At 61.2% G+C, this 54663-nt stretch carries 60 protein-coding genes and 2 tRNA genes (2 of these 62 running past the window's edge); 34 read left to right on the top strand and 28 right to left on the bottom strand.

The window, feature by feature from the left end; translation table 11 throughout:
* From NKF26_RS06540 to NKF26_RS06510, 7 genes are all read left to right on the top strand, one after another.
* Nucleotides 1-1647, top strand: partial view of a hypothetical protein gene (locus NKF26_RS06540; protein WP_253234107.1) — the 3' portion only. It extends 183 nt beyond the left edge of the window; 1647 of the gene's 1830 nt are visible here — the last part of the coding sequence; the start codon falls outside the window, past its left edge; the stop codon is at nucleotides 1645-1647.
* On the top strand, nucleotides 1647-2387 hold the full coding sequence (locus NKF26_RS06535; RefSeq protein WP_253226036.1) for a metallophosphoesterase: 741 nt from the start codon (nucleotides 1647-1649) through the stop codon (nucleotides 2385-2387). The genes NKF26_RS06540 and NKF26_RS06535 overlap by 1 nt, the downstream gene beginning before the upstream one ends.
* Before the next feature lie 42 nt (nucleotides 2388-2429).
* A complete protein-coding gene (locus tag NKF26_RS06530) occupies nucleotides 2430-3134 on the top strand; it encodes an SDR family oxidoreductase (protein ID WP_253234106.1) in 705 nt (234 codons plus the stop codon).
* A gap of 214 nt (nucleotides 3135-3348) precedes the next feature.
* A complete protein-coding gene (locus tag NKF26_RS06525; RefSeq protein WP_253226034.1) occupies nucleotides 3349-4656 on the top strand; it encodes a sodium-dependent transporter in 1308 nt (435 codons plus the stop codon).
* A 207-nt stretch (nucleotides 4657-4863) separates the two neighbouring features.
* On the top strand, nucleotides 4864-6192 hold the full coding sequence (locus NKF26_RS06520; RefSeq protein ID WP_253226033.1) for a sodium-dependent transporter: 1329 nt from the start codon (nucleotides 4864-4866) through the stop codon (nucleotides 6190-6192).
* A 92-nt stretch (nucleotides 6193-6284) separates the two neighbouring features.
* A complete protein-coding gene (locus NKF26_RS06515) occupies nucleotides 6285-7829 on the top strand; it encodes an acyl-CoA carboxylase subunit beta (RefSeq protein ID WP_369682119.1) in 1545 nt (514 codons plus the stop codon).
* Nucleotides 7810-8079 (top strand): acc operon protein, encoded by a 270-nt coding sequence (locus NKF26_RS06510; RefSeq protein WP_253226031.1) that lies wholly within the window; start codon nucleotides 7810-7812, stop codon nucleotides 8077-8079. The genes NKF26_RS06515 and NKF26_RS06510 overlap by 20 nt, the downstream gene beginning before the upstream one ends.
* Before the next feature lie 698 nt (nucleotides 8080-8777).
* Here NKF26_RS06510 and NKF26_RS06505 read toward each other — a convergent pair.
* Both NKF26_RS06505 and NKF26_RS06500 read right to left on the bottom strand, forming a co-directional pair.
* Nucleotides 8778-8984 (bottom strand): hypothetical protein, encoded by a 207-nt coding sequence (locus tag NKF26_RS06505; RefSeq protein ID WP_253234105.1) that lies wholly within the window; start codon nucleotides 8982-8984, stop codon nucleotides 8778-8780.
* A 449-nt stretch (nucleotides 8985-9433) separates the two neighbouring features.
* Nucleotides 9434-10306: a bifunctional 2-polyprenyl-6-hydroxyphenol methylase/3-demethylubiquinol 3-O-methyltransferase UbiG gene (locus NKF26_RS06500; RefSeq protein ID WP_253226030.1), complete on the bottom strand. Its 873-nt coding sequence runs from the start codon at nucleotides 10304-10306 to the stop codon at nucleotides 9434-9436.
* Between the two features lie 389 nt (nucleotides 10307-10695).
* Here NKF26_RS06500 and NKF26_RS06495 point away from each other — a divergent pair, with 389 nt between their 5' ends.
* The 3 genes from NKF26_RS06495 to NKF26_RS06485 all read left to right on the top strand — a co-directional run bounded on the left by NKF26_RS06495 (nucleotide 10696) and on the right by NKF26_RS06485 (nucleotide 13769).
* Nucleotides 10696-12525, top strand: a complete 1830-nt coding sequence (locus NKF26_RS06495; protein WP_253226029.1) for an acetyl-CoA carboxylase biotin carboxylase subunit — start codon at nucleotides 10696-10698, stop codon at nucleotides 12523-12525.
* 120 nt (nucleotides 12526-12645) lie between these two features.
* Nucleotides 12646-13422: a nucleoside phosphorylase gene (locus NKF26_RS06490; RefSeq protein WP_253226028.1), complete on the top strand. Its 777-nt coding sequence runs from the start codon at nucleotides 12646-12648 to the stop codon at nucleotides 13420-13422.
* A 71-nt stretch (nucleotides 13423-13493) separates the two neighbouring features.
* Complete coding sequence (locus tag NKF26_RS06485) at nucleotides 13494-13769, top strand: hypothetical protein (protein ID WP_253226027.1); 276 nt, start codon at nucleotides 13494-13496, stop codon at nucleotides 13767-13769.
* A 30-nt stretch (nucleotides 13770-13799) separates the two neighbouring features.
* On the opposite strand, the gene NKF26_RS06480 is transcribed toward NKF26_RS06485, so the two are convergent.
* Nucleotides 13800-14063, bottom strand: coding sequence for a hypothetical protein (locus tag NKF26_RS06480; RefSeq protein ID WP_253226026.1), 264 nt, complete (start codon nucleotides 14061-14063; stop codon nucleotides 13800-13802).
* A gap of 104 nt (nucleotides 14064-14167) precedes the next feature.
* Between NKF26_RS06480 and NKF26_RS06475 the strand changes: the two genes are divergently transcribed.
* Nucleotides 14168-14698, top strand: a complete 531-nt coding sequence (locus NKF26_RS06475; protein ID WP_253226025.1) for a GrpB family protein — start codon at nucleotides 14168-14170, stop codon at nucleotides 14696-14698.
* 98 nt (nucleotides 14699-14796) lie between these two features.
* Here NKF26_RS06475 and NKF26_RS24055 read toward each other — a convergent pair whose 3' ends face one another.
* From NKF26_RS24055 to surE, 5 genes are all read right to left on the bottom strand, one after another.
* On the bottom strand, nucleotides 14797-14931 hold the full coding sequence (locus NKF26_RS24055; protein ID WP_256486704.1) for a hypothetical protein: 135 nt from the start codon (nucleotides 14929-14931) through the stop codon (nucleotides 14797-14799).
* A 6-nt stretch (nucleotides 14932-14937) separates the two neighbouring features.
* Complete coding sequence (locus NKF26_RS06470; RefSeq protein WP_253226024.1) at nucleotides 14938-15120, bottom strand: hypothetical protein; 183 nt, start codon at nucleotides 15118-15120, stop codon at nucleotides 14938-14940.
* 10 nt (nucleotides 15121-15130) lie between these two features.
* A complete protein-coding gene (locus NKF26_RS06465; protein ID WP_253226023.1) occupies nucleotides 15131-15388 on the bottom strand; it encodes a HalOD1 output domain-containing protein in 258 nt (85 codons plus the stop codon).
* A gap of 98 nt (nucleotides 15389-15486) precedes the next feature.
* Nucleotides 15487-17826, bottom strand: a complete 2340-nt coding sequence (locus NKF26_RS06460) for a bacterio-opsin activator domain-containing protein (protein ID WP_253226022.1) — start codon at nucleotides 17824-17826, stop codon at nucleotides 15487-15489.
* Between the two features lie 59 nt (nucleotides 17827-17885).
* Nucleotides 17886-18662 (bottom strand): 5'/3'-nucleotidase SurE, encoded by a 777-nt coding sequence (surE, locus tag NKF26_RS06455; RefSeq protein ID WP_253226021.1) that lies wholly within the window; start codon nucleotides 18660-18662, stop codon nucleotides 17886-17888.
* Between the two features lie 289 nt (nucleotides 18663-18951).
* Here surE and NKF26_RS06450 point away from each other — a divergent pair, with 289 nt between their 5' ends.
* The gene (locus NKF26_RS06450) at nucleotides 18952-19164 is read left to right on the top strand and encodes a hypothetical protein (RefSeq protein ID WP_066145796.1); all 213 of its coding nucleotides are present in this window, start codon (nucleotides 18952-18954) and stop codon (nucleotides 19162-19164) included.
* Here NKF26_RS06450 and NKF26_RS06445 read toward each other — a convergent pair.
* The 6 genes from NKF26_RS06445 to NKF26_RS06420 all read right to left on the bottom strand — a co-directional run bounded on the left by NKF26_RS06445 (nucleotide 19161) and on the right by NKF26_RS06420 (nucleotide 24811).
* Nucleotides 19161-20909, bottom strand: a complete 1749-nt coding sequence (locus tag NKF26_RS06445; protein ID WP_253234104.1) for a small ribosomal subunit Rsm22 family protein — start codon at nucleotides 20907-20909, stop codon at nucleotides 19161-19163. The genes NKF26_RS06450 and NKF26_RS06445 overlap by 4 nt on opposite strands.
* Nucleotides 20906-21679 (bottom strand): prephenate dehydrogenase/arogenate dehydrogenase family protein, encoded by a 774-nt coding sequence (locus tag NKF26_RS06440; protein ID WP_253234103.1) that lies wholly within the window; start codon nucleotides 21677-21679, stop codon nucleotides 20906-20908. Before NKF26_RS06440 ends, NKF26_RS06445 begins: the two co-directional genes overlap by 4 nt.
* Nucleotides 21680-21733: 54 nt before the next feature.
* Entirely contained in the window at nucleotides 21734-22186 is a 453-nt protein-coding gene (locus NKF26_RS06435) for an ester cyclase (RefSeq protein WP_253226018.1), read from the bottom strand.
* 164 nt (nucleotides 22187-22350) lie between these two features.
* The gene (locus NKF26_RS06430; protein ID WP_253226017.1) at nucleotides 22351-22800 is read right to left on the bottom strand and encodes an ester cyclase; all 450 of its coding nucleotides are present in this window, start codon (nucleotides 22798-22800) and stop codon (nucleotides 22351-22353) included.
* Nucleotides 22801-23063: 263 nt separating this feature from the next.
* A complete protein-coding gene (locus tag NKF26_RS06425; protein ID WP_253234118.1) occupies nucleotides 23064-24242 on the bottom strand; it encodes a Xaa-Pro peptidase family protein in 1179 nt (392 codons plus the stop codon).
* Between the two features lie 113 nt (nucleotides 24243-24355).
* Entirely contained in the window at nucleotides 24356-24811 is a 456-nt protein-coding gene (locus tag NKF26_RS06420) for an ABC transporter ATP-binding protein (RefSeq protein ID WP_253234102.1), read from the bottom strand.
* 149 nt (nucleotides 24812-24960) lie between these two features.
* On the opposite strand from NKF26_RS06420, the gene NKF26_RS06415 reads away from it, so the two are divergent.
* Both NKF26_RS06415 and aroA read left to right on the top strand, forming a co-directional pair.
* Nucleotides 24961-25413: a universal stress protein gene (locus NKF26_RS06415; RefSeq protein WP_253226015.1), complete on the top strand. Its 453-nt coding sequence runs from the start codon at nucleotides 24961-24963 to the stop codon at nucleotides 25411-25413.
* Between the two features lie 93 nt (nucleotides 25414-25506).
* Complete coding sequence (aroA, locus tag NKF26_RS06410; RefSeq protein WP_253234101.1) at nucleotides 25507-26796, top strand: 3-phosphoshikimate 1-carboxyvinyltransferase; 1290 nt, start codon at nucleotides 25507-25509, stop codon at nucleotides 26794-26796.
* Here the strand turns inward: aroA and NKF26_RS06405 are convergent, their stop codons facing one another.
* On the bottom strand, nucleotides 26797-27312 hold the full coding sequence (locus NKF26_RS06405; protein ID WP_253226013.1) for a hypothetical protein: 516 nt from the start codon (nucleotides 27310-27312) through the stop codon (nucleotides 26797-26799). It lies immediately after the preceding gene.
* Between the two features lie 103 nt (nucleotides 27313-27415).
* On the opposite strand from NKF26_RS06405, the gene aroC reads away from it, so the two are divergent.
* From aroC to NKF26_RS06385, 4 genes are all read left to right on the top strand, one after another.
* Entirely contained in the window at nucleotides 27416-28561 is a 1146-nt protein-coding gene (gene aroC / locus NKF26_RS06400; RefSeq protein WP_253226012.1) for a chorismate synthase, read from the top strand.
* 56 nt (nucleotides 28562-28617) lie between these two features.
* Entirely contained in the window at nucleotides 28618-28962 is a 345-nt protein-coding gene (locus NKF26_RS06395) for a HalOD1 output domain-containing protein (RefSeq protein ID WP_253226011.1), read from the top strand.
* A gap of 420 nt (nucleotides 28963-29382) precedes the next feature.
* Nucleotides 29383-30291 (top strand): hypothetical protein, encoded by a 909-nt coding sequence (locus NKF26_RS06390; protein ID WP_253226010.1) that lies wholly within the window; start codon nucleotides 29383-29385, stop codon nucleotides 30289-30291.
* A 31-nt stretch (nucleotides 30292-30322) separates the two neighbouring features.
* Nucleotides 30323-30952 carry a uracil-DNA glycosylase family protein gene (locus NKF26_RS06385; protein WP_253226009.1) on the top strand — a complete coding sequence of 210 codons (630 nt, stop codon included), beginning with the start codon at nucleotides 30323-30325 and terminating at the stop codon, nucleotides 30950-30952.
* Nucleotides 30953-30987: 35 nt separating this feature from the next.
* Here NKF26_RS06385 and NKF26_RS06380 read toward each other — a convergent pair whose 3' ends face one another.
* Nucleotides 30988-31188 (bottom strand): hypothetical protein, encoded by a 201-nt coding sequence (locus NKF26_RS06380; RefSeq protein WP_253226008.1) that lies wholly within the window; start codon nucleotides 31186-31188, stop codon nucleotides 30988-30990.
* Between the two features lie 68 nt (nucleotides 31189-31256).
* Here NKF26_RS06380 and NKF26_RS06375 point away from each other — a divergent pair, with 68 nt between their 5' ends.
* The gene (locus NKF26_RS06375; protein ID WP_253226393.1) at nucleotides 31257-32009 is read left to right on the top strand and encodes a DUF2064 domain-containing protein; all 753 of its coding nucleotides are present in this window, start codon (nucleotides 31257-31259) and stop codon (nucleotides 32007-32009) included.
* A gap of 26 nt (nucleotides 32010-32035) precedes the next feature.
* Here NKF26_RS06375 and NKF26_RS06370 read toward each other — a convergent pair whose 3' ends face one another.
* On the bottom strand, nucleotides 32036-33487 hold the full coding sequence (locus tag NKF26_RS06370) for a Na+/H+ antiporter NhaC family protein (RefSeq protein ID WP_253226007.1): 1452 nt from the start codon (nucleotides 33485-33487) through the stop codon (nucleotides 32036-32038).
* A gap of 898 nt (nucleotides 33488-34385) precedes the next feature.
* Here NKF26_RS06370 and NKF26_RS06365 point away from each other — a divergent pair.
* Nucleotides 34386-34468 (top strand) — tRNA-Ser (locus NKF26_RS06365).
* A 481-nt stretch (nucleotides 34469-34949) separates the two neighbouring features.
* Here the strand turns inward: NKF26_RS06365 and NKF26_RS06360 are convergent.
* Nucleotides 34950-35900 (bottom strand): malectin domain-containing carbohydrate-binding protein, encoded by a 951-nt coding sequence (locus tag NKF26_RS06360; RefSeq protein ID WP_253226006.1) that lies wholly within the window; start codon nucleotides 35898-35900, stop codon nucleotides 34950-34952.
* Between the two features lie 182 nt (nucleotides 35901-36082).
* Between NKF26_RS06360 and NKF26_RS06355 the strand changes: the two genes are divergently transcribed.
* Both NKF26_RS06355 and NKF26_RS06350 read left to right on the top strand, forming a co-directional pair.
* Nucleotides 36083-36733 carry a helix-turn-helix domain-containing protein gene (locus NKF26_RS06355; protein WP_253234100.1) on the top strand — a complete coding sequence of 217 codons (651 nt, stop codon included), beginning with the start codon at nucleotides 36083-36085 and terminating at the stop codon, nucleotides 36731-36733.
* A gap of 44 nt (nucleotides 36734-36777) precedes the next feature.
* Nucleotides 36778-37098, top strand: a complete 321-nt coding sequence (locus tag NKF26_RS06350; protein WP_253226004.1) for a DUF5785 family protein — start codon at nucleotides 36778-36780, stop codon at nucleotides 37096-37098.
* Between the two features lie 8 nt (nucleotides 37099-37106).
* Here the strand turns inward: NKF26_RS06350 and udk are convergent, their stop codons facing one another.
* A complete protein-coding gene (gene udk / locus NKF26_RS06345; protein ID WP_253234099.1) occupies nucleotides 37107-37910 on the bottom strand; it encodes a uridine kinase in 804 nt (267 codons plus the stop codon).
* 146 nt (nucleotides 37911-38056) lie between these two features.
* Between udk and NKF26_RS06340 the strand changes: the two genes are divergently transcribed.
* The 4 genes from NKF26_RS06340 to NKF26_RS06325 all read left to right on the top strand — a co-directional run bounded on the left by NKF26_RS06340 (nucleotide 38057) and on the right by NKF26_RS06325 (nucleotide 42419).
* On the top strand, nucleotides 38057-38815 hold the full coding sequence (locus tag NKF26_RS06340) for a GTP cyclohydrolase IIa (protein WP_253226002.1): 759 nt from the start codon (nucleotides 38057-38059) through the stop codon (nucleotides 38813-38815).
* 138 nt (nucleotides 38816-38953) lie between these two features.
* Nucleotides 38954-39514, top strand: a complete 561-nt coding sequence (locus tag NKF26_RS06335; protein ID WP_253234098.1) for a cyclic nucleotide-binding/CBS domain-containing protein — start codon at nucleotides 38954-38956, stop codon at nucleotides 39512-39514.
* Between the two features lie 143 nt (nucleotides 39515-39657).
* Entirely contained in the window at nucleotides 39658-41010 is a 1353-nt protein-coding gene (locus NKF26_RS06330; protein WP_253226000.1) for an ABC transporter substrate-binding protein, read from the top strand.
* Nucleotides 41011-41213: 203 nt separating this feature from the next.
* Entirely contained in the window at nucleotides 41214-42419 is a 1206-nt protein-coding gene (locus NKF26_RS06325; RefSeq protein WP_369682127.1) for an ABC transporter substrate-binding protein, read from the top strand.
* On the opposite strand, the gene NKF26_RS06320 is transcribed toward NKF26_RS06325, so the two are convergent.
* The 5 genes from NKF26_RS06320 to NKF26_RS06300 form a co-directional block, all read right to left on the bottom strand.
* Nucleotides 42416-43318, bottom strand: coding sequence for a right-handed parallel beta-helix repeat-containing protein (locus NKF26_RS06320; protein ID WP_253225998.1), 903 nt, complete (start codon nucleotides 43316-43318; stop codon nucleotides 42416-42418). The two genes, NKF26_RS06325 and NKF26_RS06320, sit on opposite strands and share 4 nt — an antisense overlap.
* A gap of 88 nt (nucleotides 43319-43406) precedes the next feature.
* A complete protein-coding gene (locus NKF26_RS06315; protein ID WP_253225997.1) occupies nucleotides 43407-44114 on the bottom strand; it encodes an ABC transporter ATP-binding protein in 708 nt (235 codons plus the stop codon).
* The gene (locus NKF26_RS06310; protein WP_253225996.1) at nucleotides 44114-44956 is read right to left on the bottom strand and encodes an ABC transporter ATP-binding protein; all 843 of its coding nucleotides are present in this window, start codon (nucleotides 44954-44956) and stop codon (nucleotides 44114-44116) included. Before NKF26_RS06310 ends, NKF26_RS06315 begins: the two co-directional genes overlap by 1 nt.
* The gene (locus tag NKF26_RS06305; protein WP_253225995.1) at nucleotides 44953-46266 is read right to left on the bottom strand and encodes a branched-chain amino acid ABC transporter permease; all 1314 of its coding nucleotides are present in this window, start codon (nucleotides 46264-46266) and stop codon (nucleotides 44953-44955) included. Before NKF26_RS06305 ends, NKF26_RS06310 begins: the two co-directional genes overlap by 4 nt.
* Nucleotides 46263-47378 (bottom strand): branched-chain amino acid ABC transporter permease, encoded by a 1116-nt coding sequence (locus tag NKF26_RS06300; protein WP_253225994.1) that lies wholly within the window; start codon nucleotides 47376-47378, stop codon nucleotides 46263-46265. Before NKF26_RS06300 ends, NKF26_RS06305 begins: the two co-directional genes overlap by 4 nt.
* A 210-nt stretch (nucleotides 47379-47588) precedes the next feature.
* Here NKF26_RS06300 and pgk point away from each other — a divergent pair, with 210 nt between their 5' ends.
* From pgk to NKF26_RS06265, 7 genes are all read left to right on the top strand, one after another.
* Complete coding sequence (gene pgk / locus NKF26_RS06295; RefSeq protein WP_253225993.1) at nucleotides 47589-48788, top strand: phosphoglycerate kinase; 1200 nt, start codon at nucleotides 47589-47591, stop codon at nucleotides 48786-48788.
* Complete coding sequence (locus tag NKF26_RS06290) at nucleotides 48789-49265, top strand: N-acetyltransferase (RefSeq protein ID WP_253225992.1); 477 nt, start codon at nucleotides 48789-48791, stop codon at nucleotides 49263-49265.
* Nucleotides 49266-49282: 17 nt separating this feature from the next.
* Nucleotides 49283-49356: transfer RNA gene (locus tag NKF26_RS06285), tRNA-Thr, on the top strand.
* A gap of 316 nt (nucleotides 49357-49672) precedes the next feature.
* Nucleotides 49673-51172 (top strand): D-alanyl-D-alanine carboxypeptidase/D-alanyl-D-alanine-endopeptidase, encoded by a 1500-nt coding sequence (dacB, locus tag NKF26_RS06280; RefSeq protein WP_253225991.1) that lies wholly within the window; start codon nucleotides 49673-49675, stop codon nucleotides 51170-51172.
* A 236-nt stretch (nucleotides 51173-51408) separates the two neighbouring features.
* Nucleotides 51409-51798, top strand: coding sequence for a hypothetical protein (locus NKF26_RS06275; RefSeq protein WP_253234097.1), 390 nt, complete (start codon nucleotides 51409-51411; stop codon nucleotides 51796-51798).
* 36 nt (nucleotides 51799-51834) lie between these two features.
* The gene (locus tag NKF26_RS06270) at nucleotides 51835-52344 is read left to right on the top strand and encodes a macro domain-containing protein (RefSeq protein WP_253227358.1); all 510 of its coding nucleotides are present in this window, start codon (nucleotides 51835-51837) and stop codon (nucleotides 52342-52344) included.
* 37 nt (nucleotides 52345-52381) lie between these two features.
* Complete coding sequence (locus NKF26_RS06265) at nucleotides 52382-52732, top strand: YbjQ family protein (protein WP_253227357.1); 351 nt, start codon at nucleotides 52382-52384, stop codon at nucleotides 52730-52732.
* Between the two features lie 185 nt (nucleotides 52733-52917).
* On the opposite strand, the gene NKF26_RS06260 is transcribed toward NKF26_RS06265, so the two are convergent.
* From NKF26_RS06260 to NKF26_RS06245, 4 genes are all read right to left on the bottom strand, one after another.
* On the bottom strand, nucleotides 52918-53217 hold the full coding sequence (locus tag NKF26_RS06260) for a nucleotidyltransferase domain-containing protein (RefSeq protein ID WP_253227356.1): 300 nt from the start codon (nucleotides 53215-53217) through the stop codon (nucleotides 52918-52920).
* A complete protein-coding gene (gene bcp / locus NKF26_RS06255; RefSeq protein ID WP_253234096.1) occupies nucleotides 53214-53663 on the bottom strand; it encodes a thioredoxin-dependent thiol peroxidase in 450 nt (149 codons plus the stop codon). Before bcp ends, NKF26_RS06260 begins: the two co-directional genes overlap by 4 nt.
* Before the next feature lie 39 nt (nucleotides 53664-53702).
* Nucleotides 53703-53873 (bottom strand): hypothetical protein, encoded by a 171-nt coding sequence (locus NKF26_RS06250; protein ID WP_253227354.1) that lies wholly within the window; start codon nucleotides 53871-53873, stop codon nucleotides 53703-53705.
* A 161-nt stretch (nucleotides 53874-54034) separates the two neighbouring features.
* Nucleotides 54035-54256: a helix-turn-helix domain-containing protein gene (locus NKF26_RS06245; RefSeq protein WP_253227353.1), complete on the bottom strand. Its 222-nt coding sequence runs from the start codon at nucleotides 54254-54256 to the stop codon at nucleotides 54035-54037.
* A gap of 149 nt (nucleotides 54257-54405) precedes the next feature.
* On the opposite strand from NKF26_RS06245, the gene NKF26_RS06240 reads away from it, so the two are divergent.
* Nucleotides 54406-54663, top strand: partial view of a hypothetical protein gene (locus NKF26_RS06240; protein ID WP_253227352.1) — the 5' portion only. 438 nt of this gene lie beyond the right edge of the window; the window shows 258 of its 696 coding nt (coding positions 1-258); the start codon lies at nucleotides 54406-54408; the stop codon falls past the right edge of the window.

Below are 54663 nucleotides of genomic sequence, written 5' to 3'. Positions count from 1 at the left end.
CAGGTCGGCGACGAGGTGCTCCGCGCCCGAATCGTGGACCCGACCGGCGGGTTCGTCGTCTACGCTGGCCAGTACCAGCCTGACGCGCTCGCGTTCCTCGAACGCGCCGAAGCGCCGATGTTCGTCGCCGTGACGGGCAAGGCACGGACGTTCCAGCCCGAGGATTCGGACTTGGTGTACACCTCGATTCGACCGGAGAGCATGAACGCGGTCGATGCCGAAACACGCGACCGCTGGACGGTCCAAACGGCACAACAGACCCTCGACCGGATTCGCACGTTCGCCGGTGCGCTCGACTCCGGCCAGCGCGGGGAGGACCTGCGCCAGGCGCTCGAAGCCGCCGACGTGGACACCGGCCTCGCCGCCGGTGTTCCGCTGGCGCTCGACCACTATCGGACGTCGACGCCGTACCTCGCCGAGTTGCAGGACGTGGCGCTCGATGCGGCCCGCGTCGTCGCGGGCGAACAGGACGAGGTCGGTACGGTCGACGCGTCGCCGGACGACCCCGGCGACGCGACGCTCGACGTGGACGTGTCGCTCGAAACGCCCGACGTCGAGACGGAAGTCGGGAGGGAAACGGAACCAACGACCGAGTTCGACGCCGAACCGTCGAACTCGGAGACGACCGAATCCGCCGAATCCGAATCGGCGTTCGAGTCGGAACCGGCAGCAGAGGGCGAATCGGTGGTGGATTCGGAACCGGCAGCGGACACCGAATCGACGGCGGAAGCCGGGTCGGAGTTCGACGCTGGAACGGTGTCCGAGTCCGAGACCACAACCGAACCCGAATCGGCGACCGAACCCGAATCGGCGACGGAAACCACGGCTCCGGACGCCGATCCGGAACCCGAAACGCCGCCAGCGCAAGCCCGCGAACCGGAGGAGTTCGAGGAACCGGCCGAACCGGAACCGACGGACGCCGAATTGGCCGATTCGGAACCGGCAGGGGGAGAACCGGTCGGTGAAACCGGTGTCGAGGAGTTCGACACGGGGAGCGAATCCGCGGACGACTCCACCGACGAACTCGGCGATTTCGATTCGGGAACGTCCGAGGACGACCTCGGCGACTTCGACGACCAACCGATGGGCGAGGACGTGAGCGGCGAGATGTACGAGTTCGACGAGGGTGAACGCGAACAGATCGAGGAGGAGTTCGGCACGGAGTTCACCAGCGGTGCGGAAGTCGACGCGGCCGGTGAAGCCGACATCGAAACGCCGGAACCGGCCCAGGAGATGGCGACGGAATCGGAATCCGAACCGGACACCGACACCGCCGCCGAACCGGCAGAAGCGGCCGGGCCGGAGGCCGGGACGGCACAGCCCGAACAGACTGAAGCGACCGAACCGGAACCGACACCGACCGAAGGAGCGGAATCAGAATCCGAAGCGGCGGAATCCGAATCCGAGTCCGAACCCGAATCGGCGGACGAGGATGGCGAGAAATCCACGCCCGAGAACCTCGAAAACATCGTGATGGAGGTCATGCGTGACATGAACGATGGCGACGGCGTCGAGAGCGAACGCCTCATGGCGAACGTCGTGAACTCCTACGACACGACGCCCGCCGAGGTCGAGGATGCGTTGCAGGACGCGCTGATGGCTGGACGGTGTTACGAATCCGGCGAGGACACCCTGAAACCCATCTGATGGCGCTGGTCGAACCGGTTCCCGGCGAACCGGCCGCAACTGCGACGCTCGGCGACGAACGGGCGCTCGTGGTGGCGGATTACCACGCCGGAATCGAGGACGGACTCCGCTACGAGCAGGGGATCAACCTCGACAGCCGTGCGGACGAGCGCCGCGAGCGAATGGCGTCGCTCGTCCGGCGAACCGACCCGGATAGGGTCGTCGTCCTCGGCGACTTCATGCACTCCATCGCCGGGCCGGGTGGGGCCGAGCGCGGCGAAATCGAGGTGCTGCTGGAATCCATCGATCAGCCGGTGACGCTGGTGAAGGGGAATCACGACGGGGATATCGAGTCGTGGGTCGACTGTGCGGTGACGCCGGGCGACGGGGTCCGACTCGGGGACGTGGGATTCGTCCACGGCCACACGTGGCCGAGCGAGGACGTGCTCTCGGCGGACGTGGTCTGCGTCGGTCACGAACATCCCTGCGTGCGATTGGAGGACTCGGTCGGCGGCAGCCGAATCGAACGCGTCTGGTTGCGCGGCCGCGTGAATCCGGAGCCGTTCGTGGAACGGTACGACGGAGAGTTCTCCATCGACGCCCAACTCGTCGTCTTTCCCGCGTTCAACGACCTGACGGGTGGGACGTGGGTGAACGTCGCGGGCCAGGGATTCCTCGCGCCGTTCCTGCCCGACGGACTCTCGGACGGCGAGGCGTACCTGTTGGACGGAACGCGATTGGGAGCGTACGACGGGGTTTGAACGGCCGTGTGTGTTTTCAGCGTTCACGCTGTGTACCGGTCCATGGACGTGAGTTTCGACTTCAGCGACGATGTCGTCCTGATCACGGGTGCGAGCGGCGCGCTCGGAAGCGCGGTCTGTGCCGCGTTCGCGGACGCCGGGGCGACGGTGTGTGCGACCGACGTGGTCGAACCGGACGAGGATTCCCCACTCGACGGCGAGCGAGTCGATTTCTACGAGGCCGACTTCACCGACGAATCGGCCGTCGAAACCGTCGTTTCGGACGTCGTCGACGACCACGGCGGTCTCGACGCGCTCATCAACATCGCGGGAACGTGGAAGGGTGGGTCACCCATCGAGGAGACGGACGTGGGGACGTTCGACCTGCTGTTCGACGTGAACCTGAAGACGATGTTCCTGGCGGCCAAACACGCGCTACCGCATCTCCAGGAGAGCGAGGGCGCGATCGTCAGCGTCAGCGCCCGAGCGTCGCTCGAAGGCGGGGAAGGGGACGGACCGTATCGGGCGTCCAAAGCGGGTGTCAGACTGCTCACCGAGACGATCGCCGAGGAGAATTCAGGTGTGGTTCGAGCGAACGCCGTGATGCCGAGCGTCATCGACACGCCCGCGAACCGGGAGATGATGCCCGACGCCAACCACGACGAGTGGGTTTCCCCAGAAGATATCGCTTCCGTGATGTGTGTGCTCTGTAGCGACGCCACGAGCGTGACCAGTGGGGCGGCGGTTCCGGTGTACGGCGAAGCCTGATCCGACCCCGAAAACATCATTACGTTTGAGGTTTTTCGGTGTCAATTAGTCTCTCAGTGGTACGATATCACGCCGCTTTGATTTCGGATTCGGCTGTTTGGTGGATTGACGAGTCATTTTCTTACACGAATATAATATGAGATAATCATTTATTCGGGTGATTAATTGACATCGTGCAGTTTATACGCATCAGTTAAGAATGGCAGGCATACACATGTCACAACGAGAAACGTGGACATCCCGAATGGGGTTCATTCTGGCTGCTGTCGGAAGCGCCGTTGGACTCGGCAACATTTGGCGATTCCCGTATATGTCTGCACAGAACGGCGGGGCGGCCTTCCTCGTGGTCTACCTCGTCGCGGCGGTTCTCATCGGACTGCCCGCCATCCTCGCGGAGTTCGTCATCGGGCGCGAGACCAAGAAGAACATCGTGGACGCGTTCAGAAACCTCGGTGGGCCAGTCGCAGGAATCATCGGACTCCTCGGCCTGTTCACTGGGTTCTGGATTCTGTCGTACTACAGCGTCGTCGGTGGATGGGTCATCCAGTACATCCTCGGGAGTTGGACCGGCGCGTACTTCGGCGACCCCTCCCAGTACTTCGGACAGATTTCGGCGGGTACTGGAACGATACTGTTCCACTTCGTGTTCATGGTACTCGTCGTGGTTATCGTCGCGCTGGGTGTCGAGAAAGGCATCGAGATGGGGACAAAAATCATGGTTCCGTCCATCGCCATCCTGATGGTCGGACTCGCCCTGTGGGCGTTCACCCTCGACGGCGCTGCAGCGGGCTACGACTACTTCCTCTCCCCTGACTTCGGCGTCATCGTGGACAATTACCAGTCCATCATCCCCGCCGCCGTGGGACAGGCGTTGTTCTCGCTCTCGCTCGGGATGGGGGCGATGGTGACGTACGCGTCCTACTTGGACGGTGACGACAACCTTCTCACCGACGGACTCAGCATCGTCGGCTTGAACTCCTTCATCGGCGTTCTCGCCGGATTCGTCGTCTTCCCGCTCCTGTTCGCACAGAGCATCGACCCCGGTGAGGCCGGCGCGGGTGCGGTGTTCATCACCCTCGCAAAGGCGTTCGCGAAACTACCGGCGGGGAAGATAGTCGGTCTCGTGTTCTTCGTCATCCTGCTCATCGCGGCGCTTTCGTCGGCGATTAGCCTCCTCGAAGTGGTCGTCTCGTACTTCGTGGATAACTACTCGCTCAGTCGGCCGGTCATCACAGTCATCGTCGGCGTCATCGTGTTCGCCCTCGGTGTCCCGTCGGCGCTGAGTCTCGACACGTTCACCATGTTCGACAATATCGCGTCGAACCTCCTCCTCCCCCTCGGCGTCGTGCTGACCGTCATCTTCGTCGGATGGGTGTACAGCGCGGGAGCGGTTCAAGAACTCCGACGTGGCCTCGGTAAGACCCGCGGCAACATCGGCACGATTTGGCTCACGCACCTCCGAGTGGTCGTGCTCATCGCCGTCATCGGAACGCTCGCACTGAGCCTGATGTCGTTCTTCTGAGCGTCGTCCGGCACCGGCACTGATTCTTTTTTGTCGAGTACTTAAACAGCGACGAGTAAAATCGACGAACCGTAGACAACAGTCCTGATTTCATGTCCATTCGAATCTGAAAATCGATTTCTGATGCCCCATCGCGTGTGTTAATAGCATTTTGATGGTTTCTAACCTCGAAAGTCTCATATCCCCTGGGCAAGCGAGTGCATAGCAATGGTACGTGAATCGTGGGCGAGTCGGGTCGGCTTCATCCTCGCGGCGGTGGGGAGCGCGGTCGGCCTCGGCAACGTCTGGCGCTTTCCGTGGATGACGGCCGAATACGGCGGAAGCGCGTTTCTCGTGGTCTACCTCTGTATCGTGTTGCTCGTCGGCGTCCCCGGACTCCTCGCGGAGTTCGTCATCGGTCGCCGCTCGAACCGAAACCCGGCCGGGGCGCTGGCCCGCCTCGCACCCGGAACCAAATCGTGGGGGTACGTCGGCCTGTTCGGCGTCCTCACGGCGCTCATCCTCTTGTCGTTCTACAGCGTCGTCGGCGGGTGGATCGTTCGTTACTTCGTCGCCAGCTTTTCGGGGTCGTACTTCGCCGACCCGAGCGGATACTTCGGCACCATCAGCTTCGGCTGGGAAGCCGTCGCGTTCCAAGTCGCGTTCCTCGCGCTGACCGCACTGGTCGTCCTCGGCGGGGTCCGCCGCGGCATCGAGGCCGCGACGAAGGTGATGATGCCGGTCATCGTCGTTCTGCTCGCGGTGCTCGCCGGATGGGCGATCACCCGACCCGGCGCGGGAGCGGGATTGTCGTTCTACCTCCACTTCGACCCGGCACCGATCAAGAACGACCCCATCGGGATGCTCCGCGCCGCGGCCGGACAGGCGCTGTTCACGCTCTCGCTCGGCGTCGGGACGATGATCACCTACGCCTCGTATCTGGGAGAGGACAACAGCCTCCCGTTCGACGGGAGCGTTATCGCCGTGCTGAACACCGCGGTCGGTGTCCTCGCAGGACTCGTCGTCTTTCCGCTCCTGTTCGCGTTTCAAGGCGGTCTCACGGAAGTCACGAGAGGCGGCGAGTCCGGCGCGATTTTCATGGGCGTCGCCGGAGCGTTTCGGGAGATGCCGTACGGTGAGGTCGTCGCCGTCGGCTTCTTCGCCGCCATTCTGTTCGCCGCCCTGTCGAGTTCCATCAGCATGCTCGAAATTCCCGTCGCGTATCTCGTGGACGAACAGGACGTCTCCCGGCGGAGCGCGACGCTCGGCCTCACCGCGCTGGTGCTCGTCACGGGTGCGGTCTGTGCGCTCACCCCGTCCGTGTTCACCTTCGTCGCGGGAACGCTGGTCGATCTGATGCTGACGGCCGGACTCGCCGGATTCCTCGTCTTCACAGGGTGGGTCCTCGGCAAGAACGCCCTCGCGGAGTTCGACTCCGGCGCGGGCGGGATCGCGCGGTCGCTCGGAACGCCGTGGCTGTGGGGCGTCAGGACGATTCTGCCGCTGTTCTTGCTCGTCACGCTTGGGCTGAACCTCTACTCGTTGCTGTCAGGCTGACGAAGCCTTTCCCGACACAGTACGGAAACCTTTTGCGCCCGCTGGTACTGCAATTCCGCAATGACAATGCGTCCGGGTGTTCAGCGATGACGATGGACGAGCGCATCGACGAACTACGCGAAAAACGCCGCGAGGCGGAGCAGGGCGGCGGTGAAGAGCGCATCGAGAAGCAGCACGAGCGGGGGAAGATGACGGCGCGCGAGCGCATCGACTACTTCCTCGACGACGACACCTTCAACGAGTTCGACCAACTGCGAACCCACCGAAACCACAACTTCGGCATGGAGGAAAAACAGGTCCCCGGCGACGGCGTCGTGACGGGTTACGGCGAGGTCAACGGCCGAAAGGTGTTCGTCTTTGCCCACGACTTCACCGTCTTCGGTGGCTCGCTCGGCGAAGTGTTCGCCCAGAAAGTGACGAAAGTCATGGACAAGGCGATGGAAGTCGGCGCGCCAATCATCGGCCTGAACGATTCCGCCGGTGCGCGGATTCAGGAAGGTGTCGAATCCTTGGCTGGCTACGCGGACATCTTCCACCGCAATCAGCAGGCCTCGGGCGTCGTGCCCCAAATATCGGCCATCATGGGTCCGTGTGCGGGCGGCGCGGTGTACTCGCCCGCCATCACCGACTTCATCTTCATGGTGAAGGACACGAGCCACATGTTCATCACCGGCCCGGACGTCATCGAGACGGTCACGGGCGAGGAAGTCACCTTCGAGGAACTTGGCGGCGCGACGACCCACACCGACAAGAGCGGGGTCGCCCACTTCGCCGAGAACAGCGAGGAGGAAGCACTGGACGACATCCGCCGTCTGCTCTCGTATCTCCCGCAGAACAACGTCGAGGACCCGCCGCGCTTCGACCCGTGGGACGACCCGGAGCGCCGCGACGAGGAACTGAAATCCGTCGTGCCCGACCAACCGCGCAAACCGTACGACATCACGCGCGTCATCGACGGCGTCGTGGACGAGGATTCCTTCTTCGAGGTGCAGGAAGGCTACGCGAAGAACCTCGTCGTGGGCTTCGGCCGCCTCGACGGGCGCTCGGTCGGCATCGTGGCGAACCAGCCCCGCGTCAACGCCGGAACTCTCGACATCGAATCCTCGGAGAAAGGCTCGCGGTTCGTCCGCTTCTGTGATTCGTTCAACATCCCCATCGTGACGTTCGTGGACGTGCCCGGGTTCATGCCCGGCACGGACCAGGAGCACGGCGGCATCATCCGCCACGGTGCGAAACTGCTGTACGCCTACTCCGAGGCGACGGTGCCGCTCATGACCGTCATCACTCGCAAAGCGTACGGTGGCGCGTACGACGTGATGGCAAGCAAGCACATCGGCGCGGACGTGAACTACGCCTGGCCGACCTCCGAAATCGCGGTGATGGGCCCGCAGGGTGCGGTCAACGTCCTCTACAGTTCGGAACTCGAAGAGGCCGACGACCCCGAGGCGCGCCGCGACGAACTCATCGAGGAGTACCGCGAGCAGTTCGCCAACCCGTACACGGCCGCCGACCGCGGCTTCGTGGACGACGTCATCGAACCGCAGGAGACCCGCCCGCGACTCATCGACGACCTCGACATGCTGATGAGCAAGCGCAAATCACAGCCGGAAAAGAAACATGGAAATATCCCACTCTGAGGACATCTCCCTCTCGATTCCGCCGGACGCCTCCGAGGAGGAAGCCGCCGCGATCATGGCGGCCATCAACGTCATCCTCCGCGAACGGGAAGCGGCCGCTGCGGCAGCGGAGAACGAGGAACCGGATTGGGACGGCGAGCGCTGGCAGTTCGCCGGACGGATGTCCGGATTGCAGAACCGTGATGTGCGTGTCCCGATGAACGCGCCCACGGACGCGTGGAGCGCGGCGGGGCGGACGACGCGGTTCTGATCTTCGACGCTATCGGAGGGTGTCACCCGAGTAAATCGCCGATTTGGTGCTTTTTTTGTGGTGCGAACGAACGTGATCTGCTCTCTGGGGACGGCGATCGACCAATTTCACTTCCAGTTATGGTTTCAGGAGACAATAAACCGAATTCACATGCACATGAAGGTGAAATGGTCGATATCTCTTTTTCGCACTGCTCCATATTGCACTAATAGGGATTAGCGAGAGAATTCGGCCACTGGTTCTCTTTACTCACCAGTGGCTGTCAAAAACGTCGTGCGAGATACAGGGAGCGTATCTCATAACAAGCATGCTATTTCATTAGATTTAAATGATAAACATCATATGAAGAAGTATGAGTGACTCGTTTAACCAACAATTAAATATTCTAATTGTAATATGTTCAATGATTCTTGGTATTGCTTTGACACATCTATTATTGTCTGGGTGGGGGATTTTATTCTATATATTTGCAGGAATCATTACACTTCTCATGATTGTTATTTCATTCTATTATTTGCGTCATTGAGGCGACAACAATCAGTTATAGTGGTGACCGATACACACTCTGAATCGGCTATCGGAATTTCAACTAGTCATGAAACTGCTGCATTAGGATGTATGAAGACTCCTGCGAATCATTATAAACAGACGTGGTCACACAGACAGATGCCTCCAATACACTAAGAGAGATCGTGAGTTTAGAGGATCGAGATTGAGAGAAGATTGACGGCAGTTATTCCGAACGCAAATCCGACCATACCACCGAGAAGATTGGCAGCAACACGTCCAATCGTATTCTTAAGAACACCAACGGTGGAGAGGAGGTCATTCATCAGCCTCGCAAAGCCAAGTATGAATAGGAAAACGATAGTGGTCGCAATCACATAGCCGAGAAGTTGATTCATATGCTCTTATTCGGCTAGAGAACCGGTGGATGGAAGGATTCCATGAAATCCGCTTCCCCGAGGACGGCGAAGTGACGCAATTCGCACTACAACCTCCCTATAGATATTATTGAAGGGTAGGAGTTATCCACTGCCGCTTATACTGCCCACAGGAAGTAAACCACCAAAACCGGACAAAGTCAAAGAATCGACCTCGCTGCCGTCGGACGTTCTACTTCGGTTATAGAACCAATCATTCATCTCGAAACGGGGCGAAGTCCCAGAAATCAGACTGCTTTGTATCCAATCGTTTGGAGCAATCGAACCGACCACCGATTTCAAAGAGAGTTGCACTAACTAATGCACCACGAACGATTCAGAGATTGAGAGGGATATCGGGACATGTCCACTCCCACGTAATTGAACGGCAGTGGCGAAACGCACCACAGGACGAGAAGCGCCTCCAGATACTATACTCGACACACCGCCAGCATGTGCTCCGAGAAATCGACCACCGCACGGTCCTCCCGGAGCAACTTGACGAGTCGCCGAACGTCCTCGACGGCCTCGTCGCTCGCCTCCGCTAACTCCGGTTTCATGCGGTTGGCAACGCCCTCAAGACCGACCAGTTGCTCGACTTCGAAACCGGCGTCCTCCAACTCCGCCTCGAACTCGTCGGCGCGGAAGAAGTGACACTCCGCCCAGCCTTCGCCGTTCGCATACTCGTCCACGCGCTCTTCGGTGTACTTGCCGTCCTCGGCGATGGGAACGAGGAGGCCGTGCGACCAGTCGAGGTTGAACTTGAGGATGTCGCGGATGGGCGCAAACCTGCTGATGACCGAGACGAAGACGGGTGCGTCGTCACCCGCGACCCGTCGGAGCTCGGCCATCGCGCGTGCGCGTTCGGTATCATCCACGACGTGGCTCAGGGGACCGCCGAGACAGCAGACGGCGTCGAAATCATCGTCTTCGAAACGCAAGTCTCGGACGTCACCTTTCTCCGCCGAAATCACGTCTTCGAGGCCGCGCTCGGCGGCGTTTTCGCGGGCGAGTTCGACCTGCGTCTCGCTCACGTCCACGAGGGTCACGTCGTAATCAGCGCCAGAATCCATCGGTTCTGACGAGCAGTCGGACGTGGTCCGACGACCACGCTCGGCGAGCCAAACCGCGTAGCGCCCCGCCGCGCCGCCGACGTCGAGAACGCGGCCCGATTCGGGGAGGTGTTTGTCGAGGTAGTCCACTGTATTCTCGAACTCCATGCGGGTGACGGGGTCGCGTCCCAGTCGCTCCCACTCGTTTTCGCCGTACTCGTCGTAGTAGTTTCGAGGGTTCATGTCGCTCATCGGCGGTCCTCGCTGGTTGATCGTCGGTTGGCGTTGCTGTCGATACGTCGGCCTGATCGGGTGCTGGTGTACATTTGTCGCTGTGGGGTGGTTGCTGGTCGAAGACGAGTCATCGAATCGCCCGGTTTCACCCCGAGGCCGCGTCAGCGGCGAAATCGGGACTCCACCCGGCGAAAAGCAGGTGCTGGCCCGTGATTCGGCCCAGCGGCGGGTGGAGTCGGTCGTTGCACGCCCGAGATGTCAGCGTGTGATAAGAAAAAGCTACCGCTTCGAGGGGTCGTGGGACGGAATTACCACCCGTCAACCCCTGTGTGACGCTCCCGTTGACACTCGTGGGCGACCCTGAACCGACAGAATGAGGTTACCCACCCGAATACGTTCTCACAAGAATGTTCGATAAGGTTCTGGTCGCAAATCGCGGGGAAATCGCGGTCCGCGTGATGCGCGCCTGCGAGGAACTCGGAATCGACACGGTCGCCATCTACAGCGATGCCGACCGAAACTCCGGTCACGTCCGCTACGCCGACGAAGCCTACAACGTCGGCCCGGCCCGTGCCGCGGAGTCCTACCTCGACCAAGAGGCCATCATCGACGCCGCGGAGAAGGCGGGCGCGGACGCGATTCACCCGGGCTACGGGTTCCTCGCGGAGAACGCCGACTTCGCCGCGCTGGTCGAAGCCACGGACGGCGTGACGTGGATCGGCCCGAAGAGCGAGTCGATGGAACAACTCGGCGAGAAGACGAAGGCTCGCAAGACGATGCAGGAGGCAGGGGTGCCCATCGTTCCCGGGACCACCGACCCCGTCGAGGACCCGTCGGAAGTCACGGAGTTCGGCGACGAGTACGGCTACCCCGTCGCCATCAAGGCGGAAGGTGGCGGTGGCGGCCGCGGGATGAAAGTCGTCCGCGGTCCCGAGGAAGCCGAGGACCAACTCGAATCCGCCCAGCGCGAGGGTGAGGCGTACTTCGACAACGCCAACGTCTACCTCGAACGCTACCTCGAAAACCCGCGTCACATCGAGGTCCAGATCATCGCCGACCACCACGGCAACGTGCGCCACCTCGGCGAGCGCGACTGCTCGCTGCAGCGCCGTCACCAGAAGGTCATCGAAGAGGGTCCGTCGCCCGCGCTCTCGGACGAGCTTCGGGAGAAAATCGCGGAGTCGGCCCGCGACGGTGCGGCCGCTTCCGGCTACTACAACGCCGGTACGTTCGAGTTCCTCGTGGAGGAGGACGAGACGCGCGGTCCCAGCGAACTCCTCGGCATGGACACGGACTTCTACTTCCTCGAAGTGAACACCCGGATTCAGGTCGAACACTGCGTTACGGAGTGGTTGACCGACGTCGATATCGTGAAGTGGCAGATCCGCGTCGCCGCCGACGAACCGCTCGGCTTCGAACAGGACGACGTGGAACTCGAAGGCCACGCGATGGAGTTCCGCATCAACGCCGAGAACGCCGCGAAGGACTTCGCGCCCGCGACCGGCGGGAAGCTAACGACCTACGACCCGCCGGGAGGCATCGGCGTCCGTCTCGACGATGCGCTTCGACAAGGTGACGAGCTCGTCACCGATTACGACTCCATGATCGCGAAGCTCATCGTTCACGGCGGTGACCGCGAGGAGTGTATCGTTCGCTCCAAGCGCGCGCTCGCCGAATACGACATCGAGGGAATCCCGACCATCATTCCGTTCCACCGTTTGATGCTCGACGACGAGGAGTTCGTCGCCGGGACCCACACCACGAAGTACCTCGACCACGACCTCGACGCGGAGAAAATCGAGGAGGCACAGGAGAAGTGGGGAACGACCGAATCGTCGGACGACGACGAGGAGGTCGTCGAACGCGAGTTCACCGTCGAAGTCAACGGCAAGCGCTTCGAAGTCAACCTCGAAGACCGCGGCGGCGTCGCCGCGGTCCCCGCGAACAACGGCGGCGGCGGCAGCCAGAAACCCGAGCCAGCGGGCGGCAGCAGCGACGGCGGCGAGACCGTCGTCGATGCGGAGGGCGAGACGGTGTCCGCCGAGATGCAGGGCACCATCCTCGACGTGAAAGTCGAAGAGGGTGACGAAATCGAGTCCGGTGACGTCGTCTGTGTCCTCGAAGCCATGAAGATGGAAAACGACGTGGTCGCCTCCCGCGGCGGCACCGTCACGCAGGTTGCGGTCAGCGAGGGCGAGAGCGTCGATATGGGCGACGTGCTCGTCGTCGTGGACTGAAAACGGTCGAACCGGTTTTCGGATTTTTCGAGTCGTTCGAGCCGTTGCTATCGATCTATGTCGAGTGGAATCACACATCTGCACAACACACATTACGGAATCGTGTCTCTTCACGAGGAGATGCCGTTTCCAAACCTCGCCGGAAAGCAGGACGCCGAACCATTGGTCACGCCCGCAGAGCACTCCGAGTACAAACACGCGGAGGACGAATCAGGGCTCGAACGACTGCCGAAGGCAGTCGTTCTCTGTTACAGTCGCACGCTGATGGACTACCTCACCGAGAGCTACGACGGCCAGCACGTCGGCAACTACTATGGCGACCTCTACGCCTTCGAGGACGCCGACTTCGAAGTCGGCGTCCTCGGGAACTTCGGAATCGGCGCTCCTGCTACGGCGATGCTGATGGACGAACTCGTCGCGGACGGCGTCGGGAAGTTCCTCTCCGTCGGATTCGCCGGTTGTCTGGACGAGGCCATCGGGATGGGTGAGTTCATCGTCTGCGACAAGGCCATCCGTGACGAAGGGACGTCACACCACTACGTCGAATCCGAAAAGTACGCCCACGCGAGCGACGCTCTCACCGACGAGACCATCGGAGTGCTCCGCGAGCGCGAAGAGGCGTTCCACGTCGGGCCGTCGTGGACCATCGACGCGATGTATCGGGAGACCAAGGAAGAAGTCCAACAGTACGCCGATGAGGGCGTCCTCACCGTCGAAATGGAAGCGTCCGCAGTGTTCGCCATCGCCGCCCACCGCGGAGTGGAGGCGGCGTCGATGTTCGTCGTCAGCGACTACCTCGGTCCCTCGGACTGGGAGCCGAAGTTCCATCTGACGCGGGAGGACATGCAACATCTCGGGGACACGGCCAAGGACGTTCTCGCCGCGAGTCCGAACTGAGCCGATGCTCGGCGATTGGTTCATACCATCCCGGTACATAATCGAAGACGAACCGTGGACGGCGTAGAATCATGATAGACGTTGGCGACCACTACCGACCGACGACCGACGACGACGAGAGCGGCGTCTACCGCGTCGTCGGAGCGGGAGACGACGTTGCGTTGTTGCGACTCACCGACGCTGATGGAACGCGAGTCCACTCCGGCGAGTTACGTCACTGCTCGCGGAACGCGCTCGAAACCCGGTGGGAATCGGCGAGGAATCCCGATGCGGGACTCACCCCCGGAGCGGACCTGAAGAACGTGTTATCCGGCGTGTTCTGGAGTTTCCGACGGTTTCTGCCGTAGTTCTCGCCGACACGAGACGTGCACGACGACTCATCCGAGGAGCGACAGCCCCGTCCCGAGGGCGGATAGTATCGCGCTGACGACGATGAGCGGCGTGAAGCGGTCGGATTCGAAATCGGCGAGGCCGCCGGTCAACACCTCGTAGAAGCTTCCGAACAGCATTCCGACCCCGCTGATTGCAAGCAGCCACAGGCTGATGCTGGAGTCCCCTGCCGCAAGGTCGGGAACGGAGAGCGCGGCGAACGAGAGACCGACGAGACCCAACGACGCGTAGTGGAGGAGGGCGCGGTTCATGATTCTAATTCGTCACGATCCGGGATAAATATTCCGTGAGTCACGCACGAGCGAGCATCGAATCCGGTGCGAACGTTTATTTCCGAGTTACCTATGGAAGGCGTATGGTCGGTCTGGAGCGCGGCACCGTCGAACTCGAACTGCACAGGGACGAGTGGCGACGGGAGTACGAGGCGGAAGTCGAACGGCTTCGTTCTGTTGCCGGGAGCGACGTTATCGCGTTCGAACACGTCGGCAGCACCGCGATTCCGGGCATCGTCGCAAAACCAATCATCGACATCCTCGCCGTCGTCGAGGACGCGTCTCACGCCGCGCGACTCGTTTCCGTGCTGGAGGGCCACGGCTACGAGTATCGACCGAACGACGGCGTCCCCGACCGCGCCTTTCTCGCAAAGGGTCCGCGGACGGAGCGCACCCACTATCTCTCGCTGACCGAAGCGGGAAGCGACTGTTATCGAGAATCGGTTGGGTTCCGGGACTATCTCCGGGACCATCCCGCCGTCGCGGCGGAGTACGACCGACTGAAGCGGGAGTTGGCCGACGAACACGGCGACGACAGGGCGACGTACACGGCGAAGAAGGAACCGTTCGTTCGGCACGTGCTCGAACGTGCGGAAAAAGTAGGAAAATACTGATTCTCAGCCGTCGCCGACTGTCGAACGATCCATACCGCAGAATGGTCAACGAACTATATATTCATATCCACGCACGAAATCAACCCGCAGAAAAGCCGTTACCGTCGCACGGAAACCGTCGTGCTCGAACGAATCCACGCCTGGTGATTCTCTGGGTCGTAGAACATCGCTACGGTACCGTATTCGTCCTCGTATTCGCTGTATTCTATCTCGTTGGGGGGTGTTTCGTTCATTCTCTGTTATCGGTCGTTTCGGTGTCGATTCCACTCGTTTCGGCAGGCGGGCGTACAGAACGGATACAATCGAAGCGTGCCGTTCGAGTCCGTGTCGGCGAGAACCGGATGCCACGCTTCGATATCGATGGCGTCCCCACAGACCGCACAGTTTTGCTGGTCGCCTACCACTTTGTTTCGTTCTATCACAGTTCGTCCATCAGTTCTCTTCGGTTACCTCCACCAACCCGTTGCTGTGGACTCGGACCTCATAGCCGTCCAGCACGAACTCGACACGGCCTCCTTTCGTCTGCCGATGAAAGAGCGAATCGAGCGCGTCCGGATCGATCACGTCGTACAAACAGGTCGAGAACTCGGTCGCGTCGTCGTACCCTGCCTTCTCCATTACCGCCGAAAGCACGTCGAGACTCAGCCGGTCGCCGTCTCGCAAGGGTTGTCGTTTTACTTCCGTTTCCATAGTTGCTCGGAAGGTGTACTATGTAAAGGCACTTCCAGCTAGATTGAACGTGAGGTATTACGCGGGAGGCTATCTATCTAGATACGGTCGCCGCCGGGTTACGATTGTAACAATCGCTGGAGCAGTTTCCGTTCGGCCGCTCGCAGATGGTGTTGGAACGTCGGCTGTGAGATATCGAGCGACCGACCGACCTCCTCCCCCGTGCTCTTCCGTGGCGAGTCGAAGAAACCGCTGTAGTAGGCCGTCTCCAGCACCTCCCGCTGGCGGTCGGTCAGCGTCTCCGCGAGCGTTGTATTCAGGTCGTCGGACACGACCGGCTTCTCGCGATGTCGCCGACTTCGAAGAGTGACGTCGGGGAATCGCGTTTTGATCACCTCGACGAACGTCCGAACGTCCGCGTTCGTCGGGAGCCTGACGACCATGGTTCCGGGAAGGGGACCGACCACGAACGCCTCGGGAACCGCACCGTGGTCGAGGAGCGTCCCGATGAAACTCGAATCCGTCAACGTCGCGGCGAACAGCGACGCGCCGTTTCGGGCGCTCACCTGTTCTATGTCGATCACTTCCAGCGACTGGGCCGCGACGGTCGACACGTCGTCGGCCGGAACGTCGCGGACGGTAAAGAACGTCGTCACCGTGCCGTCCGACGTCGAGACGATACCCGTGAATTCGACGCGGCAATCCAACTCCGTCGCGAGTTCCACGAAGAACACCCCGGGGTCGCCGATTTCGAATTCGAGTTCGACTACCTCGCCGCTCGTCAACGCCTTTTTCGTCTCGACGGCGTTGATCGCGTACGCGATCGTTTGGCTCACGTCTTCGAGGACGGCCCGTTCCAGTTCGTCGAACGTCCGTGGCTGGTCGGAGTAGACCGAAAGCACGCCGTACACCGCGTCGCCGTAGCGGAGCGGGAGCGCACAGGACGACCGGTATCCCCGCTTCAGCGCCTCGCTCTGCCACTGTTCGGAGAGCGATCCACGGAGGACGTCCTGAACGACCTGTGCGCGCCCGGTTCGGAGCGCGGTCCCCGCGGGGTCGGCGGTCTCGTCGCTCGTGTTGATGGTAATCGCGTCGAGGTACCCCCGTTCGACGCCCGCCGATTCGTGCGGAACGACGGTTGCCGTCGCCGGATCATCCACCCCGATCCAGGCGAATCGATACGGTCCGCCACTGGTCAGGCGGCTACAGACGGCGACCTCGATTTCCTCTCGCGTTCTCGCTTCCACGAGCGCCCGGTCGATGCGCCGAATCCCTTCGTTCAGTTCGTTGAGTCGTTCGAGCGCCGCGTTCTGTCGGCGGAGCGTCGTCTCCTGTTCCTCCAGTCGACGCTGACGCTTTGCCCGCCCGAGGGCCGACTCGACGGCGGCGGCACAGAGTTCGGCGATGTCGAGCGCCGCGTCGCCGGTGATCGACGTGATTAATACCCCGTATGTCCCGAGCGGCAGCGAAACCAATTCGCCGTCGAAACGGGCCTCGTTCTCGGTAAACGAGGTCCACGCGATGCCGTCCCCGTCCAGTACCTCGTCCGGCAGCGGGCCGCCATCGCTCGTCTCCGCCTCCGGGAGGAGCGCGCCCGTGGAGTCGTCGTACAGCGCGATGGTCGTCTTCGGGAGGTGTAACGACTGCTCGGCCGCCTCGACAGCGACGGTACACACTTCGTCCGACGTTTCCGAATCCAACAGTTCCCGTGTGACGTCCGAGAGTGCGGCGAGGGCGTCCTCGTGTCGTTTCCGTCGGGTTACGTCCGTCGCAACGCCGATAACGCGTTCGACCGCCCCCGCCGCGTCGAACACGGGTTGATACACGATGTCGTAGATCGTCCCCTCCATTTCGCTGGTCGCACACACCAACTCGCCCGAGAGCGCACGACGGCAGTTTTCGAGGATGTCGGGGTGGTCCTCGTATCGGTCGTCGATCGATTGGCCGATGAGTTCCTCGGAGTCCAATCCTGCGGTCTCCACCCCGCGTCCCTCCGCGAGTTGGAACGTCCCGTCGGTATCGATGACGAAGAAGATCACGGGAACGTTGCGGACGATCATCTCGTAGCGTTCGACTTCCGACTCCCGTTCGTGGCGCTCGGTCACGTTCATGTGAGCGACCACGACGTACGTATCCTCGCCCTCGGTCACGTCGACGGCGCGCATCACGAACCACCGGCGTTCGTCGGGCGAATGGCACGGGTATTCGAGGCTGAACTCGGACCGATCACCCGCCAGGATGGCACGAATACCTGCCGCTACCTCGTCTGCAGTCCGGTCGTCGGCCACGTCACACACGTCGAGATAGTTGACGCCGAGCGTCGTGTCCGTGAGACCGTTTCCTCGGCCGAACTCCTCCCACGCCTCGTTCGTGGCGATGATCGTGCCATCCCCGTCGAGAACCGCGACGTTCACCGGGAGTACGTCGAGTGCGAGTTGATCGATATCGGTACGACTCACGGTATTCTCACCCCCCGCTCATCATGCCAAATTAGGCTTCTGCGGGTAAAACGGTGGCGCTAGAAACGGTACTCCGTCACCAACTCGTCTAGCGATTCGTGTCGATGCGTCGTGTGCGGTGCGGTCAGTGGAGAGACGCTGACTTTCCCCTCGAACACCGCATGGCGGTCGGTTCCTTCGGCGTCGGGGAGCGTCTCGTCGCCCATCTGCTCCCACGTCCGGTCGTGGAGCGTAATCACGCCCGCCTCGTTGGTCGTGTCCATGTCGTAGACGTGCGACGGCCGCGTGACTTCCATCGGGACCGACTCGCCGTTCGGCATGGGTGCGTTGACGTTCAGGTACTCCGCCCCTTCGAACACGCCGGATTCGAGTGCGTGTTCGGCCAGATAGGTCGCGGCGTCGGCCGCCACGTCGTACTCCTCGATGCTCGTATCGTAGGGCCAGAGGTGATTGGGAACGTGAAGCGAGACGGCGATGGACGGCACGTCGAAGAAGGCGGCCTCGACTGCGGCGCTAACGGTGCCGGAACGCCCGAGGACGTAGGCCCCGAGGTTCGCCCCGTTGTTGCACCCCGAGACGACGAGGTCGGGGTACGGTCCGATTTCGGTCAATCCGGCGACCACGCAGTCGGTCGGAGTCCCCGTGATCGCGTAGCCGATTTCGTGCTCCTCGACTTCGACCTCGTAGGACATCGCCCGCCCGACCGCGCTCTGGTCCGTCGCGGGTGCGACGGTGGTCACGTTTCCGACCTCCTGCAGGCTCTCGTACAACGCTCGGATACCGGGACTGTCGATGCCGTCGTCGTTCGTCAGAAGAATCTCCAGCGAATCGCCCATAAAGTGGTGGTAGGAACGGGAACGCAAAAGTACTCCGCTCGGCCGCAGTGAGACCGCCACCGATCCGGACGGAATCATCAGGGAAGCGACTGTGTCGAGGGGACTTTGATATTTGAAAGGTGATAAATGAACGTATTCCCACGGGAACACCCCACGACGCTCGGGGTGCCATTCTCTCTACCGTAGTATTTCGTTAGTGGTGGCGTATTCATGGGATATTATAATACAGTATTGATAGTTAACGAACCACATGGATTTATGCTCTGACACTCACAGTATCCAAGTGGACATGGCGGAGGGAAATGTCACAGACGCTCACACACTCGAACTCAACTACGAATACGCACAACACAACGTTGACGTGCTGTCGATCTGGTTCGAGTGCGAGCCACGGAAGACGGTGGAACTGCTAGCAGAAAACGGGATACCGCTGTCGCCGAACGACGAGGGTAAGTTCGGCTCGTACTACAACTTCGTACGGGAGTGCGTGGAAGCGAACTAGCGGCGGTCCACGACCGTCCGCTCGTCCACGACGAGGTTGTACGATTTTTCGTCATCGTTCCAGAGCACTAGCACGTCCTCGAAGGCCAGAAGGCTACCGTAGGCCGCTTCACGAAGCGTTCGATTGAGCGACGTCTCCCTCGTTACCACGGCGAAGTTCCCGACCGACTCGCTTCCGTCGCTCACTTTGAACACCGGATTTTCCCCCTCCTCCGACAGCGAGTGGCTGAGCTTTACCGCCACGAGGTTCACCCGCTCGGTGACGTGTCGGTCCATTTCGGCCATCTTCGCGGACACCGACCGGTTCGACGTGAACTCCCGACGGCGGGTGTCGTCGGTTCGCAGGATGACGTGTGAGTACTGCACGTCCACGTTGACGAACTCGCCATCGCTGTCGAGTTCGTCGGCCGTCACTACCTTCGGCGACGAGTCCGACTCGGTTTCCCGTGTCTCTGCCGATTCGGACGCACTCGCATCGAGTCCGCCCTCGGTAGCGTCGGGTCCGCTTTTCGACCCGTCGCCGTCGATCTCGCTCCCGTCCAAGTCGTACCCGCTCGCATCGATGCCGTCCGAATCCGTGTCGGCAGCGCCCGAATCCGTGTCGTCGTCCGAGTCCACGTCGAACTCGTACTCGCTGGCGTCGATGCCGTCCCGGTTCGAGGCGTCCGTCGTGGCCGTCGTGGTCGTTCCGTCCGTCGTACTCGCCGTATCCGCCGTGTTCGCCGATTCGTCCTCCGTCCCACTTCCGCTGCTTCCGCCGTCCAGCCGTCGTTGGAACGGCGGCACCGCCAACTCGGGTTTTACGTCGAACGACCAGCAGTCGTCGCTCGGTTCCTCGCCGGGCCACAGGCGCAGCGTCGGCGAGAACACCGTCGTTCGGTCGGAAACGCTCCGCTCGACTTCTCGGAGGCCGATACTGGCGTTCTTGTCCGCCGGAGCGATGGCGACCATCGCCCCGTCCGGCGCGAGGAAATCCAGATACTTCCGGACGACAGCTTCCGGGTCGTCGAGTTCGCTCAGCACGTTGCCGAACAGGACGAGGTCGAAGTTTCCTTCTGGGGGTTCGAAATCCTCCGCCGTCTCGCGGTGTACCGTCGGGTGGAAGTTCGCTCCGGTCTCTTCCAGCATCGCCGAGAGGACGTCCGCGGCCTCGCTCGGTTCGACGGCGTGGTACTCCACGAACGTCTCGGACGGGAGGAAATCGTGCAGGCCGAGCGCCGGACCGCCGACGCCAGCGCCGACGTCCAGCACGCGCAGTTTGCCGGGGAGCAAGCCCCGTCCCGCGAGTTCCGAGAGGACGTACTGCACCACGGCGTAGTAGTCCGGCAGGTGGTAGATGGCGTAGCCGAGCGCCACGCGATAGTCGTACTCGACCGGATTTTGCGCGAAGTAGTCCTCTTTGAGCCGTTGGATGGTTCGTCGGAGTTCGTCGCCCGACGCACCGTCCGGCCAACCCGCGCCGAACTCCGCGACCAATAGGTCTTCCAGCTTTCTACCGTACGCCTCGGGGAACGATTCGACGCCGCGGAACTCGGGACGAACCGGGTCGTCCGAGGCGGGTTCGAAGGTACCGTCCTCGCGCTCCACGAACCCGAGTTCCCCCAACTCCTCGCGGAGCACCTGCCGAACGACCGCCGGATGGGGCGTGCCTTCGACGTACTCCGCGATTTCCTCCGGGTCCACGGGTCGCACGTCTTGGAGGTACTTGGCATTCGAAAGCACCTGCTCGCGCTGGTCCGGGTTCATTCGTCGACCTCCGTCTCGCTCCCCTGATCCGTCTGCCCGTCACGGAGCTTCGCCGCTTCCCGATACAGGCGCTCGAACTCGGCCGGGTCGGCGTCGGCCAGTCGCTCGGCGGCGTTCGCCACGTCCGTCGCGCCATCGAAGCTGGCCTGAATGTCGGCGTAGACGCGCGATTCCCCGTCGGTGACGTGGTCCGCCAGTGCGGACAACTCGTCGTAGACGGGGGTCCGAAGACCTTCGGGCACCGAATTCGCCGACAGCGCGAACGCGAGGATGGCCGCGTGCGTCCCCGCCTGCACCGTCGTCATCGCGTCGTCGTGTTCCGCCGCCGTGGTCTCGACCAGCGTGTTTCCGCGGGAGTCGATGGCCGCCAGGAGGGTGTCGGTGACCGACCCGGATTCGTCGGTCACGACCGCGACGTTCCCCGGCGCGGTGTCGGCACCGAAGAGCGGGTGGAGGCTCACCCGTTCCAACGTGGGTGCGTGTTCGTCCATCGCGTCGAGCGGGGTGGCCATGACGCCCGTCACGTCGATGATGGCCCGTTCGGCCTTCGGCGCGTGGTCAACGATCGCTTCCGCGACTGCGGGTATCGGTACGGCGAGACAGACGGCGTCGAAGGTTTCGTCGGTGTCCAACGCGACCGCTCGCCCACCGACTGCCCTCGCGGCGTCCTCCGCCACCCTCGGCTTCGCGTCGGCGAACGCGAGGTCGGCCGGTATCGACTCTGCGAACCAGCGACCCATCGCGCCCGCCCCGACGACGAGTACGTTCATTGGCTTCGGATTGGAACGGTTCGCCCAAAAGGGGTTCGTTTGCTCGGGTTCGGTTCAGTCCGAGCGGTCCGGTTGTCGCGGGAGGTCGACGATACCGAGTTGTTCGAGCAGTCCCAGCGCGTCGTCGTTGACGTAGCGTTCCGCCAGTTTGCCGTCCCGCAGGTGGTCCACGACGATACCGGTGACGTCTACCTCCTTCCCCGTCGGTTCGACGCCCATCAGTTCGCCGTCGTTCGTCGCCCGCGTCCTGTACCGTGTCACCACGACATCACTCACCGCGTGCATCTCCTCCACGTGGTGTTTCATCCCCGAGAAGGCGTCGTGGAATCGCTCCACCACCGCTCGATACTCGGCGGGGCCGCGTGCCGGTTCGTCGAGCATCGGATTGTGAAAGACGAAGTCGTCGGTCACGAGGTCGGGAATCATGTCGAGGTCGCCTTCGCTGTCCCACACGTGCTGAATCTCCCGCCGGACGAGCGCTTCGTTGTCCGCCGTTTTGATACTCATGTCATCTCCCCTCCACGCCCCCCGGACGGTGGGAGCGAGGATAAGCCGAACACATCGTTCGCCCGAATTCGGCCGTTGAACGGCGGGAAACGTCGCGTGGTCCGACAGCGGGAACCTCGTTTCGTGAGCCAAAAAACAGGTCGGGGTCGGTTCCGCCGTCCCGATTACTCCTCGAACTCCCGCATCTCGGGCGGCAGTTCGATCACGCCGAGTTGGACGAGCATGCCGAGTTCGTCGGCGTTCTCGTAGCGTTCGCGTATCTTCCCGTCCTCCAGTCGGTCGATGATGATGCCCGTCATCTCGACGCGTTCGTTGGTCGGTTCCTTCCCCATCATCTCGCCGGTGTTGGTCCCCCGCATCGTGTACCGAACGACCACCTCGTCGTCCGACGAGATGACGTCCTCGATGTCCATATCGAAGTCCGAAAACATCTTTCGGGTCTCCTCGGCCATCTCGCGGTACTCCGCCGGACCGTTTATCTCCATCATCGACGTGTGATAAACGAAGTCGTCCGTCACGGTGTCGTCGATGGCGTTCAAGTCGCCGTCGCTGCTCCATACCTCCTCGATGTCGCGGCGGACGACCGTCTCGTTGTCTGTTGTTCCGATGCTCATGGTGGTTCCCTCCGCAGTTTGAGTAGATCAAGCAGGAGAATAAAGCGCGCCATCGTTCAGCGGGAAACGAAGGGTGGACGGGTTGTAACGTGAAGTGGTTCGGTGGACAGCGCGGGTTTCGACTCGCTCCGCGGTACCGTTTCTCCGGGTGAGCGAAATTCGTCGGCCACGATTCCGCTTTTCGGAGCACGAGTATTGGCCGTTCGACCGGGAGAAATCCGCTGGTACCTCGGAATCGGGCGAAAGAAAAACGGACGGGCGACCTACTCGTCGTCCACGACGAGTTCGATGGGGTAGTCGGTCAGGTTCTCGTAGCCGTCCTCGGTGACGACGGCGATATCCTCGATGCGGACGCCGCCGACCGCCGGGTCGTAGAGTCCTGGTTCGATGGTGACGATGTGGCCGGGTTTCAGTTCGCCGCCGCTGGGGCTGACCTTCGGGAGTTCGTGCACGTCGAGGCCGACGCCGTGACCCGTGCTGTGGATGAATCCCGTCTCGGCGTTCGGGTTGCTTCGGAGCGTGTCGTAGCCCGCGTCCTCGTACACGTCGCACACGGCCGCGTGAACCTCCTCGCCCGTCGCGCCGGGTTCGAGTGCGTCGAAGGCGGCGTCGAACGCCTCGTGGGTGAGTTCGTAGTACTCCCGAATCTCCGCCGAGGGCTCGCCCTTGACGAACGTCCGGGTCATGTCGGCGTGATACTTCGAGGACTTGTCCTTCGGGAAGATGTCGATGATGATGGCCTCGTCGACGGCGAGCGGTCCGCTCCCACGGTTGTGCGGGTCGGCGGCCGCGGAGCCACACGCCACGATGGTCTCGTCCAGCGCGGCCCCGTGGCGCAGCAGCGTGACCTCTATCTCCTCCTTCACGCGCTCGCTGGTCAGCGGTTCGCCCTCGTAGTGGAGCACGCCGTCCTCGACCGTCGCCGCGGCGATCAGGTCCTCGGCGGCGTGCATGGACGCCTCGTTGGCCTTCTGTGCGACGCGGATATGTTCGACCTCGTCGTCGGTCTTCGTCGAACGGATTCCCTCGACGACCGCGGTCTCGTCGGGCGTCACCGTCACGCCGTGTTCACGCAGGCCATCCGCGATGCCGACCGGGAACCGACTGGGTACCGCGACCGATTCGACGCCCTCGTTGGCGAGAAATTCGGCGAGAACGCGGTATTCCGCCTCCTCGGAACCGTACTCCGCGACCTTCGAGAAGTAGTCGTAGTCGGACATTCGGGAAACGCTTTCCGCGTTGCTCTCCTTTTTGGCCCGCCCGTACTCCAGACTGGAGACGAGGAGGTGAACGCCGTCCGCGTACAGCGTCGTGAACGGGTCCGGCGCGTCGAAACCCGAGAGATACAGTTGGTCGGAATCCGTCGAGTCGGCGTCGATGAGGAAGCCATCGACGTCCATCGTATCGAGCGCGGAATCCAGTGCCGAGAGGTCCTGTTCCATGTCCTTCGTCACAGAAGGAACCACCAAAACGGTGTCGGAGGGCGAACGCATTTCCGGCAACATCGCCCGGAAATCGGCTGTGAGACGGCGTTACGATAGAAAATGATGGGTGCCTATCCGCCGACCTGCCATGGAAGTCGGCGGTGCCGAAAGTGCTGTCGGCGTACTCCCTCGATGATTGCCACGATTCCACCGAGAACTAGCGCAATCACCGCCAGTCCCGGAGACTTCGTCGCGGCGAAGTACGTCTCGTGGCTGAAGGTGTAGTACGTGTCCCCTTTGACTACGGTCACCTTCTCGCCGGTAAGCGATTGCCCGTGACCCGGAATCGAAGTGGCAGTGTCCAGCGTGTACTGTTTCCCACCGATTGCACCGTCGACCACGTGTTTTTGATCCTCGTTCAAATTCTTGTAATGAAAGACGTGCTGACCCGAATTGGGCTGGCTCTTCGCCGAGGAATCGAGCGCGAACTGGTGGTCGAACGCTCCGATACTGGCCACGGCACCCCCGACGATGAGGAATACACCGAGGAAAAACAACCCGTAGTTTACCCACTTCGAGCGTTTCATGTTCGAAATCCGGCCCCCTGATTACATAATCTTTCTGATGGCACTTAAACAATTATTACGATTCCGTAAAATTGGCTCGCTAGAAATTCGGTTTCCGAAATCGTATCACCGGAATCCACATCTTCCTACACGACGAACTACCAGTCACCATGGGGGGATATCTGGTCGCAATCGACGGGTCGGGGGCGAGCATGGATGCGCTCCGGTACGCACTCGACCTCGCGCGGAGCACGGGACAATCGGTGACGGCGGTTCACGTCGTCGTTCCCGAGGAGATCGTCGCGGCGGACGACGTACCGCCGACGAGTTTCGCGGAGGCGAACCGCGATCTCATCCTGTCGAACGTCGAGGACGCCGAAACGCACGGACAGGAACTACTGGACGATGCGGCGGCGGCCGCCAAGCGCGAAGGGACGGACCTCGATACCGGATTACTGTACGGCGAACCGGTACAGGAGATCACGGAGTACGCCGACGACAACGGTTACGACGCCATCTTCGTCGGCCACCGCGGCGCGTCCAAGCGGTTCGAAACGCTGTTCGGCAGCGTCGCGAAGAACGTGGCGGGACGGGCGACGGTTCCGGTAACCATCGTCAGGTAGCGGTACCGTCACCAAATAGCAGCCTTTCGATAGGTTCAGGAAAATATTTTCCGGAGCGGTATTCTGATACCCGTTCGGGTAGACGACCCGCACATGGATGTCGAAATTTCCCATTCGGACCTTTCGGGGACGGCGCGCGCACCGCCGTCGAAGAGTTACACGCATAGAGCAATCCTCGCGGCTGGCTGTTCCGGCGGCGCGCTGGTGTTCGACCCGCTGATCAGTGCGGACACGAAGGCGACCATGCGCGCCGTCGAAGCCTTCGGCGGCGACGTGACGGATACCGGCGAAGCGATCGAAATCGACGGCTTCGGCGGCGAACCCGGGACGCCAGCGGACGTGCTCGACTGTGCGAACAGCGGAACGACCACGCGACTCGTCTCCGGAACCGCGGCACTGGTCGATGGCATCACCGTGTTGACGGGCGACGCCTCGCTCCGCTCGCGGCCGCAGGGACCGATGCTCTCGGCGATCGAGCAACTCGGCGGCAGGGCCGAAAGTAGCCGCGACAACGGGAAGGCACCGCTCGTCATCAAGGGTCCGGTGTCGGGCGGGGGGGTCTCGATTCCGGGCGACGTGTCATCCCAGTACGTCTCCTCGTTGCTGATGGCGGGCGCGCTGACCGAGGACGGGGTGGAAATCGAACTGGAGACCGAACTCAAGTCGGCACCGTACGTGGACATCACGTTGGAACTGCTTTCCGACTTCGGCGTCACCGTGGAGGAGCAAGACGACGGCTACTCGGTCGATGGCGGGCAGTTCTACGAACCGAGCGACGGGGAGTATCACGTCCCCGGCGACTTCTCGTCCATCTCCTACCTGCTCGCCGCGGGTGCGATTGCCGCCGAGGGCGGCGAGAGCGTCCAAATCGAGGGCGCGTATCCGAGCGCACAGGGCGACACGTACATCGTGGACGTGCTGAAGGACATGGGCGGGGACGTCGACTGGAACCGGAACGACGGCGTACTCACGGTCAAACAGTCGTCGCTCTCGGGGACGACGGTGGACGTCGGGGACACGCCCGACCTGCTCCCGACCATCGCGGCGCTCGGTGCCGCCGCGGACGGTGAGACGCGCATCGAGAACTGCGAGCACGTCCGCTACAAGGAGACCGACCGCGTAACCGTGATGGCGAAGGAACTCTCGAACATGGGAGCGAAAGTCGAGGAAGAGGACGACGCACTCACCGTGTACGGCGGCGAGTCCGACCTCGTCGGGTCCGTCGTGGACGGCCACGCGGACCATCGGATCGTGATGGCGCTCGCCGTCGCCGGTCTCGCGGCCGACGGGACGACGATGATCGCGGACGCCGAACACGTCGACGTGTCGTTTCCCGACTTCTTCGAGGTGCTCTACGACCTCGGCGGCGACGTGCAGCGGTAATCAGAAGGTCGTCCCCGATTCGGACGTTCCCGTTTCAGTGGTCTCGTTTCCGACGGGCATCTCCGTCTCGGTGACCGGTTCGTTCCCGGATGTCGTCTCGTTTCCGGAAGACGTCTCCGTCTCGGTGGTCGTCTGCTTCTGACACGTCGAGGTGATGCCGACACCGTCCTGACCGGCATCGACCAGAATGACGTTCGTGTCACAGCCCTCCATCGTCCACTCCGCGGTGCGCCACATTCCGTTGTCGAGTTGGACGTTCACTTTGTACGTGCCCGCTTCGAGGATGTTTCGCCGGTTTGCGACCCAGCCAGGAAAGAGATAGAAATCGGATTTGTATCGTTTCTTCCCCCGTTTTCCTTTTATCGTCACCGTGACGACCCGCCGTTCTTCGAAGTAGTTACGAACGCGCAGGCTCACCGGTTTCGAGGCGTCCTCGTCATCGAACGGGAGGCGGCCAATGCAGCCTGCGAGACTGCCAGCGAACCCCGTCAAAGCGAGGAAGCGACGCCGATTCATCGCCTCCGTGTTGGGGTTCCGGGTATAAATTTTCTTTCGGCCGCCGTGGCGAAACGTTCCGCGGTCTGTAACCTCTAAATGCCCCGGTCACACAGACACGGTTATGAACGGAAACCGATTCGGACGCCTCTTTCAGGTGACGACGTACGGTGAGAGCCACGGCGAGGCGATGGGAGTCACGATCAGCGGTTGTCCCGCCGGTCTCGAACTCTCGACGGAGGACGTACAGGCTGACCTGGACCGGCGCAAACCCGGCCAGTCGATGATAACCACCAGTCGAAACGAACCCGACGCAGTAACGATCAACAGCGGGGTTCAGGACGGCTACACCACCGGAACGCCCATCGGTATGGTCATCCAGAACAAGGACGCCCAGTCCGGGAAGTACGAACCCTTCATCACCGCGCCGCGCCCGAGTCACGGCGATTTTACCTACTCCGCGAAGTTCGGCACGCGAAACTGGGGCGGCGGCGGTCGGTCGTCCGCGCGCGAGACGGTAAACTGGGTCGCGGCCGGAGCGGTCGCCAAGAAAATCCTCTCGTCGGTCGGCGTCGAACTGAAAGCCCACGTCAACCAGATTGGTGATGTTCGGGCCGACGACGTGACGTTCGAGGAGATGCTCGAACACAGCGAGGAAAACGAGGTTCGCTGTGCCGACCCCGACGCCGCCGAGGAGATGCGCGAGTTGATCGACGATTATCAGGAACAGGGAGACTCCATCGGCGGGTCGATCTACTTCGAGGCCCGTGGCGTCCCGCGTGGATTGGGTGCACCGCGCTTCGACTCCGTCGAAGCACGGCTCGGACAGGCCATGATGTCCGTTCCCGCGTCCACCGCCTTCGAGTTCGGACTCGGGCGGGAGTCACGCGAATGGGCAGGCCACGACAGAAACGACGAATGGGAGTTCGACGAGAACGAGGATCCGAAGCCCGTGGAGAATCGTCACGGCGGGATTCAGGGCGGCATCACGTCCGGCGAACCGATTTACGGCGAGGTCACGCTTCACGCACCGACGTCCATTCCGAAGACCCAGACCACGGTGGACTGGGAGACGGGAGAGGAGAAGGAAGTACAAGTCATCGGCCGACACGACCCCGTCCTTCCGCCGCGCGGCGTGCCCGTCGTTGAAGCCATGCTCGCGCTGACGCTCGTGGACTTCATGCTCCTCGGTGGCCGAATCAACCCCGACCGACTGGACGCACAACCCGGCGAGTACGATACCGACTATCATCCCAGTCGCTCCGAGTAGTCGTCCCGGGACGTAATTTTATAACGTTTGAGGGAGAGAATATCATCGTATCGTAGATGAACAGAACGAATGCGGGCGGTGACAACGGAGAACGAGGGCCGACACTCGTCACATCGAATCCTCGTGGATACCACATCTGTTATGATACCACATCCAGAGTGCTCAGCGAAGTCGTCATCGAATCGGTTGCAGCGATTCGAAACGTGGACCCGACCACCACCCGAATCCCGTTGATAGAGGTAGTCGATCCGGATGCGCTCGACGCACTCTTTGCCGATACCTACCAAGGGAAGGAACGAGCGGACGGTCACATCGTGTTACCCTTCGACGGACTCACCGTGTTCGCTCATTCGAACGGACACGTCTTCGTTCGTGAAAACCCAAACACGGTGAGACACTGATACCGGCGTCCCATTCCACGAACTCAGTATCGGAAGCGACGATTAGAGGAACGTCGTCCGCTCGCGCGCGAAGACAATAATCATAATCATCGATCGATCCATTTACGATCGATCCACATAGATTTATTCACGGACAACTTTATTACGAATTGATGCGTATGGCGTGTACGGATAGCATTGGTGCTACGGTAACATGGGTAACATTGTTGTAGCAATGTCCCCGTAAACACCCATGGAATCACCGGTGCCACCCGAATTTGCGGACGGAGAGAATCGCCGTCCACAACGCCGTGTTCGGCGTTATGGACGGTCGAAAAACATCTGCCGCCCCATATGTTGACATATGACAAATAAATACCACACTGTATCCCACCTCCAGCGGGTATCGGACGAGTCGAACAATCGTCGAACATATCGTCCATGACCGGCACAGATCACGATTTCGAGACCGGAAGTAGCGTCCTCGTCGATACATCCGCCGCTGACTGCGAACGGACGAACGGTTACTCACCCCTCCACGACGAGACGGACGCGTTGGTCGCGGTGACGTACGACCGATCCGCCGATTCGTTCCTGCGAACGTGGCGACGACGTACCGGAACGGTTCCGGAGTTCGTTCGGATCATCGAAGTCGGGCGAACGATGCGCTCGACGGCTGACGACTCGATGGCGGATACCCCGCCCGACGAACGATCCGCGGGAGTCGTCGAAACTGTCGACCGGCCGAACGACCTCGACGGGGTTCGGGAGGCAATTGCATCCGCACTGGCGGCGTCGGATGGCGAGACGGTACTCGTCTTCGACTCGCTCACCACCCCGACCGAACACGTTTCGATCCACGAGATGATTCCGTTCTTCCACGCCGTTTCGAACCTTCTCACGGATGCCGACGCAGTCGGCTACTTTTACTGCTCGGAGCCGTCCGATATCTCGGCGGTCGCACCGTTTCGGGCGCTCGTGGACGAGACGGTCGAACTGGACGACACGAACGACGGGGCTCTTCCACGGCCTGCGCCCAGGGACGGGCCGCCGCTCGATACCCTGTTCGAGGCACTCAGTTCGAGACGCCGACGTGACGCGCTTCGATACCTCCTCGACACCGAGGATGCGGTCGACATCAGCGAATTGGCGACCGCACTCGCACGCCTCGGACCGGGCGGCGGATCGACGCACAACCAACACCGCAAGTACTACTCGACGCTGTATCAGCTTCACCTCCCGAAACTCGACTCCGCAGGCCTCATCGACTACGACGAGCGAAACCATCGCGTCTCGGTTCGGGACGGTGCACGATGGGCGGAGTCGTTTCTCGCGCTCGTCGAGGAGTAGGCCCTTTTAGGCTCGCGGCACAATCGGGGGTATGAACGCGAAGCAGGAGGAACGCTCGAACCCGTTTGGGATGGATGAAGCCTGCACGAACTGCGATCTGTGTGAATCACGCGAACAGGTCGTCCACGGCTACGGCGACGTGGACGCCCATTTCCTGTTCGTCGGCGAGATGCCCAGCGACCGCGCGGACGAAACCGGCGTTCCCTTCACCGGCGACGCGGCGGGGGAGCGACTACAGGAGATTCTCGGACGACTCGGATTGAACGAATCCCCGCCGGACGCCGAGGAACCGGAGATCGAGAACGCGTTTCTCACCTACCTGACCCGCTGTCATCATCCCGAGCGCGGACCGACGGATGGCGAAATCATGACCTGCGAGCCGTATCTGAACGCCGAAATACGGATGATTAACCCGGAAATCCTCGTCCCCATCGGGGAGGGCGCGCTCGCGGAAATCGCGACCGAATACACGACGAAACCGGCGGCCGACATCGACATCGTGGCGGACCACGCGACGACGATTCGCGGACGCGGGTTCGAACTCGTCCCGATGATTCGGCCGGAAAACCAGACCGAAGAACAGACCGAAGCGTTCGTTCAGCACTTCCACGAGTTGATGGACACGGATTATCGCCAGACGAAGGGACGACAAGGTCGATAATCGAGAGAGGGGAGACAAGAAACGGACCGAATCGGTTACCAGTACGGGTTCTGCCGCCAGCGCTTCGACCGACCGCCGACGTGTGCGACCCCGGCGATGAGGACGACGAGCAGCGCGACCGTCACGATTGCTGCAGCGCCCGAAAGCGTGTTGATGACGAGGGAGACGAGCGCACCGATGACGAGCAGCGCGAGAACAACGACACCGAGCAGACCGAGGGGTTTCGTCCAGTCCATGGTCGAAATCGGGTCGGTGGAGGCATAAAATGGTGCCTTTCAAGGCGCTCCCGAACCGACGGGCGGGTATGACCACCATCGCCGTGTTGGCCGACCCGCCACGCGAAGGGTTCGTCCTCCCGGAACTCGCCGAAACGTCGCCGCTCTCCGCGAGCGAGGCGGCCGAACTGTACGCCGCCATGTTGAAGGACACCTTCGTCGCGGTGGCGAACAGCGGCGGCGAACTGCTCGTCAACTACCGTCCCGACGAGGCGATACCGGACGAGTATGCGGGCGACGAAAGTTCCGAGGAGGAGCTACGCGCGCTCGCAGACGAGGCGCTGGAAGGGACGGACGACGTGCGTTTCGAGGTACAGGTCGGGGAGACGCTCTCCGGACGTGCCGGAAACACGGCGACGCACTTGCTCGAAGCGGAAGGGGTGGCTTCGGTCGCTATCGTCGATGGAACTGCACCGATGCTCACGCGAAAGGAAATCGACAGCGCGGCGATGAAACTCCGGCGGAGCGAGGTCGTCCTCGGTCCCGCCGCGGACGGGCGACTCTACTATCTCGGCGCGACGGACACCATCGACTTCGCGGACGTGTACACGCCGCCTGAGCTCGAAACGGCAACCCAGCGCGCCGTCGATGCCGGTCACGACGTGGACTACCTGCCAGCGATGACGAGCGTTGAGACAGGGGCGGATTTGTGTTCGTTGATTCCGCTTCTCAATTCGCGCATCGCCGCCGAGCGAATCGTCCCGGTGAACACGGCGTCGTATCTCCACGAACTCGGCGTTCACGTCGAGGAGAGGGACGGAAAACGGACGGTAGTTCGGTAGCGGGAGCAGGAGCAGGAGAAGGTTCGTTAGTCGGCCGACGCGACGGCACTCGATTTTTCGCTCGAATCTTCCGATCCGATCCGCCAGCCAGTGGCCGCCATCACGAACAGGATGATCGGCGAGAGGATGCCGAAGAAGTAGAACCACATGTAGTCGAGCGTGGGCACGCCGAGCGCTGCTGCCATGTAGATGGCTCCGGCGTGCCACGGGATGAGCGCACCCGTTGGCGTCCCAGCGGCCTCGACGGCCCGCGAGAGTTCGCTGCTGTCTAGCCCGTGTTCGTCGTAGACGTTCCGGAGCGTCATGCCGGGGACGACGATGCTCATGTACTGCTGGGCCGTGAGCAGGTTCGTCAGCGTGGCCGAGATTCCGGTTCCGGCGACCAGCAGGCCGGTGCTGTTGAGCCCCCGGGAGAGGTAGTACGCGAGGGTGGCGAGGACGCCGGTCTTCTCCAGCAGTCCGCCGAGCGCGAGCGCGAGCACGACGACCGCGATGGTCCACGCGGAGCCGCTGATGCCGCTGTTGGCGAGCAGACCGTTCACCAGTTTCATCCCCGTTTTGGGGGCGGTTCCGCTCAGAGCGACGTTCCACGCGGCGGTGAACGACATCCCCTGCACGAGGATGGCCGTCCCAGCGCCGGAGAAGATGCCCGCGATGAGGGACGGGAGGGCGGGATAGCCGTAGAGCGCGAGTCCGAAGGTGACGACCAACGGGATGAACACCAGCGGCGAGATGGAGTACGTTCCCAAGAGCGCGTGCTGGATGGCGGCGGCCTTGCCGCCTTCGGTGCCACCGCTCGCTTGGAGACCGAAGAACGCGAAGAGGACGACCGACAGGCCGAACGCCAGCAGCGTCCCGGTTCGCATCCGGTTGATGTGGTCGTACAGTTTGGTGTTCGTCACCGCCGCCGCCAGGTTCGTCGTGTCCGAGAGCGGCGACTGCTTGTCACCCGCGTACGCGCCGGAGAGAATCGCTCCGGCGGTCATCGGCGCGGGAATCCCGAGTCCCGACCCGATACCGATGAACGCCACGCCGAGGGTCCCCACCGTCGTCCACGACGACCCGATGGAGAAGGCGACGAGTCCCGACAGTATCGCCGTTATGGGCAGGAAGACGGACGGGGAGAGCAGTTGCAGTCCGTAGTACATCAGCCCCGGAATCGTGCCGGAACTGATCCACGTGGCGATCAGTGCGTAAATCGAGAACAGGATGAGAATCGCCTGCAAGCCCATCATCAGGCTGTTGGCGAGTCCATCGTACAGTTCCTCCCAGGAGTAGCCGAAGACGTAGTACCCGACGAGGCCGGTGAACGTGATGGCCCAGAGCAACGGCATGTGCGGGTCCATCCCAAGCCACGCCGACCCGACCGCGAGAAAGACGATGGTCGCAAGGACGGGTAAAAGCGCCTGTTTGAACGTGGGTCGCCGCTCCTCCGGCAACTCCTCGTACGTCATCGGCTCGAAATCCAATGATGGCATCGTACTCCGGGAAATGCACCTGGGGAATTAAACGCTTATGGTATGATGTCTTGGGATAATATTTCAGTCTCGCAATTCGTCGTGTCGGACACGTCCGTGAGCCGAGACAGGCTGTACGTAGAAGGGGTGCCGAGTAGAGCGAACCGTGGTGGGATAGTAGAGCGGCCTATCGTGCCCGGATCGAAAACAGGTCAGTTGGATTCTACGGGAGATTCCGTAAATGGGTAGCTGATACGATCTCTCGGGAAGAAAATCAGACCACAGTCAGTGCGAAACCGAGAATAAAGGCCACCAAAGCAATCACAACGAGAACGGTAGAAACCGTTTGACTGGACGAATCCGTTTCGACATCGAAGCCCCACCTACCGGACAGAATACCGATACCGACGAAGATAGCAGCGAGGCTCCCTATCATCCCGGTTACTGACGACAGAGACGGATGACTCAGGACTGATTGATCGAATGACTGGCTTGCAAGTAGAAGTCCAGTAACGAGTGGTGCGACGCCGACTGCTTTCTTGGAGGACATACTCGAAATTCTCGTTCGCGGACAATAATTCCACCGGGAAACCCAATAACCAACCGGGGGCCTGTACGGGGATGGGGAGCGGATGGAAGTCGATCATCCCACCCGAATAATCCATCTGACGGGTTGTTTCCGGTCGTTTTTGTCTTCGATTAGCTGCCGATCATCGTGCTGTCGTCAGGTTGGTTCGGGAATGAGAACGATACCTTCAACTTTCTCCACCTCACACATGGAGATACACCCCACGGACGGCGGTTTCGTGGTTTCCGAGTTCGTTCAATCGGGCTTCGGTACTGCGAATCGTCATCTTTCGTTTCACGTCTTGAAGCCGTAAAATCGCATCAGGGCGTCGGGGTAAACTGACACTCTCGTGGTGGGATGGCAGAGCGGCCTATTGCGCCTGCCTTGAAAGCAGGTGGCGTCATGCCTCATGGGTTCAAATCCCATTCCCACCGTTTTCCGATGTGAGTAATCACCGAGTGACGCGTAGCGGCGCTCGGCACAGCACGAGCATCGAAAACGACGAATGGGATTTGAACTAGACCGAGGTTCTGCGCTGTGCGCAGGTTCTCGGACGTTGTTCAAATCCCATTCCCACCGCTTTTCACGCGATTACCCGACGAGCGCCGCATCGCGGCGCTCGTCTCGGCAGGAGCGGGAGAGCGGCATCCAAATCCGAAATTCGGGAGGCCGTTACGGACCGACGGCGACACGAAACATCCCATCAGGATCGAACAGATGGTTCAACAACTGTTCAATTATGGAACACACGGTATTTCACACGATGAGTGGAGACACGGAACGGGAGTCAGGTTCGGAATGGACCGGAGATTTTCGCACGACGTGCGGAACACAGGTCGATGAACGGGTCGGAGGGCAGTTTACAACAGTTCTGAAACGGTCGGCGTTCGGGAAAATCAGGGGGTAACCGGCAGGTCAGTTCGACTTGGAAGCGGCGGCGAGTGTCTGGCCCGAATTCACGTCGTTCGACTGACGGTCGTTTTGTTTGCCACCTTTCTGCTTGCCGCCCTGAACGCGGACGATTTCGATGCCCGAGAGCATCGGGTCCTCCTTCTCGTGGATGAACTTCACGTTGGCCACGCCGTCGCGGACGGTCACCGTGTACGACTTCATCGTGCCGCGGTTGTGACCGAGTTCCTTGAACATGTCGTAGTTTTTGAGGACGCGCTTGCCTTCGATTTCGACGTCGAACTTACGCGGGCCTTTCTTCTTGTAGCTCTGTTTGTCGAAGTAGCTCTCGACGAAGTACAACCGGACCTCGTACCGGCCGTTCCGTACCGGGAACCGATACTGCATCTCGGTGTCGTCGCTCGGCTTTCCGGCGACGTCGGCGTCGTACCGCCGACTCTGGAACATGGCTTCGGGCGTTCCGGACGGGACGGCGGACGTCATCGAGATGTAATCGTTCGTGCTGTTCGTGTGGCTACCGCTGATACGCGCGTTGTTGAACCGTGACGGGCTATCCTCGGTGTCCGCGAGCCAGTACCGGCCGCCGTCGGAGGATTTGAGCTGTGGACCACCGACGTTGACACGATAGCGGACCGTCTTCTGCAGTTGTGTCGTCTGGGTGGTCGAAGTAGTCGATGTCGTTGTACTCGTCGTACTCGTCGGTGTCGCCGTGGTTTTCGGCGTAGTGGTGGCCGATTTCGTCGTTTGGGTCGTCGTCGCCGCGGTGGACGTCGCCTCCACGCTGGTCGTGGCTGGCGAGGTTCCCGGTGAAGCGTTCGCGCCACCGTTCGTACTGCCTGCTGGTCCGAGGATTCCGCCGGGAATCCCCGCGACGATGATGAGGCCAGCAACGAAGAAAACGACGCCGCCGCCGATGAGTATTCCCTGGATTAAACCGCCGGATGAAGAGCCTGACATATTTCTCATCTCCCCCGTATGTACCGCAACATTATCCGAAGGTCAGGACCCTATCCAGTTAATTATACACCAGCTAAAGTGAAATCCACCCGAAATTAGTTATGTGACGTGTCCGGCTATTCTTAAAGCAGCATGAATTAGCAAGCAGAACATCGAACTGGATGCTGTTGCTTCTCACTCGGGTGAGTACGATTGCAGAGATTGCGCTCCCGACGAGCGAGTTTGCACTCCGCGAAACGTTTTCGCAGGTGCCCGGTTCGAGGTTCGAAGTCGTGGGAGTCGTCGCACACCAAGCGGAATACGTGATGCCACAGTTGCGCGCGACCGCGACCGATATTTCGACCGTGGAGAAGGCGTTCGACGACGACGGAACTGTCACGGATGCCAAACTGTTGACGAAGTTGGACGACCAGGGGTTGTTTTCCATGCGATGGGGTGCCGACGTTGCCGAAACGCTTTCCGTGATTTCGATGGGCGATACGACCGTCCTTACCGCACGTGCCGCGAACAATCGGTGGAGTTTTCGTATTCAGTTTGTGGACCGCGACATGCTTTCGACAGTGTACGAATCCTGCCAAGACACCGGCATACCGATCGAAGTACAGAACGTTCACAAGCGAACGACGCTGCTGGACGAGTCGCACAAGCTTACCGAACAGCAGTACGAAACGTTGCGAAGCGCCATGGACAAGGGGTACTACGAGATACCGCGAAAGGCGACGACGAAGGACCTCGCCGAGGAGTTGGGTGTTTCACACCAAGCCGTGTCCGAACGACTGCGCCGCGGACACCGCAGTTTGGTCGAGACGGGGCTTACCGCGCCGAGCGAGTAGGACAGAAAGCAATCCTTTTTGCCCCCTCAACGAAACGTGCGAGCATGGACTGGCCCCACGACCCTGACGGTGAAGAAGGGAGCGAGGGAGGACGGAAGTACGGTATGGCTATCCTCGCGAAGAAGGTAGACGAAGACGAGGATTTCCCGCTCGAACGCGAGGAGTTCGTCGAGGCACACGCCGACGAACCGATCCGAATCAACTACAAGAAGGTCGTCAGCGTCGCCGACATCTTCGACCACGTCGAGGAGGACGAGTACGAGACGATCACGGATTTCCACAAAGCAGTCGGCAAAGGAATGCGATCCGGCGGGTTCTGGGACTACCACCCGGTCGGCGAGAACCCGGAAAAGAAACGAGCGTAACGCGTAACTCACTTCGATTCTTTCGACGAGCGCCATCGTTCGCCGCCACCGTTGGGTGTCGCGGCAGGTGGCTCGTTCGTGTCACTTCGGCCGCTTCGTTCGGTACGACTGTCTCGCTCGGGTCGATCGGTTTGGTCGGTTCGTTCCACGTCACCGTCCGGCAGATAGAGTTCCTCCTCGACTTCCCACGCGCGTTCCGAACGCGTCTCCGCGCGGACCTTCTCTTCGAGGAGGTTGACCGCGACCCGGTTTGCTCCCTCGGGAATGATGAGGTCGGCGTGTTTTTTCGTCGGTTCGACGAACTGCTCGTGCATCGGTTTCACCGTGGAGAGATACTGGTCCATGACGCCTTCGAGGTCACGGCCCCGGTCCACCACGTCCCGCTCGATTCGGCGGAGGATTCGCACGTCGGCGTCGGTTTCGACGTACACCTGCAAATCGAGCATCTCGTTGACGTCGGTGTCGTACAGCGCGAGTATTCCTTCGAGCACGACCACGTCCGTCGGTTCGACGGTGACGCGTTCGTCCTTCCGGTTGTGAACGCTGAAATCGTATTGGGGCATCTCGATGGCCTGTCCGGAAAGGAGCGAATCGAGGTGTTCACGCAGCAGTTCCCACTCGAACGCCGACGGATGATCGTAGTTCACCTCGGCGCGTTCCTCGAAATCGAGGTGCGAAAGGTCCTTGTAGTAGTTGTCCAACGGAATCCGGGTAACCGAATCGCTCCGGGATTCCGTGACTTTACGGGCGACTGTCGTCTTCCCCGCGCCGGTACCCCCGGCGATACCGATGACGAACGACGGAATACTCATTGTGGGATGCAGGGGAAACGACGATTTGAATCCCCCGACTTCGGGATTAGTGTGGAATCTGATCGGTTCTCCGCCAATTCCATTTTTGAGACGCAAATCACGATTAGGTTCGCTTATAATACCGTGTGCCCAACTCCCGACCAACAGTGACGAACGCCCAACTCACGTTGATACAAATCGACAACTACGGGCCGTGGACCGTGACGCCGGAACCGCGTCGGGAAGTCGACCTCCAAACGCTTCAATCGCGATTGTACGCCGACCTCTCCCAACTCATCGGTAACCGGGAAGGGTACGTCTTCTTCACCCGCTTCGACAACATGGTGGCCGTGACGAACGGTCTCTCGTTGTCCGATCACGCGCTCGTGCAGGAATCGGTCGGAAATCGATACCCCGTAACCGTCAGTTTGAGCGTCGCCACCGGAACGAGTCCAATTCAGGCGCTCGAAGATGCGACGGAACTGCTCCAGGACGCCGGGAGCGCGCAGGATCATTCGCGCCGCGAAATCCTCGACGGACGGACGATCGACGAGGAGTTCAGAACCGACGACGACGTGCAGATCGCCCACTTCGACGTCAACGACATGACGGGCAACTACACCGACGAGGTGAACGCCTTCGACTCCTTCATCCACATCGAACAGGGGTACGCGGAACTGATGCGATACATGCGCGAGGCACACGACTCCCTGTCGTTCTTCGTCGGCGGCGACAACGTCATCGCGGTCTGCCCGAACATGGACGAATCGGACTACGAGGACGTCATCGAGCACGTCGAGGAGACGGTCGAAGTCGAACTGAAAGTCGGCGTCGGCACGGGGAGAGTCCCGCAAACCGCCGGAATGGACGCGAAGCACGCCTTGGAGACGTGTCGAGCGACCGGAAGCAGGATCGAATTCGAGTAGTCGGAGTCTGATAAATCGATTCGAATCGGATTCGAATCGCATCGTTCGACGGCGAAAAATCGGCTAGTACCTTTCGCTGGATGTGGGAATAAAGGTGCCGGGGATACTTTTTAGAACGACCATGTCAACTGTTCACACATGGACGCGGAAGTTATCGTGCGGGACGTGATGACGCGGGAATACGTCGGCGTCAGTGAATCCGATTCGGTTCTTGGAGCGGTCCGTCTCATGCACGACGAAGGAGTCGGGAGCGTCGTCGTTCTCAGGGGTCACGAGCCGGTCGGTATCATGACCGAGTCGGACGTGATCGCCCTCGTCGCGAACGAAGACGACCCGATGGAAACGACGGTTTCGGAAGCGATGTCGAAACCCGTGCTCTCTGTGCAACCCGACCGGAGTGTAGCCGACGCCGCGGGGATGATGGCACAACAAGGGATTCGCCGGATCATCGTCACCGCTGACGACGAACTGCTCGGGGTGCTCACCGAACGGGACGTGATTTCGGCTTCGACATCCCCGTCGAGCATCTCGCGAACGCAGGAGCGGGAGATCGACCAAGGGGACCTCGGAAACCGGATGGGAACGAACGGCGGGACCGAATACGAAGGCCAAAGCATCTGTGAGGTCTGTGGCGCACTGACGCACGATCTGACGAACGTCAACGGCCAGTTGGTCTGTGCCGACTGTCGCGAATTTTAGCGGGATTTCCAGTTTTCCGAAACTCGAATCACTCTGGGACCTAGTAAAATTATTAATCATTGATATTAAACATCAATGTTTCAGAGAGTTAATAATCTGGAAAGGTAGATTTATATCGCCTGAGTCGAGACCCATGGCTGTCCATGCGATATGATATCGATCGACGTGACGTGCTGAAGGGACTGGGTGCAACCGGAATTGCCGGTCTCGCAGGCTGTATCGGCGGTGGCGGTGCCGGCGACGACAGCAGTACCAGCAAGAGCAGTAGTGACGGAAACGGCGGCGGAGGCGGCGACAACAGCGGTGGCCCCGACGTTCTCAACGTCATCGGCTACCCGGAAAGCGGGATTCAACTGTTCCGCGACTACTACCAGAGTACCGACGGAAACCAAAAGATAATCGTCCCCGACGGGTTGCGGGATTCGACGCTCCCCAAAAACGTCGGCAACGATATGGCAAACCTCACTGGAACGGCTCCTGCGGCGTCCGGACCGAATCAGAAGGCGTTCAATCAGATGTACAAGGACGAGTACAACCGCGAACCGGGCGTGTTCAACTCCCACTCCTACGACGCGGTCGCCGTCCTCATCCTCGCCAACGTGGCGGCGGGGGCGAACGACGGGGGCAAGATCCGCGACCAGATGCGTCGGGTCGCCAATCCAGGCGGACAGAAGTACGGACCGGAGAACTTCGTGGACGCCGTCAAAGCCGCCGCACGCGGCGAGGACATCAACTACCAAGGCGCGTCCAGCGTCGTGGACTTCGACAAGAAGGGTGACCCGGCGTCCGCGGCCTACGACGTCTGGAAGTTCGATTCGAGCGCCGACGGAGGGATCAAGACGGAGGATACCATCACTTTCGAGGGCGAACCGAGCGGCAAGATGGCCGATAGCTCGCCCGGTGGGAAAAACCGGACCGCCAAGGTCGGTATCCTGCTCCCTCAAACCGGTGACCTCGGCTCGACCGGGAGCCTGATGATCAAAGCCGCGAAGATGCCGGTAAAGCAAGTGAACGACGCGGGCATCAGCATCAAGGTAAAATCCCAGGTCGAGGATTCACAGACCAAGAAACAGGCGTCGCTCAGCGGCGCGAACGCGCTCGTTAGCGCCGGTTTCCCGGCCATCTGTGGCCCGGCATCCTCGGGGAACAACATCCCGGTGAGCCAGCAGGTGTACATCAAACAGGGCGTCGTCGGTTGTTCGCCGTCCAGTACGGCGCTGACCGTGACGAACTTGGACGACAACGACTTCGTCTTCCGGACCGCACCGAGCGACCTGCTCCAAGGCAAGGTGATGGCGCAAGTCGCGTCCAAGAAGCTCAGCGGCAAGACCGCCGCGACGCTGTTCGTGAACAACAGCTACGGCCAACAGCTGTCGGACAAGTTCTCCAAAACGTTCACCGACAAGTACGACGGAGAGGTGCTACAGAAGGTGTCGTTCAACAAGGGAGAATCCTCCTACACGTCCGTCATCAAAAAGGCGACCGGTTCGAGCTAAGCTCCCCTCTCGTTCGACCGTTTTCGATGGAAACCGTCGCCCCTACTGTATCGGTCGACATCCGATGAATCGAGCGACATCTATAATGATAGTTTAAGATACATTTTTGCCTCGGAACGTTGAGACTCCCACCGGGTATGAGTCACAAAATCGACCGCCGCACCTACCTCCGAGCGGTAGGTGCAACGAGTACCGTCGGGTTGATGGGAACCCTGCAACAGGGAGGTGGGCCGGACATGCTCACCGTCATCGGCTATCCGGAAAGCGGGATTCAGCTATTCCGCGACTTCTACGGGACCGGACAATCCGTGCCCGTTCTCGTTCCGGACGGGTTACAGAGCGCCAGTCTACCGAAAGAAGTCGGCAACGACATGAAAAACGTCACCGGGACGGCACCCGCCGCCGCCGGACCGAATCAGCAGGCGTTCACGAAGCTGTTTCGGGACCAGTACAACGCACCACCGAGCGTCTTCACGGCCCAATCGTACGATTCCGTCGCCATCCTCATCCTCGCCAACGCGGCGGCGGGGGCGAACGACGGGACCAAGATCCGCGACCAGATGCGTCGGGTCGCCAACCCGCCCGGAAAGGAGTTCGGTCCAGCGAACTTCGTGGACGCCGTCAAAGCCGCAGCGAACGGGGACGATATCAACTATCAAGGTGCATCGAGTTCGACGAACTTCGACGTACACGGCGGTCCGGCGTCCGCCGCCTACGACGTCTGGAAGTTCGCACCGCAGACGCCGGACGGCATCAAAGTCGTCAACACGCGGGAGTTCACGAGCAAACCGGGTGGACCCGAGGCGAACAGCGCCCCGGGTGGAATGGGCCGAACGATCAAGGTCGGCATCCTGCTCCCGCAGACCGGTGACCTCGCCTCGGTCGGTGGGGCGATGGTGCAGGCGTCGCAAATTCCGATCAAGCAGGTGAACGACGGGAACGTCGACCTCGAAGTCCAAACGCAGGTCGAGGACACACAGACCGACCGACAGGCGTCGCTCAGCGGCGCGAACGCGCTCGTCAACGCGGGCTTCCCGGCCATCTCCGGCCCGGCGTCCTCGGGGAACTACATCCCGGTCGCGACCGAGGTGTTCGTCCCGAATCAGATCGTGGGCTGTTCGCCGTCGAGCACGGCGGTCACCGTCACGAACCTGAAGGATAACGACTTCGTCTTCCGAACCGCACCGAGTGACTTGCTTCAGGGTGCGATAATGGCGCAAATAGCAGCGGAACGGCTCGGCGCGAAAACCGCCGCGACGCTGTATGTGAACAACGATTACGGCCAACAGCTATCGAATCAGTTCACGAAAAAATTCACGTCGAGCCAAGGTGGTTCGGTGAGCAAACAGGTCGCGTTCAACAAGGGCGAATCGTCGTACACGGCCGTCATCCAGCAAGCGCTGAGCTAAGCGCCACGTTCTCGCCCGTTTTTCGCGTGCGTCGTCCTCGACGCGTCGCGTGCCGTCCAGTTTCCATGGCTACCGACGATCGGATTGTCGTTCGCGTTCGAACGCGTCACGACTGCGCTACCGTCCGGGTTCGTCAGCGTCGCGTTCCGTATCGTGTTGTCGTGTGAATCGACCAGCAGGATGCCATCCTCGGTCGAGCGAACGGCCACGTCCGTCACGCTCCCGTTTCGGACCCCGGCCAGCGCCACGCCGATCTTACTTCGCACGACCGAGACGTTCGCCAGCGACACGTTTTCGGAGTCGGAGACGAACACGCCCGACGAACTCGTATCGCGGACATCGCTGTCCGAAATTCGGCTCCCGTTCGAGTCGCTCATCGCGATTCCCGTGAACCCGTTCGTCGCCGTCACCCGCCGGAGACGTGTCTCCGGGGAGCGTAACACCGAGACTCCGTCCGCGGTTCGCCACGTCGTCACGTTCGCTACCGTTCCGGCGCTCGCGTTCTCGTATTCGATGCCGAACGTCCAGTTAATGGCCGTGACGTTTCGAACCGTAACGTTCCGACCCGTCACGGCGATGCCCGCCGTACCCTCCCGAAACACCCGTCCGTCCACGACGTGTCCCGCTCCGTCGAGAGTCACATCGTCGGCGTCGATCCGAAGACACGCCCGCTGACGGGTTTCGATGTCGTTGGAGAGGACGTAGTGGCCGGAGTGGGTGATCCGCGTACAGGAATCGAGGGACGTCGGGGCAGCGTCGGCGGACTGGGATGCGGTCTCAGCGGACTGGGACGCGGAAGCCGGTATCGTCGGCACGGGTGCGCCGGAAGCGAGAACTGAAGCGAGCACGAGGACGACCACGAGTGCGACGGCCGAACCGCTCCGGCGTGAGAGAATCATGACGATGACACGCGGTGCTGGTCCTTGGCGATTGTGGCACGATGAAACGGGGTGGTATGGTACGGGAGTATCCGCCGAAATCCCGGGATTATCCGCCGAGGAACTCCTGTCGGACCTCGTCGTCCGCCAGCAGCGCGTCGCCGGTGTCCATGAAGCGGTTTTGACCCTGCACGAGCACGTAGCCGCGGTCACAGCGTCGGAGCGCCTCCTTCGCGTTCTGTTCGACCATCAGGATGGCGGTCCCGTGGTCGTTGATCTCGTCCACCTTGTCGAACATCTCGGCGACGAGGTCGGGAGCCAACCCCGCACTTGGTTCGTCCAGCATCAGCAGGTCGGGGTCGAGCATGAGCGCCCGGCCCATCGCCAACATCTGCTGTTGGCCGCCGGACATCGTTCCCGCTTTCTGCTCCCGGCGCTCGTCCAAGATTGGGAAGCGGTCGAACACCTCCTGCATGGCGTCCTCCGGGACTTCGTCCAGGATGTACGCCCCCATCTCCAGGTTCTCCTCCACGGTGAGCGACGAGAACACGTTGTCGTTCTGGGGCACGTACCCCAGTCCGAGGTGGATGATGTCCTCGGGGGCGTCGCCGTGGATCTCCGTTCCGGCGAACCTGATGCTGCCACCCATGTACGTCGTCAACCCGAAGACGGATTTCATCACGGTCGATTTCCCCGCGCCGTTCGGACCGACGATGGTGACGTACTCGCCGTCCTCGACGCGCATATCGACGTCCGAGAGGATCTGTAAGTCCTCGCCGTACCCCGCGTCCAAGCTGTCGATATCGAGCAGCGCCATCAGATCTCCTCCCCGAGGTAGGCGTCGATGACTTGATCGTTCGAACGGATCGCCGCGGGTTCCCCTTCGGCGAGTACTTTTCCTTGGTGCATGACGATGACGTGTTCGCAGTTGTTCATGATGACGTCCATGTCGTGTTCGACGAGCAGGAACGTGTAGCCGCGTTCACGGAGTTCGTGAACGTGTTTGAGCAGTTTCTTCTCCAGCGACGGGTTGACACCCGCGAGCGGTTCGTCCAACAGTACCATCTGCGGGTCGGTCATGAGTGCCCGCGCCATCTCCAGCAGTTTCCGCTGGCCGCCGGAGAGGTTGCCCGCGTACTCGCTCGCGAGGTGGTCGATCTCGAAGAACTCCAGCATCTCCCACGCCCGTTCGAGCACGTCTTCCTCCTGTTTGCGCACGTCGCCTCGAATTATCGGCATCACGGATCGCCAGAGCGCTTCGCCCTCCTGTCCCTTTGGGGCGAGCATCATGTTCTCCAAGACGGTCATCTCGGAGAGTTCGCGGGCGATCTGGAACGTTCTGACCATGCCACGGTCGGCGATCTGATACGGTTGCAATCCCGTGATGTCGCGGTCGTTGAAGTACACCGAACCGCTGTCGGGTTGGTAGACGCCCGTGATGAGGTTGAACGTCGTGGACTTCCCGGCCCCGTTCGGCCCGATGAGGCCGGTGAACGAGCCCTGTTCGACCGAAAACGTCGCCCCGTCGACGGCGGTGATACCGCCGAACGTTTTCCGGAGGTTCTCGACCCGGAGCGGCGTCTCGCTCAGGTCGGCGACTTCGTTCCCGATGTCGAGCGAGTTCGCATCGTCGGTGTCTTCTGCTTCGCTCGCGGTCATTGCTCCTCACCTCCGTCCGCCGCTGCATCCGGTTTCGGACCACCGGAGCCACCGCCTGGACGCAGGAGCGGAATGCTCGCCGCTTCCTCCTTGCGGTGACCGAGGACGCCCTCCGGCCGGTGGTGCATGATCCAGATGAGGACACAGCCCATGATGACCAACTGGAGTGCGTTGATGTTACCCATTATGTAGGAAACGAACGGCATGATGTTGCCGTTGAGTATCGGTCCGACCGCACCCGCGAAGGAGTTCGGAGCGGTGGGGACCTGAATCGATCCCCGGATGATGTTCTTCAGGTACAGCGGTCCCTGATACAATAGCCCGGCGAATATCGCCGCGCCGAGGACGCTCCCGGTGTTCGACCCGGCACCGCCGATGATGAGGGCCAACCAGACGAAGAACGTCACCTGCGGCTTGAACGAGGTGGGCGTGATGGCACCCTGGCGCATCTGCCAGAGGATACCCGCGAGCCCCATCAGCGCACAGCCGAGCATGAACGACTTGATCTTGAACCGGTCGGTGTCCTTCCCGAGGGAGTTCGCGACCTGCTCGTCCTCACGGATGGCCTTGAGCACGCGTCCGAACGGCGATTCGCCGGTCCGCTTCATCAGCCAGTAGTAGGCCACGACGAACAGTAACAGGATGATCGCGTAGGTCAACGAGTCCAGAACCGGACCGGAAGAACCGCCGACGAACGGATCGAGTGCGTGCTCGATCGCCGTGTACGGCCCACTGTTGAACAGCGGGTCGAGCGGATCGGAGAAGTTCAACAACAGTCCACGACCGCCACCGGTTCCGAGTTGCTTGCCGAACAGGGTGAACGTCTGGAACTGGTTCGACGTCACGATGAAACGGATGATCTCCGACGTCGCGATGGTAACGATCGCGAGATAGTCGGCGCGCAACCGAAGCGCCGGAAGCGCCACCAACAGGCCGAGAATCGCCGCGGCGAGCATTCCGCCGAGGATGCCGACCCACAGCGGGAGGCCGAGACCGGAAACGGTCGCGGCACCGGCACTCGCGCTTGCAGGGGGCTTCGAGATCATCGCCATCGTGTACAATCCGACGGCCATGAATCCCGCGATACCGATGTTGAACAGCCCGGTGTACCCCCAATGGAGGTTCAACGCGAGCGCCAACATCCCGTACACGCCGATGAGGAACGTGAGCCGTGCGAGGGAGTTCAACTGGCCACGAAGCGAGTAGCCGAGCAGTGTACCTCCCACGAGGTACAGCACGTAGATGGCCAACAGCGCGCCCAGGATGAGCATCGTGTCGTTGATTTCGAAATCGCGGACGCTCGAACTCATGCTGTCGTCCTCCCTGCGAACAGTCCCTGTGGCTTGAACAGCAGGATGAGGATCATCATGCCGAACGCGGCGGCACGGCCGAAGTCACTGGGGATCCAGATGATGGCGAGGTTCCACGTCAGACCGATAACCAGCCCCCCGAGAATCGCGCCGTAAATCGACCCGATGCCGCCGAGGATGACCGCGGCGAAGATGGGTAACAGGAGGAGCCATCCGAAATTGAATATGATGGTTCCGCGCCACAGCACCAGCAGGAAGCCCGAGATGCCGGTCAGGGCGCCGCCGATTATCCACGTCCAGCGGATGACCTGTTCGGTCGGAATCCCGGTAACGCGAGCGAGGTCCTCGTTGTCGGCCATCGCGCGCATCGCCTTCCCGAGCTTCGTCCGCTGGAGCAGCATGTGCACGCCGAGCATCAATCCCACCGTACAGACGAGGATCGTCAGGTCGTGTGCCGTGACCCGTACCGTCCCGTCCCACAGCAGGAGATTCCACGACGGGATGTCCTGGATCGCCGTCGTTCCGCGGCTTTCGGCCGAGAAGACGAAGACGACGAGGTAGCGAAGTACGAACGCGACGCCGATGCTCGTGATGAGCAAGGAGATCCCCTCCGAATCACGCATCGGCCGATACACGATCCGGTCGATGAGAAGCGCCAACACGACGGTGAACGCTCCGGCGAACAGCATGCCGAGGATGACGGCCACCGGCGTCGTCGCGATCGTGATACCGAGACTGCTCGCGTACACGGTTCCGCCCGCGCCGACGAGCAACAATCCCGCGATGTTGTTGCTCCCGAGTCCCGCGATGAGGTACGTGACTGCCCATCCCGAGAACGCGCCGCTCGTGATGTAGTCCCCGTGCGAGAAATTAGCGAAGTTCAGAATACTATACGTCATCGAAAGCCCGATTCCGGCGAGGCCGATTATGAGTCCCCGCATGAGGCCAGTCCAGATGAGTGACCCGACGTAGGAGACGCGTAGGTTGCCGGTTACCAAGCGTTGGATGAAATCGAAGACGAGGAGCACCGCGAATAAGCCGACGACCACGAGCAGTGGTCGTTCGACGATGAGGCGGCGTCCACGTGAATAGGTCTCAGTTGCATCGTCCATTGATAACTCTCCACATGATAACCGGTTCCAGTCAGGCTATTAAACCTTTCCGACAGAGCCTCCCATCGGATTCCGGTAACGACGGCATACTGACAAGGTCCAGAGAGGAATGTGTAGAAAGTAAATAACCCGACTATTTACTCGAAACCGTGTTTATTTCGAGGCTCAACTACCGACACACATATGCCGAGCGGTGTTGCAGGCACACGTATGTCCATACTGACCCTTGATGACCTCGCGGTTCAAGGGACGACGCTCGGCGTGCGTATCGACATCAACAGTCCGTTGACCGAATCCCGTAGCCTCGCCGACGATGCGCGGCTCGTGGCGCACGTCGACACGCTCTCGGAGCTGTTGGAGCGCGGCGGGAAGGTCGCCATTCTCGCCCACCAAGGGAGACCCGGGAGCGACGATTTCGCGGGTCTCTCGGCACACGCAGAGCGGTTGGACGAGTTGCTCTCCTATCCGGTTTCCTATTGTGACGGGACGTTCTCCGCGGAGGCACGCCGGGCCGTGTCGAACCTCCGCGAGGGCGAAGCGGTGGTTCTCGAAAACACCCGTTTTTACAGCGAGGAGTACATGGAGTTCCCGGCGGAGAAGGCCGCCGAAACCCATCTCGTCGACCGACTTGCCCCCGAACTCGACGTCTATGTCAACGACGCGTTCGCGGCGGCACACCGCTCACAGCCCTCACTCGTCGGTTTTCCGACCCGGTTACCGGGATACGCCGGTCGAGTCATGGAGCGTGAAGTGGACGTGCTCGGCGATATCGAAGGAACGCCACGCCCGCGTACGTACGTGGTCGGCGGCGCGAAGGTCTCGGACTCCATCGCCGTGGCCAGGAACGTACTGGAACGCGACCTCGCGGATCACATCCTGACGGCCGGAGTCGTCGGGAACGTCTTCCTGTTCGCCGATGGCGCGGACCTCGGCGAGGCCAGCAAGGAGTTCATCCACGACCAGGGATACATCGATTACATCGACGACGCCGCCGACCTGCTCGAAACCTACGGCGACAGGATTCACCTCCCCGAGGACGCCGCCGTCGAACGGGACGGCGAACGCGTCGAACTCGCCCGGGAGGAGTTCCCACCGAAGGAAGGCGAGGCCGCGATGGACATCGGCGAGGAGACGATATGCTCCTATTCGAACATCCTCCAAAACTCGGGGACGGTCATCCTCAACGGACCGGCGGGCGTGTTCGAGGACGAGACGTTCGCGGACGGCACTCGGGAGCTATACATCGAGGCCGGGAACGCCGAGTTCAGTATCGTCGGCGGTGGTGACACCGCCGCCGCGATTCGGAAGTTCGACCTCGACGGGTTCGACCACGTCAGCACTGGCGGTGGGGCGTGTCTCCGAATGCTCACCGGCGAACCCCTTCCGGCGTTACAGGCACTCTCCCAATAGATGGTGGTCATCGAGGCGGCGACGAGCGCCGACATCAACCCGGTCGTGGAGCGATGGGTGGAACTCGCGCGGGACCAGCGCACGTACGATTCCCACATCCTCGCCGACGAGAATCGGGGGGCAGTTCGGGATTCGATCGCCCGGCACATCATCGAGGACGGCTTGCTCGTCGCTCGCGATTCGGGCATCGTCGGGTTCGTCATGTTCGAGCTACAGACCGGGCTCTACCAGCAGACGACCACCCGGGGGCTCATCCAGAACGTCTACGTCGCACCGTCGCACAGGAACGAGGGTGTCGGATCCGCGTTGCTGGACGAAGCCGAAGCCATGCTCGCGGAGCGCGGTGCCGAGGCGTTCTCCCTCGACGTGATGGCGAGGAACGAAAACGCCCGCAGACTGTACGAAAACAGAGGGTACGAACCGCATCGAATCGAGATGGAAAAATCGAGCGAAAACGATAACCACTCAAAGGAGTAGCGAGAAGTGGGGGTTGCGCCAAGGGAGCTTGGGTGGTTCAAGCACTCGATTTGTAATCGAGACTACGTGGGTTCAAATCCCACCCTTGGCTTCCTTCGCGGTTCGTTTTGGCACCGAGAGATAGGGATAGCTGCTCGAAAGAACCCGAGGTTTTTGCACGGCGTACCGCACTGGTTTGCACGGAGTACCACACTGGTGTTGCTCGGAATCGGGAGTTTCGATTGGGAGCTACAGCGTTCGACAGGGCATTCACAATACCGGTGGAAACTACCCGTTAACCCTCTCCTCGCCGACGGTAATTTCCGTTACTTCCCGACGGCGTTCGATCCGACACGTTATGGTGGGAGAGATACCCTAGCACGAAAGGGGATGTGTACTTGATCGGTTCGTGAAAATACAACGTTGTAATGAAAGATAAAAGCTGGAAGATAAACAGGAGAACGATGCTCGGAGCGACCGGCATGGTCGGTGCCGGAACGCTGTTCAGCGAGGGTGCGCTCGCAAAGGAGTCGCACAAAAAGCACGACGGACGGGACGAGTCGTGTTGGTCGGGCGACTCGGCCGTCGAAAAACTGCTGGCACAGGCGTCGGAGAAGTTCCCCGGGGGAATCGTCTCGGTATACGCCAAGGAGGCCGGACCGCACGGCGAGGTGCTGGCGAGTCACGAGTCGGAAAAGGTCGTCAAACCGGCGTCGAACACGAAACTGCTCACGACGGCGCTCGCCCTCGAACATCTCGGACCCGACGAGCGGTTCGAAACCAGCGTGATCGGCGACGGTTCGAAGTCGGGGACGCAGTTTCACGGCGACCTCGTGATTCGCGGCAACGGGGACGTGCTGTCGCAGAACAACCTGAAAACGTTGGCGGGGCAGGTCGCCGATGAGGGAATCGAGGCGGTTCACGGCGACGTCGTCGCGGACATCACCGCGTTCGACACGTCCGGGTACGGCCCCGTCTTTTCGGTTCGCGGTCCCGGCTATCCGGAGGGGTGGACCTGGGAGGACCCGCAGTACTCCTACGGCGCGCCGAGTTCGACGCTCGCGCTGTACTGGAACAAGGTCGCCATCACGGCCAAGCGAACCGACGACGGGATCGATCTCTCGGTCGAACCGAATTCGGAGTTCGTCCCCGTCGAGTCCCACCTCTCGGAAGCGCCCGCCGGGTCGGACGGCTACTTCTACACCTACCTCGACCGGGTGAACGGGACCATCTACGCCATCGGCGAACTCCCGCCGGGGTACGAGGAGACCGACTTGTCACCCGTGATGCGCCCCGACGAACACGCCGCCGCCGTGTTCGCGGGGTTCCTCGAAGACGCAGGCGTGACGGTGAAAGGCGGCGTGACCTTGCAGACGGAGGAGAAAGACCGAACGGCGGCGTTCCGGACGAGCATCCGGTCGGAACCACTCCACGAGACCATCGGGCCGATGTTGCTGTACTCGAACAACGTCGATGCCGATCAACTGGCGCTGATGACCGCACGCCGTGCGACGGGGGTGGGGTCGTTCGACGCGTGGACGGACCTAACCGGGGCCTACTTCGAGAGTTTGGGAGCGCCTGCGACGGTTTTCCGCGACGGGTCCGGACTCTCGCAGTTCGATCTGATTTCGGCCGCCGACATGGTTTCCATGCTCGAATGGATTGGTCGGAAACCGTGGTCCGAAACCCTGTTCGGGTCGCTCCCGACGCCGGGACACGGTACGCTCGCCTACCGGTTGCGGGACGTGGACGTGCCCGTCCAAGCGAAAACCGGAACGGTTCGGGGAACGCGGTCGCTGTCCGGGGCTATTCGCCGAACGGGCAAACCCGACGTGTTGTTCTCGATTCTCATGTCCAACGTGACCGTGGGACTCGGCGACGCCCGGGACTATCAGGACGACCTGGTGAGAGCGCTCGTGGACGCCTGAGCGCTCGGACACAATCGTATCACGTGGTTCGAACGGTAGCGGGACGGCGGAGAAACGGGGCAGTCGGTTTTACAGGGGGATCCCGCTTCGGACTGACTGCTTCGGTGATACGAATGTCCGTGGACAGGATTAGCTACCGCTTAACGCCGGATTCCGCATTGTGAACTGTTGCTCGTTGTTTCTACCAGAATAATTATCGGACGGTTTTATACTGGCAGCACGCTTGCTTCCCTTTCATGAGCCGCACCCAGAGTGTCCCCCTCTGGATGGCCGAACCCGAGGAGTTCAGGAGCACGCTCAAGATGGTCCTCAGTACGGCGTACAAAAACGACCGCCGATTCGACCGAGCGTGGACGTTCCGATATCCCGACGAGACGCCCAACCTGATGGCCGAAATCACTCATCTCGAAAAGGGGGGGACCGAGGAGATTATGAATCCACCCGAGCCAACGAAACCACCGGAGCAAGCCGTGCTCAAGGATTTCCGCGACGTGCTCGGTGATCTGCTGCTGAAGGGCTACCGACGAGGTATCGAGTTCGACCGAGCGTGGTCGTTTCGCTACCCGAACGCTGACCATCCGGATCTGATGGTCGAAGTGACGTATCTCGAAGAGCAGGACGACTGACCCGATAATTTTGTTCGTCCCCGTCCTACCGGGGGTATGGAGTTCACCGTCGTTCGAGGAGACATCGCAGCACAGCGAGCGGATGCACTCGTCAACGCCGCCGGAACCAGCCTTCGAATGGGGAGCGGCGTCGCCGGGGCTCTCCGGCGCGGTGCCGACGGACCGATAAACGACGAAGCGATGCGGAAAGGACCGGTCGAACTCGGTGCCGTCGCGGTCACCGACGCGTACGAACTCGATGCGGAGTTCGTCGTTCACGCCGCGGCCATGCCCCACTATGGGGACGGCGAGGCCACCCGGGAGAGCATCCGTGACGCGACGCGGAACGCGCTCCGTGAAGCCGACGAGCGGGAAGCCAAATCGATGGTACTTCCGGCCCTCGGCTGTGGCATCGCGGGATTTGGCGTGGAGGAGGGAGGTGAGATCATCTGCGAGGAAATCCGGCGATTCGACCCGAACTCCCTCGAAGACGTTCGTCTCATCGCCTACAGCGACGAGGAGTACGAAACTCTCCAAAAGGCGGCGGCCGACACATCGGACAAATAACAGAAAAGTTATGAATAGCGGCTGAAAATCACCGTCGATGACAGCGTTCAGTTACAGCGACGACGAGGTATTGCTCACGACGAGTCACGAGGTGCCGGGACGTGAAATCACGGCCCATCACGGCGTGGTCGTCGCGGACGTGACGCCGGGGCGAAACATCGGAAAGGACATCGCGGGTGGCCTCCGCGACATCGTCGGCGGGCGCTCCGGTTCGTGGGAGAAAACGCTCGAAGCAAATCAGGAAACCGCCCTCGACGAGTTGGTCGAGGAAGCGAAATCGGTCGGCGCGGATGCGGTCGTCGCGCTCGACGTCACCGACGAAGCGCTCGGCGGACAGGGCGGCATGATAAACATCAAAGCGTTCGGAACCGCCGTCTCGCTCGACTGACAAATATTGTAACGGCCGGTTCGGTTGTCGAGGTATGACGACATACGTCGGCGTCGATTGGGCGTCGAAATACTGGGTCGCACTCGCCCTTACAGCGAAGAAAGCGAAGGGGAATTTCGAGACGCTCCAGAAAACTCTCCGAAAGATGACAAGGGTCATCGAACGGCGATCGTCTATGCAGACGCTTAAGAATCGTTTAACTCCACGTCTTCACCGGCGTCCCCTCCTCCGATTTGAATTGTTGCGTCCGTTTCGACCGCGTCGAGTCCGTCGAGTTCACAGATGTCCGCCACGATCGGTTCCGGAACGACGACACGAAGCGTTTCGAATTCCAGTTCCGCATCGACCTCGCCACCGAGGTCCGTGATGCGAGCGGCGACCGACTCGGAATCGGTTCCCTCGGCGAGTCGAAGCAGGAGCGTCGCCGATTCGTCGGGGAACGGGTCGTCGCGCATGGCACGGACGGGATGGGATACGTAGGTCATAGGGCAGCAAGTATCTCGTCGGCGTGTCCGTCGGGCGAAACGTCCTCGAAAACGGCCTCGACGGTGCCGTCGGAACCGACGACGAACGTGTTGCGGAAGACGCCGTCGAACGTGTTCCCGAACATCCGTTTCTCGCCGTACGAATCGTACGCCGAGGCGACGTCGCCGGACTCGTCACTCAGGAGGTCGAACGGCAGGTCGTACTTCTCCCGGAACTTCGCGAGGTCCGAGACGGGGTCGTCGCTGATGCCGAGAACCGGCACGTCGCGCGCTTCGAACTCCTCCCACGAATCGCGGAAGCCACAGGCCTCGGTGGTGCATCCCGACGTGTCGGCGCGGGGGTAAAAATACACGACGACGGTGGTATCGAAATCCGCAAGCGAGACCTGATCTCCGTCCTGATTCGGCAGTTCGAACGATGGTGCTGTTTGTCCGGATTCGAGCATGGGTCGAGTTCGAAGCGAACGTGCAACTGCGTTGCGGAACTACTCGCCGATGACGACGAACGTTCGACCGCCCTTTCGCTCGAAATGGACGGCGCCGTCCTCGGTCGCAGTTTGAACGTACTCCTCGACTTCGCTGGCGGACAATCCGGACACGTCCGCCGAATTCCACGGTCGTACCGCCGACTCGTCCGTTTCGACTTCGATGTTCATATGTTCACCATGTCCGATCGGATAATGAAAGACAGCCTAGCGGAGCGAAAGTGAAAGTAGTCGGGAAAACCGGACGACGGAGATTCGAAGTCAGTTCGAAGTCGGTTCGAAGGTCGTTTGAAGACAGTCGGGAGTCGATGCGAAGACCGTTCGAACGACCCTCAAGCGGCGAGCGTCAGCGACTCGCCGTCTTGGTTCACGAGACCACGTTCGCGGAGCGACCGGATGACCGTGTACAGCGTGATTTTCGGCAGGTCGAGGCCGTTCTGTAGTTCGTCGAGGGTCGCGCCACCCGTCGTCGAAAGCGAGAGGTAAACGAGTTTGGAACGCGGTGAATCGAGTTCATCGGGCAACGGTGCGATCGGTGTCGTTTCGATGCTCATGGTAGTATCCGGTTCGAAACATTCGACGATAATAAAATTACCCCACGACGATTGTCGAAAACCATTGGAGGAGTCCGTTTGAAGAGATGTGTTCTCACTGTCGGGAATTGCCGGTGATTTTATGTGAAGAGCGGTGGTAGTCTTGACCAATGAATCCAGCGCGAGACGAATCCAACCGCGAGTCGAGGAAAGTCATCTCGCCGGAGGAACTCGACATCGAGGAGAGTGAGAACGTCGTTACGCTGGACGATGGACGGTTCGTCATCGGTGCATCCGGACGCCCATCGGTCCCCGACGAACCGACGGAAGTGACGACCGGAAACGCGAATGGCGATACGACTCCAGCAGTCGACCCGTCACCGTCGTCCGAATCATCGCCCTCCACGGATACCCCTCCCGCCATCGAA

Origin of the sequence: Haladaptatus sp. AB618, from assembly GCF_024136965.1 — an archaeon.
GTDB lineage: Archaea > Halobacteriota > Halobacteria > Halobacteriales > Haladaptataceae > Haladaptatus.
Note: the sequence above shows the minus strand (reverse complement) of the source record. Positions and strands in the feature narration are given on the sequence as shown.

What these genes read in the sequence shown, in the direction of transcription:
- NKF26_RS06535 (WP_253226036.1), top strand. Translation starts at nt 1,647, where the DNA reads ATGGCGCTGGTCGAACCGGTTCCCGGCGAACCGGCCGCAACTGCGACG.
- NKF26_RS06530 (WP_253234106.1), top strand. Translation starts at nt 2,430, where the DNA reads ATGGACGTGAGTTTCGACTTCAGCGACGATGTCGTCCTGATCACGGGT.
- NKF26_RS06525 (WP_253226034.1), top strand. Translation starts at nt 3,349, where the DNA reads ATGTCACAACGAGAAACGTGGACATCCCGAATGGGGTTCATTCTGGCT.
- NKF26_RS06520 (WP_253226033.1), top strand. Translation starts at nt 4,864, where the DNA reads ATGGTACGTGAATCGTGGGCGAGTCGGGTCGGCTTCATCCTCGCGGCG.
- NKF26_RS06515 (WP_369682119.1), top strand. Translation starts at nt 6,285, where the DNA reads ATGGACGAGCGCATCGACGAACTACGCGAAAAACGCCGCGAGGCGGAG.
- NKF26_RS06510 (WP_253226031.1), top strand. Translation starts at nt 7,810, where the DNA reads ATGGAAATATCCCACTCTGAGGACATCTCCCTCTCGATTCCGCCGGAC.
- NKF26_RS06505 (WP_253234105.1), bottom strand. Translation starts at nt 8,984, where the DNA reads ATGAATCAACTTCTCGGCTATGTGATTGCGACCACTATCGTTTTCCTA.
- NKF26_RS06500 (WP_253226030.1), bottom strand. Translation starts at nt 10,306, where the DNA reads ATGAGCGACATGAACCCTCGAAACTACTACGACGAGTACGGCGAAAAC.
- NKF26_RS06495 (WP_253226029.1), top strand. Translation starts at nt 10,696, where the DNA reads ATGTTCGATAAGGTTCTGGTCGCAAATCGCGGGGAAATCGCGGTCCGC.
- NKF26_RS06490 (WP_253226028.1), top strand. Translation starts at nt 12,646, where the DNA reads ATGCCGTTTCCAAACCTCGCCGGAAAGCAGGACGCCGAACCATTGGTC.
- NKF26_RS06485 (WP_253226027.1), top strand. Translation starts at nt 13,494, where the DNA reads ATGATAGACGTTGGCGACCACTACCGACCGACGACCGACGACGACGAG.
- NKF26_RS06480 (WP_253226026.1), bottom strand. Translation starts at nt 14,063, where the DNA reads ATGAACCGCGCCCTCCTCCACTACGCGTCGTTGGGTCTCGTCGGTCTC.
- NKF26_RS06475 (WP_253226025.1), top strand. Translation starts at nt 14,168, where the DNA reads ATGGTCGGTCTGGAGCGCGGCACCGTCGAACTCGAACTGCACAGGGAC.
- NKF26_RS24055 (WP_256486704.1), bottom strand. Translation starts at nt 14,931, where the DNA reads ATGAACGAAACACCCCCCAACGAGATAGAATACAGCGAATACGAGGAC.
- NKF26_RS06465 (WP_253226023.1), bottom strand. Translation starts at nt 15,388, where the DNA reads ATGGAAACGGAAGTAAAACGACAACCCTTGCGAGACGGCGACCGGCTG.
- surE (WP_253226021.1), bottom strand. Translation starts at nt 18,662, where the DNA reads ATGGGCGATTCGCTGGAGATTCTTCTGACGAACGACGACGGCATCGAC.
- NKF26_RS06450 (WP_066145796.1), top strand. Translation starts at nt 18,952, where the DNA reads ATGGCGGAGGGAAATGTCACAGACGCTCACACACTCGAACTCAACTAC.
- NKF26_RS06445 (WP_253234104.1), bottom strand. Translation starts at nt 20,909, where the DNA reads ATGAACCCGGACCAGCGCGAGCAGGTGCTTTCGAATGCCAAGTACCTC.
- NKF26_RS06440 (WP_253234103.1), bottom strand. Translation starts at nt 21,679, where the DNA reads ATGAACGTACTCGTCGTCGGGGCGGGCGCGATGGGTCGCTGGTTCGCA.
- NKF26_RS06435 (WP_253226018.1), bottom strand. Translation starts at nt 22,186, where the DNA reads ATGAGTATCAAAACGGCGGACAACGAAGCGCTCGTCCGGCGGGAGATT.
- NKF26_RS06430 (WP_253226017.1), bottom strand. Translation starts at nt 22,800, where the DNA reads ATGAGCATCGGAACAACAGACAACGAGACGGTCGTCCGCCGCGACATC.
- NKF26_RS06425 (WP_253234118.1), bottom strand. Translation starts at nt 24,242, where the DNA reads ATGGAACAGGACCTCTCGGCACTGGATTCCGCGCTCGATACGATGGAC.
- NKF26_RS06420 (WP_253234102.1), bottom strand. Translation starts at nt 24,811, where the DNA reads ATGAAACGCTCGAAGTGGGTAAACTACGGGTTGTTTTTCCTCGGTGTA.
- NKF26_RS06415 (WP_253226015.1), top strand. Translation starts at nt 24,961, where the DNA reads ATGGGGGGATATCTGGTCGCAATCGACGGGTCGGGGGCGAGCATGGAT.
- aroA (WP_253234101.1), top strand. Translation starts at nt 25,507, where the DNA reads ATGGATGTCGAAATTTCCCATTCGGACCTTTCGGGGACGGCGCGCGCA.
- NKF26_RS06405 (WP_253226013.1), bottom strand. Translation starts at nt 27,312, where the DNA reads ATGAATCGGCGTCGCTTCCTCGCTTTGACGGGGTTCGCTGGCAGTCTC.
- aroC (WP_253226012.1), top strand. Translation starts at nt 27,416, where the DNA reads ATGAACGGAAACCGATTCGGACGCCTCTTTCAGGTGACGACGTACGGT.
- NKF26_RS06395 (WP_253226011.1), top strand. Translation starts at nt 28,618, where the DNA reads ATGAACAGAACGAATGCGGGCGGTGACAACGGAGAACGAGGGCCGACA.
- NKF26_RS06390 (WP_253226010.1), top strand. Translation starts at nt 29,383, where the DNA reads ATGACCGGCACAGATCACGATTTCGAGACCGGAAGTAGCGTCCTCGTC.
- NKF26_RS06385 (WP_253226009.1), top strand. Translation starts at nt 30,323, where the DNA reads ATGAACGCGAAGCAGGAGGAACGCTCGAACCCGTTTGGGATGGATGAA.
- NKF26_RS06380 (WP_253226008.1), bottom strand. Translation starts at nt 31,188, where the DNA reads ATGGACTGGACGAAACCCCTCGGTCTGCTCGGTGTCGTTGTTCTCGCG.
- NKF26_RS06375 (WP_253226393.1), top strand. Translation starts at nt 31,257, where the DNA reads ATGACCACCATCGCCGTGTTGGCCGACCCGCCACGCGAAGGGTTCGTC.
- NKF26_RS06370 (WP_253226007.1), bottom strand. Translation starts at nt 33,487, where the DNA reads ATGCCATCATTGGATTTCGAGCCGATGACGTACGAGGAGTTGCCGGAG.
- NKF26_RS06360 (WP_253226006.1), bottom strand. Translation starts at nt 35,900, where the DNA reads ATGTCAGGCTCTTCATCCGGCGGTTTAATCCAGGGAATACTCATCGGC.
- NKF26_RS06350 (WP_253226004.1), top strand. Translation starts at nt 36,778, where the DNA reads ATGGACTGGCCCCACGACCCTGACGGTGAAGAAGGGAGCGAGGGAGGA.
- udk (WP_253234099.1), bottom strand. Translation starts at nt 37,910, where the DNA reads ATGAGTATTCCGTCGTTCGTCATCGGTATCGCCGGGGGTACCGGCGCG.
- NKF26_RS06335 (WP_253234098.1), top strand. Translation starts at nt 38,954, where the DNA reads ATGGACGCGGAAGTTATCGTGCGGGACGTGATGACGCGGGAATACGTC.
- NKF26_RS06330 (WP_253226000.1), top strand. Translation starts at nt 39,658, where the DNA reads ATGCGATATGATATCGATCGACGTGACGTGCTGAAGGGACTGGGTGCA.
- NKF26_RS06325 (WP_369682127.1), top strand. Translation starts at nt 41,214, where the DNA reads ATGGGAACCCTGCAACAGGGAGGTGGGCCGGACATGCTCACCGTCATC.
- NKF26_RS06320 (WP_253225998.1), bottom strand. Translation starts at nt 43,318, where the DNA reads ATGATTCTCTCACGCCGGAGCGGTTCGGCCGTCGCACTCGTGGTCGTC.
- NKF26_RS06315 (WP_253225997.1), bottom strand. Translation starts at nt 44,114, where the DNA reads ATGGCGCTGCTCGATATCGACAGCTTGGACGCGGGGTACGGCGAGGAC.
- NKF26_RS06310 (WP_253225996.1), bottom strand. Translation starts at nt 44,956, where the DNA reads ATGACCGCGAGCGAAGCAGAAGACACCGACGATGCGAACTCGCTCGAC.
- NKF26_RS06305 (WP_253225995.1), bottom strand. Translation starts at nt 46,266, where the DNA reads ATGAGTTCGAGCGTCCGCGATTTCGAAATCAACGACACGATGCTCATC.
- NKF26_RS06300 (WP_253225994.1), bottom strand. Translation starts at nt 47,378, where the DNA reads ATGGACGATGCAACTGAGACCTATTCACGTGGACGCCGCCTCATCGTC.
- pgk (WP_253225993.1), top strand. Translation starts at nt 47,589, where the DNA reads ATGTCCATACTGACCCTTGATGACCTCGCGGTTCAAGGGACGACGCTC.
- NKF26_RS06290 (WP_253225992.1), top strand. Translation starts at nt 48,789, where the DNA reads ATGGTGGTCATCGAGGCGGCGACGAGCGCCGACATCAACCCGGTCGTG.
- dacB (WP_253225991.1), top strand. Translation starts at nt 49,673, where the DNA reads ATGAAAGATAAAAGCTGGAAGATAAACAGGAGAACGATGCTCGGAGCG.
- NKF26_RS06275 (WP_253234097.1), top strand. Translation starts at nt 51,409, where the DNA reads ATGAGCCGCACCCAGAGTGTCCCCCTCTGGATGGCCGAACCCGAGGAG.
- NKF26_RS06270 (WP_253227358.1), top strand. Translation starts at nt 51,835, where the DNA reads ATGGAGTTCACCGTCGTTCGAGGAGACATCGCAGCACAGCGAGCGGAT.
- NKF26_RS06265 (WP_253227357.1), top strand. Translation starts at nt 52,382, where the DNA reads ATGACAGCGTTCAGTTACAGCGACGACGAGGTATTGCTCACGACGAGT.
- NKF26_RS06260 (WP_253227356.1), bottom strand. Translation starts at nt 53,217, where the DNA reads ATGACCTACGTATCCCATCCCGTCCGTGCCATGCGCGACGACCCGTTC.
- bcp (WP_253234096.1), bottom strand. Translation starts at nt 53,663, where the DNA reads ATGCTCGAATCCGGACAAACAGCACCATCGTTCGAACTGCCGAATCAG.
- NKF26_RS06250 (WP_253227354.1), bottom strand. Translation starts at nt 53,873, where the DNA reads ATGAACATCGAAGTCGAAACGGACGAGTCGGCGGTACGACCGTGGAAT.
- NKF26_RS06245 (WP_253227353.1), bottom strand. Translation starts at nt 54,256, where the DNA reads ATGAGCATCGAAACGACACCGATCGCACCGTTGCCCGATGAACTCGAT.